General features: G+C 70.1%; 55 protein-coding genes. 32 read left to right on the forward strand and 23 right to left on the reverse strand.

Annotation, left to right across the window (positions count from 1 at the left end; genetic code table 11):
• Positions 1 to 372: L,D-transpeptidase (locus VF330_RS35425; protein WP_330856100.1), on the forward strand; the 372-nt coding region annotated here is incomplete at its 5' end.
• Positions 373 to 442: 70 nt separating this feature from the next.
• Positions 443 to 853 (forward strand): L,D-transpeptidase, encoded by a 411-nt coding sequence (locus VF330_RS35430; protein ID WP_330856101.1) that lies wholly within the window; start codon positions 443 to 445, stop codon positions 851 to 853.
• A 60-nt stretch (positions 854 to 913) separates the two neighbouring features.
• Here VF330_RS35430 and VF330_RS35435 read toward each other — a convergent pair whose 3' ends face one another.
• Complete coding sequence (locus tag VF330_RS35435; RefSeq protein ID WP_330856102.1) at positions 914 to 1,852, reverse strand: Glu/Leu/Phe/Val dehydrogenase dimerization domain-containing protein; 939 nt, start codon at positions 1,850 to 1,852, stop codon at positions 914 to 916.
• Positions 1,853 to 1,962: 110 nt separating this feature from the next.
• Here VF330_RS35435 and VF330_RS35440 point away from each other — a divergent pair, with 110 nt between their 5' ends.
• Positions 1,963 to 2,424 carry an Lrp/AsnC family transcriptional regulator gene (locus VF330_RS35440; RefSeq protein WP_330856103.1) on the forward strand — a complete coding sequence of 154 codons (462 nt, stop codon included), beginning with the start codon at positions 1,963 to 1,965 and terminating at the stop codon, positions 2,422 to 2,424.
• 9 nt (positions 2,425 to 2,433) lie between these two features.
• Here the strand turns inward: VF330_RS35440 and VF330_RS35445 are convergent, their stop codons facing one another.
• Positions 2,434 to 3,402 (reverse strand): NAD(P)/FAD-dependent oxidoreductase, encoded by a 969-nt coding sequence (locus tag VF330_RS35445; RefSeq protein ID WP_330856104.1) that lies wholly within the window; start codon positions 3,400 to 3,402, stop codon positions 2,434 to 2,436.
• Between the two features lie 61 nt (positions 3,403 to 3,463).
• Here VF330_RS35445 and VF330_RS35450 point away from each other — a divergent pair, with 61 nt between their 5' ends.
• Positions 3,464 to 4,858, forward strand: coding sequence for a class II fumarate hydratase (locus tag VF330_RS35450; RefSeq protein WP_330856105.1), 1,395 nt, complete (start codon positions 3,464 to 3,466; stop codon positions 4,856 to 4,858).
• 151 nt (positions 4,859 to 5,009) lie between these two features.
• The gene (locus VF330_RS35455; protein WP_330856106.1) at positions 5,010 to 5,237 is read left to right on the forward strand and encodes a hypothetical protein; all 228 of its coding nucleotides are present in this window, start codon (positions 5,010 to 5,012) and stop codon (positions 5,235 to 5,237) included.
• 28 nt (positions 5,238 to 5,265) lie between these two features.
• Here the strand turns inward: VF330_RS35455 and trhA are convergent, their stop codons facing one another.
• Positions 5,266 to 5,937, reverse strand: a complete 672-nt coding sequence (trhA, locus tag VF330_RS35460) for a PAQR family membrane homeostasis protein TrhA (RefSeq protein WP_330856107.1) — start codon at positions 5,935 to 5,937, stop codon at positions 5,266 to 5,268.
• Positions 5,938 to 6,014: 77 nt separating this feature from the next.
• On the opposite strand from trhA, the gene VF330_RS35465 reads away from it, so the two are divergent.
• Entirely contained in the window at positions 6,015 to 6,794 is a 780-nt protein-coding gene (locus VF330_RS35465) for an isoprenyl transferase (RefSeq protein ID WP_330856108.1), read from the forward strand.
• Between the two features lie 60 nt (positions 6,795 to 6,854).
• Here the strand turns inward: VF330_RS35465 and VF330_RS35470 are convergent, their stop codons facing one another.
• Both VF330_RS35470 and VF330_RS35475 read right to left on the reverse strand, forming a co-directional pair.
• Positions 6,855 to 7,124 (reverse strand): hypothetical protein, encoded by a 270-nt coding sequence (locus VF330_RS35470; protein ID WP_330856109.1) that lies wholly within the window; start codon positions 7,122 to 7,124, stop codon positions 6,855 to 6,857.
• 89 nt (positions 7,125 to 7,213) lie between these two features.
• Positions 7,214 to 7,486, reverse strand: a complete 273-nt coding sequence (locus tag VF330_RS35475; RefSeq protein WP_330856110.1) for a hypothetical protein — start codon at positions 7,484 to 7,486, stop codon at positions 7,214 to 7,216.
• A gap of 229 nt (positions 7,487 to 7,715) precedes the next feature.
• On the opposite strand from VF330_RS35475, the gene VF330_RS35480 reads away from it, so the two are divergent.
• Together VF330_RS35480 and VF330_RS35485 are read left to right on the forward strand one after the other, a co-directional pair.
• A complete protein-coding gene (locus tag VF330_RS35480; protein WP_330856111.1) occupies positions 7,716 to 8,966 on the forward strand; it encodes a DUF885 domain-containing protein in 1,251 nt (416 codons plus the stop codon).
• Positions 8,967 to 9,355: 389 nt separating this feature from the next.
• Positions 9,356 to 10,660 carry a PhoH family protein gene (locus VF330_RS35485; protein ID WP_414675530.1) on the forward strand — a complete coding sequence of 435 codons (1,305 nt, stop codon included), beginning with the start codon at positions 9,356 to 9,358 and terminating at the stop codon, positions 10,658 to 10,660.
• A gap of 62 nt (positions 10,661 to 10,722) precedes the next feature.
• On the opposite strand, the gene VF330_RS35490 is transcribed toward VF330_RS35485, so the two are convergent.
• The 5 genes from VF330_RS35490 to VF330_RS35510 form a co-directional block, all read right to left on the reverse strand.
• Complete coding sequence (locus tag VF330_RS35490; RefSeq protein ID WP_330856113.1) at positions 10,723 to 11,493, reverse strand: ABC transporter permease; 771 nt, start codon at positions 11,491 to 11,493, stop codon at positions 10,723 to 10,725.
• Positions 11,490 to 12,443 (reverse strand): ABC transporter ATP-binding protein, encoded by a 954-nt coding sequence (locus VF330_RS35495; RefSeq protein WP_330856114.1) that lies wholly within the window; start codon positions 12,441 to 12,443, stop codon positions 11,490 to 11,492. Before VF330_RS35495 ends, VF330_RS35490 begins: the two co-directional genes overlap by 4 nt.
• Position 12,444: 1 nt before the next feature.
• Positions 12,445 to 13,884 (reverse strand): GuaB1 family IMP dehydrogenase-related protein, encoded by a 1,440-nt coding sequence (locus VF330_RS35500; protein ID WP_330856115.1) that lies wholly within the window; start codon positions 13,882 to 13,884, stop codon positions 12,445 to 12,447.
• A 31-nt stretch (positions 13,885 to 13,915) separates the two neighbouring features.
• Entirely contained in the window at positions 13,916 to 14,698 is a 783-nt protein-coding gene (locus VF330_RS35505; protein ID WP_330856116.1) for a GNAT family N-acetyltransferase, read from the reverse strand.
• 200 nt (positions 14,699 to 14,898) lie between these two features.
• Positions 14,899 to 16,425, reverse strand: coding sequence for an ATP-dependent DNA ligase (locus VF330_RS35510; protein ID WP_330856117.1), 1,527 nt, complete (start codon positions 16,423 to 16,425; stop codon positions 14,899 to 14,901).
• Between the two features lie 90 nt (positions 16,426 to 16,515).
• Between VF330_RS35510 and VF330_RS35515 the strand changes: the two genes are divergently transcribed.
• A complete protein-coding gene (locus VF330_RS35515) occupies positions 16,516 to 16,641 on the forward strand; it encodes a hypothetical protein (RefSeq protein WP_330856118.1) in 126 nt (41 codons plus the stop codon).
• Here the strand turns inward: VF330_RS35515 and VF330_RS35520 are convergent.
• Positions 16,638 to 17,993: a PLP-dependent aminotransferase family protein gene (locus VF330_RS35520; protein ID WP_330856119.1), complete on the reverse strand. Its 1,356-nt coding sequence runs from the start codon at positions 17,991 to 17,993 to the stop codon at positions 16,638 to 16,640. The two genes, VF330_RS35515 and VF330_RS35520, sit on opposite strands and share 4 nt — an antisense overlap.
• A gap of 48 nt (positions 17,994 to 18,041) precedes the next feature.
• Between VF330_RS35520 and VF330_RS35525 the strand changes: the two genes are divergently transcribed.
• A complete protein-coding gene (locus VF330_RS35525) occupies positions 18,042 to 18,908 on the forward strand; it encodes a DMT family transporter (protein ID WP_330856120.1) in 867 nt (288 codons plus the stop codon).
• On the opposite strand, the gene VF330_RS35530 is transcribed toward VF330_RS35525, so the two are convergent.
• The gene (locus VF330_RS35530) at positions 18,901 to 19,455 is read right to left on the reverse strand and encodes a hypothetical protein (protein ID WP_330856121.1); all 555 of its coding nucleotides are present in this window, start codon (positions 19,453 to 19,455) and stop codon (positions 18,901 to 18,903) included. The genes VF330_RS35525 and VF330_RS35530 overlap by 8 nt on opposite strands.
• Positions 19,456 to 19,511: 56 nt before the next feature.
• Positions 19,512 to 21,488: a thioredoxin domain-containing protein gene (locus VF330_RS35535; protein WP_330856122.1), complete on the reverse strand. Its 1,977-nt coding sequence runs from the start codon at positions 21,486 to 21,488 to the stop codon at positions 19,512 to 19,514.
• Positions 21,489 to 21,543: 55 nt separating this feature from the next.
• Here VF330_RS35535 and VF330_RS35540 point away from each other — a divergent pair, with 55 nt between their 5' ends.
• The 3 genes from VF330_RS35540 to VF330_RS35550 are packed head-to-tail and all read left to right on the forward strand — an operon-like array spanning position 21,544 to position 25,714.
• Positions 21,544 to 22,881, forward strand: a complete 1,338-nt coding sequence (locus tag VF330_RS35540; RefSeq protein WP_330856123.1) for a 3' terminal RNA ribose 2'-O-methyltransferase Hen1 — start codon at positions 21,544 to 21,546, stop codon at positions 22,879 to 22,881.
• Positions 22,881 to 25,349: a polynucleotide kinase-phosphatase gene (locus VF330_RS35545; RefSeq protein ID WP_330856124.1), complete on the forward strand. Its 2,469-nt coding sequence runs from the start codon at positions 22,881 to 22,883 to the stop codon at positions 25,347 to 25,349. The genes VF330_RS35540 and VF330_RS35545 overlap by 1 nt, the downstream gene beginning before the upstream one ends.
• Positions 25,346 to 25,714, forward strand: coding sequence for a DNA polymerase beta superfamily protein (locus VF330_RS35550; RefSeq protein WP_330856125.1), 369 nt, complete (start codon positions 25,346 to 25,348; stop codon positions 25,712 to 25,714). Before VF330_RS35545 ends, VF330_RS35550 begins: the two co-directional genes overlap by 4 nt.
• Positions 25,715 to 25,754: 40 nt before the next feature.
• On the opposite strand, the gene VF330_RS35555 is transcribed toward VF330_RS35550, so the two are convergent.
• Positions 25,755 to 26,024, reverse strand: coding sequence for a hypothetical protein (locus tag VF330_RS35555; protein WP_414675529.1), 270 nt, complete (start codon positions 26,022 to 26,024; stop codon positions 25,755 to 25,757).
• 2 nt (positions 26,025 to 26,026) lie between these two features.
• Positions 26,027 to 26,896 carry a mycothiol conjugate amidase Mca gene (gene mca, locus VF330_RS35560; RefSeq protein ID WP_330856126.1) on the reverse strand — a complete coding sequence of 290 codons (870 nt, stop codon included), beginning with the start codon at positions 26,894 to 26,896 and terminating at the stop codon, positions 26,027 to 26,029.
• 95 nt (positions 26,897 to 26,991) lie between these two features.
• Between mca and VF330_RS35565 the strand changes: the two genes are divergently transcribed.
• Together VF330_RS35565 and greA are read left to right on the forward strand one after the other, a co-directional pair.
• Positions 26,992 to 27,414, forward strand: a complete 423-nt coding sequence (locus tag VF330_RS35565) for a DUF4307 domain-containing protein (protein ID WP_330856127.1) — start codon at positions 26,992 to 26,994, stop codon at positions 27,412 to 27,414.
• A 184-nt stretch (positions 27,415 to 27,598) separates the two neighbouring features.
• On the forward strand, positions 27,599 to 28,096 hold the full coding sequence (gene greA, locus VF330_RS35570) for a transcription elongation factor GreA (RefSeq protein ID WP_330856128.1): 498 nt from the start codon (positions 27,599 to 27,601) through the stop codon (positions 28,094 to 28,096).
• Between the two features lie 25 nt (positions 28,097 to 28,121).
• On the opposite strand, the gene VF330_RS35575 is transcribed toward greA, so the two are convergent.
• A complete protein-coding gene (locus VF330_RS35575) occupies positions 28,122 to 28,631 on the reverse strand; it encodes an Lrp/AsnC family transcriptional regulator (protein ID WP_330856129.1) in 510 nt (169 codons plus the stop codon).
• A gap of 74 nt (positions 28,632 to 28,705) precedes the next feature.
• Here VF330_RS35575 and hppD point away from each other — a divergent pair, with 74 nt between their 5' ends.
• Entirely contained in the window at positions 28,706 to 29,887 is a 1,182-nt protein-coding gene (hppD, locus tag VF330_RS35580; protein WP_330856130.1) for a 4-hydroxyphenylpyruvate dioxygenase, read from the forward strand.
• A gap of 55 nt (positions 29,888 to 29,942) precedes the next feature.
• Complete coding sequence (locus VF330_RS35585) at positions 29,943 to 30,188, forward strand: hypothetical protein (RefSeq protein ID WP_330856131.1); 246 nt, start codon at positions 29,943 to 29,945, stop codon at positions 30,186 to 30,188.
• A gap of 327 nt (positions 30,189 to 30,515) precedes the next feature.
• Here VF330_RS35585 and VF330_RS35590 read toward each other — a convergent pair whose 3' ends face one another.
• The 3 genes from VF330_RS35590 to VF330_RS35600 form a co-directional block, all read right to left on the reverse strand.
• Positions 30,516 to 31,661: a cystathionine gamma-synthase gene (locus tag VF330_RS35590; RefSeq protein WP_330856132.1), complete on the reverse strand. Its 1,146-nt coding sequence runs from the start codon at positions 31,659 to 31,661 to the stop codon at positions 30,516 to 30,518.
• A 117-nt stretch (positions 31,662 to 31,778) separates the two neighbouring features.
• Positions 31,779 to 32,876, reverse strand: a complete 1,098-nt coding sequence (locus VF330_RS35595) for an RDD family protein (protein WP_330856133.1) — start codon at positions 32,874 to 32,876, stop codon at positions 31,779 to 31,781.
• Positions 32,877 to 32,963: 87 nt separating this feature from the next.
• Positions 32,964 to 34,334, reverse strand: coding sequence for a cystathionine beta-synthase (locus VF330_RS35600; RefSeq protein WP_330856134.1), 1,371 nt, complete (start codon positions 34,332 to 34,334; stop codon positions 32,964 to 32,966).
• Positions 34,335 to 34,451: 117 nt separating this feature from the next.
• Between VF330_RS35600 and VF330_RS35605 the strand changes: the two genes are divergently transcribed.
• The 3 genes from VF330_RS35605 to VF330_RS35615 all read left to right on the forward strand — a co-directional run bounded on the left by VF330_RS35605 (position 34,452) and on the right by VF330_RS35615 (position 37,013).
• A complete protein-coding gene (locus VF330_RS35605; RefSeq protein ID WP_330856135.1) occupies positions 34,452 to 35,324 on the forward strand; it encodes an SGNH/GDSL hydrolase family protein in 873 nt (290 codons plus the stop codon).
• Between the two features lie 91 nt (positions 35,325 to 35,415).
• Positions 35,416 to 36,636, forward strand: a complete 1,221-nt coding sequence (locus VF330_RS35610; RefSeq protein ID WP_330856136.1) for an acetyl-CoA C-acetyltransferase — start codon at positions 35,416 to 35,418, stop codon at positions 36,634 to 36,636.
• Between the two features lie 167 nt (positions 36,637 to 36,803).
• Entirely contained in the window at positions 36,804 to 37,013 is a 210-nt protein-coding gene (locus VF330_RS35615) for a hypothetical protein (RefSeq protein WP_330856137.1), read from the forward strand.
• Between the two features lie 152 nt (positions 37,014 to 37,165).
• Here VF330_RS35615 and VF330_RS35620 read toward each other — a convergent pair whose 3' ends face one another.
• Entirely contained in the window at positions 37,166 to 37,972 is an 807-nt protein-coding gene (locus VF330_RS35620; RefSeq protein WP_330856138.1) for a Bax inhibitor-1/YccA family protein, read from the reverse strand.
• A 320-nt stretch (positions 37,973 to 38,292) separates the two neighbouring features.
• Between VF330_RS35620 and VF330_RS35625 the strand changes: the two genes are divergently transcribed.
• The 3 genes from VF330_RS35625 to VF330_RS35635 are packed head-to-tail and all read left to right on the forward strand — an operon-like array spanning position 38,293 to position 41,585.
• A complete protein-coding gene (locus VF330_RS35625) occupies positions 38,293 to 39,681 on the forward strand; it encodes a SpaA isopeptide-forming pilin-related protein (protein WP_330856139.1) in 1,389 nt (462 codons plus the stop codon).
• A complete protein-coding gene (locus VF330_RS35630) occupies positions 39,666 to 40,379 on the forward strand; it encodes a class F sortase (protein WP_330856140.1) in 714 nt (237 codons plus the stop codon). The genes VF330_RS35625 and VF330_RS35630 overlap by 16 nt, the downstream gene beginning before the upstream one ends.
• 39 nt (positions 40,380 to 40,418) lie before the next feature.
• Complete coding sequence (locus VF330_RS35635; protein ID WP_330856141.1) at positions 40,419 to 41,585, forward strand: polysaccharide deacetylase; 1,167 nt, start codon at positions 40,419 to 40,421, stop codon at positions 41,583 to 41,585.
• A gap of 49 nt (positions 41,586 to 41,634) precedes the next feature.
• Here VF330_RS35635 and VF330_RS35640 read toward each other — a convergent pair whose 3' ends face one another.
• Positions 41,635 to 42,669, reverse strand: a complete 1,035-nt coding sequence (locus VF330_RS35640) for a PQQ-dependent sugar dehydrogenase (protein ID WP_330856142.1) — start codon at positions 42,667 to 42,669, stop codon at positions 41,635 to 41,637.
• 302 nt (positions 42,670 to 42,971) lie between these two features.
• On the opposite strand from VF330_RS35640, the gene pqqA reads away from it, so the two are divergent.
• The 6 genes from pqqA (at position 42,972) to VF330_RS35670 (ending at position 47,228) form a co-directional block, all read left to right on the forward strand.
• Complete coding sequence (pqqA, locus tag VF330_RS35645) at positions 42,972 to 43,094, forward strand: pyrroloquinoline quinone precursor peptide PqqA (RefSeq protein WP_330856143.1); 123 nt, start codon at positions 42,972 to 42,974, stop codon at positions 43,092 to 43,094.
• Between the two features lie 76 nt (positions 43,095 to 43,170).
• A complete protein-coding gene (pqqC, locus tag VF330_RS35650) occupies positions 43,171 to 43,860 on the forward strand; it encodes a pyrroloquinoline-quinone synthase PqqC (protein ID WP_330856144.1) in 690 nt (229 codons plus the stop codon).
• Positions 43,857 to 44,123, forward strand: coding sequence for a pyrroloquinoline quinone biosynthesis peptide chaperone PqqD (pqqD, locus tag VF330_RS35655; protein WP_330856145.1), 267 nt, complete (start codon positions 43,857 to 43,859; stop codon positions 44,121 to 44,123). Before pqqC ends, pqqD begins: the two co-directional genes overlap by 4 nt.
• On the forward strand, positions 44,116 to 45,189 hold the full coding sequence (gene pqqE / locus VF330_RS35660) for a pyrroloquinoline quinone biosynthesis protein PqqE (protein WP_330856146.1): 1,074 nt from the start codon (positions 44,116 to 44,118) through the stop codon (positions 45,187 to 45,189). The genes pqqD and pqqE overlap by 8 nt, the downstream gene beginning before the upstream one ends.
• On the forward strand, positions 45,186 to 46,061 hold the full coding sequence (pqqB, locus tag VF330_RS35665) for a pyrroloquinoline quinone biosynthesis protein PqqB (RefSeq protein ID WP_330856147.1): 876 nt from the start codon (positions 45,186 to 45,188) through the stop codon (positions 46,059 to 46,061). Before pqqE ends, pqqB begins: the two co-directional genes overlap by 4 nt.
• 18 nt (positions 46,062 to 46,079) lie before the next feature.
• The gene (locus VF330_RS35670; RefSeq protein ID WP_330856148.1) at positions 46,080 to 47,228 is read left to right on the forward strand and encodes a helix-turn-helix domain-containing protein; all 1,149 of its coding nucleotides are present in this window, start codon (positions 46,080 to 46,082) and stop codon (positions 47,226 to 47,228) included.
• Here the strand turns inward: VF330_RS35670 and VF330_RS35675 are convergent.
• The gene (locus tag VF330_RS35675) at positions 47,182 to 48,030 is read right to left on the reverse strand and encodes an SGNH/GDSL hydrolase family protein (RefSeq protein WP_330856149.1); all 849 of its coding nucleotides are present in this window, start codon (positions 48,028 to 48,030) and stop codon (positions 47,182 to 47,184) included. The two genes, VF330_RS35670 and VF330_RS35675, sit on opposite strands and share 47 nt — an antisense overlap.
• A gap of 116 nt (positions 48,031 to 48,146) precedes the next feature.
• Between VF330_RS35675 and VF330_RS35680 the strand changes: the two genes are divergently transcribed.
• Both VF330_RS35680 and VF330_RS35685 read left to right on the forward strand, forming a co-directional pair.
• Positions 48,147 to 48,887, forward strand: a complete 741-nt coding sequence (locus VF330_RS35680; protein ID WP_330856150.1) for an inositol monophosphatase — start codon at positions 48,147 to 48,149, stop codon at positions 48,885 to 48,887.
• Positions 48,884 to 49,567, forward strand: coding sequence for an SDR family oxidoreductase (locus VF330_RS35685; RefSeq protein ID WP_330856151.1), 684 nt, complete (start codon positions 48,884 to 48,886; stop codon positions 49,565 to 49,567). The genes VF330_RS35680 and VF330_RS35685 overlap by 4 nt, the downstream gene beginning before the upstream one ends.
• On the opposite strand, the gene VF330_RS35690 is transcribed toward VF330_RS35685, so the two are convergent.
• On the reverse strand, positions 49,519 to 50,508 hold the full coding sequence (locus VF330_RS35690) for a GlxA family transcriptional regulator (protein WP_330856152.1): 990 nt from the start codon (positions 50,506 to 50,508) through the stop codon (positions 49,519 to 49,521). The two genes, VF330_RS35685 and VF330_RS35690, sit on opposite strands and share 49 nt — an antisense overlap.
• A gap of 99 nt (positions 50,509 to 50,607) precedes the next feature.
• On the opposite strand from VF330_RS35690, the gene VF330_RS35695 reads away from it, so the two are divergent.
• The gene (locus VF330_RS35695; protein WP_330856153.1) at positions 50,608 to 50,913 is read left to right on the forward strand and encodes an antibiotic biosynthesis monooxygenase; all 306 of its coding nucleotides are present in this window, start codon (positions 50,608 to 50,610) and stop codon (positions 50,911 to 50,913) included.
• Positions 50,914 to 51,091: the final 178 nt, after the last annotated feature.

Genomic DNA, 51,091 nt, shown 5'->3' on the forward strand with positions numbered 1-51,091 from the left:
CCGCCCCCGCCGGTCGTGAAGCCCACGCCGTGCACCATCAGCGACGGCGCGTGCATCCAGCTCTCCACGAACCAGACGTGGGTCCTGCGCGGCGACAAGATCGCCTACGGTCCGGTGCCGATCACGCACGGGCGCAGGGGCTACGAGACGCCGCTGGGCAACTTCCCGGTGCTGCGCAAGGTGAAGGACGAGTGGAGCCGGCCGTACAACGGCCCGATGCCGTGGTCGACGTACTTCACCCAGAGCGGCATCGCGTTCCACGAGGGTTCGCTGACCGAGCCGTCGCACGGCTGCATCCACCTCGACCGCGCGTCGGCGCAGTACTACTTCACGAACCTCGCGATCGGCGAGTCGGTGCAAGTGGTCGCCTGACGGCGTTTCCATAACTCTATGATTCAGATCACCCCAGAGTGGTTACTCCACTACCGAGGGGTGATGAGAGATGCGAGTTCTGATCGCGACGGTGCTCCTGATCCTCGGTTTCGCAGTTCCCGCGCAAGCGCAGGCGGGATGCACCGTCCACAACGGAGCGTGCCTCGTGAAGAGCACGAACCAGGCGTGGCTGGTCTACAACGGCAACGTGAGCTACGGGCCGGTGCCGATCAGCCACGGCAAGCCGGGGTACGAGACCCCGGTGGGCACGTTCTCGGTGCTGCGCAAGGTGAAGAACGACTGGAGTGTCCCCTACAACGGCCCGATGCCGAACGCGGTGTACTTCACCACGACCGGTATCGCGTTCCACCAGGGCGACACGGCGGTCCAGTCGCACGGCTGCATCCGGATGTCCTGGGACGCCTCGCAGGTGTTCTACGACAACCTCATGGTCGGCGAGCAGGTCCAGGTCCTTCCGTAACGGCTCCGTCCGACAGCTGCCCACCGGTGGAGGCGCCGGTGGGCAGCAGCACGTCGTCCGTCAGCGGTTCGCGAGCAGCTTCCGCACGGTGTCCTCGATGACGTCCACCCGCCGCAACGCCGTGTCGTGGTCGTCGCCGTCGTCTTCCCGTGCCAGCGTGTAGATCACGCCTCCCGCGCTGGCCACGTGGTCGGGCACCCACACGATCCCGCGCTCTGCCAACAAGTTCGCGACGCCGTCGTCGGTGAGCTGGTTGTTCGCCGGTCCCACGACCAGTCGCACGTCCAGCTCCCGCACGGTGTCCGGGCTCAGCACCCCGCCCACCGCCGCGGGCACGAGCACGTCGGCCTTGACCTTGTACGCCTCGTCCGGGTGCACCCAGCCGAACCGGTCGCTCCGCCTGCTCTCGTCCACATCGGACACTGTGATGTCGGCGCCGGGGAGTCCTTCCGCGATCAGCTCGCCGACTGACCCGAACCCGCTGATGACGACCTTCCTGCCGGTGAGGTCGGCCGTGCCGAAGGTGTGCTCCGCGGCCGCTTTGAGCGCCGCCAGGACACCTCGCGCCGTCGGTCCGCTCGACGACCCCGTGCCGCCCTGGTCCTCCGGCAGGCAGTAGGCCCACGGCGTGAGCTCCCTGAGCACCGCCATGTCGTCCGGTCCGGTGCCGACGTCCGGACCCGCCCGGTAGGCGCCGCCGAACTCGTTGACCAGGTCGGCGTGGTCGAGCAGCACGTCCCGGCGCTGCTCCGGCGTGAGCGGCCGGTCGGCGACGATCACGCTCTTGGCCCCGCCGTGCGGGATCCCCGCCGCCTCGCACTTGAGCGTCATGGCCTTCGACAACCGCAGCACGTCCGTGACGGCGTCGGTGATCTGCCCGTACGCCTTCATCCTGCACCCGCCGACCGCCGGCCCCGCCGCGGTCGAGTGGATGGCGACCATCGTGGTCACCCCCGACCGCTTCCCCGTGCGGACCACGAGACGCTCGTGTTCCCACATCTGCGTTCCTCCCGAACTTCAGTCATGCTTTGACCTCGAAGTTAGGGTGAACGCCAGTTCGGTTGACTGTTTCCCGAACTTGATTCGGCAGCGGCTTTCAGGGGTGTGCGGTGGATGAACTTGATTCGGCGATCGTGCGGGAACTGCAGCGCGATGCCCGGCAGTCGAACCGAGACATCGCTCGCAAGGTCGGCGTGGCGCCGTCGACCTGCCTGGAACGCACCCGCCTGCTGCGCGAACGCGGTGTGATCCGCGGCTACCACGCCGACATCGCCCCGTCCGCGCTGAACCGGGGTGTGCAGGCGCTGGTGTCCGTGCAGGTCCGTCCGCTGAGCCGGGCCGTCATCGACAGCTTCAAGGCGTTCGCCGCGGGACTGCCCGAGGTGCAGGCGGTGTTCGTGATGGCGGGCAGCGACGACTTCCTGATCCACGTGGGCGCCCAGGACAACGAGCACCTGCACGCGTTCCTGTTCGACAAGCTCAGCCCCCGCAAGGAGATCGTGGGCTTCCGCACGTCGATCATCTTCCAGCACCTGGCCAAGCACGACCCGGCACCGCTGCCGGGTCTGTGAGCCCCGCGCTCAGCTCGCGTCGCTCGAGTGCCCGGGGAAGAGGTGCGCCGACGGGTTGAGCAGGACCGCGATGTTGTTGACCGCGGTCGCCGCCTCGCCGAAGCCGGTGGCGATGAGCTTCACCTTGCCGGGGTACTGCGCGACGTCGCCCGCCGCGTAGATCCGGTCGATCTTGGTCTTCATCGTGGTGTCGACGACGACCGCGCGGTGGTCGAGCTCCAGCCCCCACGACTCGATCGGCCCGAGGTCGGCCGTGAACCCGAGCGCCGCCACCACGGTCTGCGCGGGCAGCGTTCTGGCGTCCTCGCCCTTGACCTTGACGTCCACTTCGGACAGCAGCTCGCCGCGCAACGCGAGCACCTCGGCGTCCGTGATGATCTCGACGCCGAGCTCGCGCACCTGCCGCACCGTGGCGGCGTGCGCGCGGAAGTTGGCCCTGCGGTGGACGATCGTGACGCTCGCGGCGATCGGGTGCAGCGCGAGCGCCCAGTCGAACGCCGAGTCGCCACCGCCGACGATCACGACGTGCTGGCCGGCGTGCTCGGCCAGCACGGGCACGAAGTGCACCATGCCGCGCCCCAGCCACCCGTTGCCCGCGGGCAGCGGACGCGGGTTGAACTCCCCCATGCCGGCCGTGATCAGCATGGCCTTGGCGTTGAGTGTCGTGCCGTCCGCGAGCCCGATCCGCAGACCGTCCTCAGTGGACTCACAGGTCCGCGCCTGCCGCCCGAGGAGGTAGTCGGGCTTGAACTGCGCCGCCTGCTCCACCAGCCCGTTGACCAGATCGCGCCCGCGGATCGCCGGGAACCCCGCGACGTCGAAAATCATCTTCTCCGGGTACATCGCCGTGACCTGCCCGCCCGGTTCCGGCAGGGCGTCGACGACCGCGACGTTCATTTCCCGGAAGCCTGCGTAGTAGGCGGCGAACAACCCCGTGGGACCAGCACCCACGATGAGGAGGTCGACGTCACGCTCCATGAGAGGGCCCTTCTGCCAGTGGTGGGTGGCAGTGCTGTGATCGACGATAGAGACTCGTGGTATGTCTGAACAGGAGTACCGCGTCGAGCACGACACGATGGGTGAGGTCCGCGTTCCGGTCGACGCATTGTGGCGCGCCCAGACCCAACGCGCGGTCGAGAACTTCCCGATTTCCGGTCGAGGCCTGGAACGAGCCCAGATCAGGGCCCTGGGCCTGCTCAAGGGCGCCGCGGCCCGCGTGAACGCCCGCCTCGGCGTGCTGCCCGACGACGTGGCCTCCGCCATCGCCACCGCGGCCGACGAGGTGGCCGCCGGTTCGTGGGACGAGCACTTCCCGGTCGACGTGTTCCAGACGGGCTCGGGCACGTCGTCGAACATGAACGCCAACGAGGTCATCGCCACCCTGGCGACGCGCGCGCTGGGCCGCGACGTGCACCCGAACGACCACGTCAACGCCTCGCAGTCGTCCAACGACACCTTCCCGACGACCCTGCGCGTCGCCACCACCGAAGCCGTGGTGACCGACGTGATCCCGGCCTTCTCCCACCTGCTGGAGGTGCTGGAGTCACGTGCGGCCGAGTGGTCGTCGCTGGTGAAGTCCGGCCGCACGCACCTGATGGACGCCGTGCCCGTGACGCTGGGCCAGGAGGTCGGCGCCTGGGCGTCCCAGGTCCGCTACTCGGTGGAACGGCTCTCTTCGTCGGTGCCGCGCCTGGCCGAGCTCCCGATCGGCGGCACGGCAGTCGGCTCGGGCCTCAACGCCCCCGCGGAGTTCGGCGCCCTGGTGGCAGCCGAACTGGCGACCGCGACGGGCCTGCCCCTGACGGAGGCCCGCGACCACTTCGAGGCCCAAGCCACCCAGGACGGCGTGGTCGAGATCTCGGGCCAGCTCCGCGCCTCCGCCGTGGCGTTGTTCAAGATCGCCAACGACCTCCGCTGGCTCGGCTCCGGCCCCCGCACGGGCCTGGGCGAACTGGCCCTGCCGGACCTCCAGCCGGGCTCGTCGATCATGCCGGGAAAGGTCAACCCGGTGATCTCGGAGGCCACGATGATGGTGGTGGCCCAGGTGATCGGCAACGACGCGACCGTCGCGTTCGCCGGCTCGCAGGGCAACTTCCAGCTGAACGTGATGCTGCCGGTCATCGCCCGCAACGTCCTGGAGTCGTCCCGCCTGCTGGCCGCCGTGGCCCGCCTGCTCGCCGACAAGGTGCTGGCCGGCACCGAACCCCAGGTGGCGCAGATGCAGGAGTACGCGGAGTCGTCGCCGTCGATCGTGACGCCGCTGAACCGCTACCTCGGCTACGAGGAGGCGGCTTCGATCGCCAAGCAGTCGCTGAAGGAGCGCAAGACCATCCGCGAGGTGGTGCTGGAGCGCGGACACGTGCCTTCGAAGCTGAGCGAGGAGCAGCTGGACGCCGCTCTGGACGTGCTGCACATGGCGCGCGGCGGTCGTTGAGGCTTTGAGGTCCGGTGCCGGGTCGCCCGGCACCGGATCGGGGTCAGGAGTACATCGCGAGCCAGAGGGTGATGTGGGCTCCACCCAAGAGCAAGAAGGAGTTCCCGCCGGTCGCCGTCACGCTGCCCTGGGAGAAGCCGGACAGGAGTACGTGCCGCAAGACGACGGGATGCACGCCCTACGGCACCTCTATGCGTCCGCTCAGCTGGAGGGCGGCGTCTCGGTCAAGGCGCTCTCAGTGAACCTCGGCCGCCACGACCCCGGCTTCACGCTGCGCGTCTACACGCACCTGATGCCGTCCAGCGGGGACAAGAGCAGGAAGGCCGCCAACGCGCTTTTCAAACCGAAGAAGCGGGCTGACGGCCTGGAGACGGCCTGACAAGATCAAGCAACAACGAAACGCCAGGTCAGGAGTACATCGCGAGCCAGATGGCGATGTAGTGGCAGATCGCCGCCACCACGGTCGCCGCGTGGAAGAACTCGTGGTACCCGAACACCTGCGGCCACGGGTTCGGCCACCGGGTCGCGTAGAACACGGCCCCCACGGTGTAGAGCGCCCCGCCGACGAGCAGCAGCACCAGGGCCGCGACGCCGGCGTGGTGCAGCAGCTCGGGTAGCACGAACACCGCTACCCAGCCGAGCGCGATGTAGATCGGCACCCCGAGCCACCTCGGCGCGTGCGGCCAGGCCAACTTCAGCGTCACGCCGAGCAGCGCGCCGATCCACACCACCCACAGCACGGTCGAGCCGGTCGAGGGGTTCATCGCCAGCAGGGCGAACGGCGTGTACGTGCCGGCGATGAACACGAAGATCATGGAGTGGTCGAGGCGTTTCATCCACGTGCGGACGCGTTCGGACGTCCACGTCACGCGGTGGTAGAGCGCCGAGACGCCGAACAGGCCCAGGACGGTCAGGCCGTAGACCGAGGTGGCCAGGGCCGCTCGTGCGGACACCGTGGACGCGGCGAGGGCGATGAGGGTCGCGCCTGTCGCCACCGAGGCTATGAACGACCAGAGGTGCAGCCACCCACGAAGGCGCGGCCGCAGTCCGGGCTGTGGAGGAATGGTCGCTGTCGTCACAGGACCTTAGGTTACGCGACCGTAGGTTTCGGGCCGCTGCCCAGTGATGAAGCCCGCACGGCGTACGCTCTTCTGGCGTGGCACTCCGGACCCGTGTGAAAGACGTCGCTATCCACCTCTACGAGTGGATCCTCCGGCGCGAGTTGAGCGGGACACAGGTTCCCCAGCACGTGGGCGTGGTCCTCGACGGCAACCGCAGGTGGGCCAAGGAGGCCGGGTTCACCGACGTCGCGGACGGGCACCGGGCCGGGGCGCGCAAGATCCTCGAGCTGCTCGAGTGGTGCGGTGACGCCAAGGTGGAGGTCGTCACGCTCTGGATGCTGAGCACCGACAACCTCAACCGCGACGCCGCGGAACTGGCTCCGCTGCTCGACATCATCGCCGACATCACCGACGAGCTGGCCGAGGACGGCAACCCGTTCCGCGTCCGCCACGTCGGCGCGATCGACATGCTGCCCGCGGAGCACGCCGAGCGGCTCACGAACGCCGCGAACAAGACCAAGAACCGCACCGGCATCCAGGTCAACGTCGCCGTCGCGTACGGCGGGCGGCAGGAGATCGCGGACGCCGTGCGGAAGCTCCTGCAGGCGCACGCCGAGCGCGGCGGCACCATCGAGGAGCTGGCCGAGGTGCTCGACGTCGACCACATCGCGGAGCACCTCTACACCTCCGGGCAGCCCGACCCCGACCTGATCATCCGCACGTCCGGTGAGCAGCGGCTCTCCGGCTTCATGCTCTGGCAGTCGGCGCACTCGGAGTTCTGGTTCTGCGAGGCCTACTGGCCCGGTTTCCGCCGCACGGACTTCCTGCGGGCGATGCGCGAGTACGCCAAGCGCCACCGCCGTTACGGCAGCTGAGACGTCGAAGGGGCGCCCACCGCGAGGTGGGCGCCCCTTCGGAGCAGTCAGCAGACGTGACTAGTCGTTCCAGCCGTACCAGTCGTCGCCGTCCTCGATGCCGCCGGCGGCGCAGGACTCGGTGATGGAGGGCGAGTTCACCGGAACAGCCGCACCCAGCACGCCGACGTTGTTGCCGCACACGCCGCCGGTCAGGTTCAGGTTGTTGGCGTTGCCGACGACCAGGAGGGGCGCGTTGTCCCAGTGGTAGCCGGGGTCGGCCATCGCGGTGGAACCGACGGCCATGAACGCCGCAGCGACGCCGAGAACGGCGGCAGCCTTCTTCAGCACGATTTTCTCCTCATGAAGGTTCAAAACGGTTTAAAACAATCCGGGAGCGCCAGAAATGGCGCCCCCGGACGCAGATCTGAAAAGCGAGGTCAGCCCTCGTCGACGACGCCGCCGGCGGCGCACGACCCGGTGAGCGACGGCGAGTTGATCGGCACAGCCGCGCCGAGGACGCCGACGTTGTTGCCGCAGGCGCCGATCGTGCCGTTGAGGTTGTTGCCGTTCAGCAGGACCAGCAGCGGGCCGTTCGACCAGTGGTAGCCCTGGCCGGGGTAGTCCTGGTGACCCTCGCCGGCCATGGCGGCCGGGGCGAACGCGAGCGACAGCGCAGCAGCGGCAGCAACCGCGGCAATGGCCTTCTTCACGTCATTCTCCTTCATGTCGGGTTATCCCCGTCATTTCCGGAGTCTTCGGGGATCTCCGGAGCGGTGGGGTCTCCGGGCAGAAACGCTATAGGCAGTGATCGCAATCGGCCGCCCGAGTGACACCATTGTGTGACGACATGATCAACAACATTCCCCGATCAGGTGGTCGTCGTTTCGGCATTCGGTCGCGCGCAAAGCGCTGTGGTAGACGCTCTACGCTCTCCGACTCATGGACGCTGACGAGCTGGTTCGCGGATATCTGGTGCTCGGGCTGCGGCTCGGGCGCCTGGTGTCCGGGTTCGTCGACTCGTTCACCGGTGACCCGGCACTGAGCCGCGCCGTCGACAACGAGCCGCGCCTGCACCCCAGGGCGTTGGGCGGCCACGCGCGGCAGCTGCGCAGGGAACTATCCGGCAGCAGCCTCAGTGAGCAGCGCAAACAGTTCCTCGACGCGCACCTGCGGGCGCTGGAGTGCACCGCGCGCAAGCTCGACGGCGAGCGCGTCTCGTTCGTCGACGAGGTCGAGCAGTACTTCCAGGTCCGCGTCCGCCCCGGCGACGAGGACGCGTACGCGCAGGCCCACCGCAGGCTCGACGCGGTCCTCGCGGGACCGGGCACGCTGGCCGACCGCCTCCAGGCCTTCCGCACGGCCGACGAGGTGCCCGCGCGACGGCTCCAGGGCGCGGTGCAGGCCGTCTCCAGCGCGTTGAGGGACCGCGTGCGGCAGAAGTACGCGCTGCCCGAGCAGGAGATCGTCGAGTACCAGGTCGTCACCAACAAGCCGTGGAGCGGCTTCAACTACTACCTCGGCGGCTACCGCAGCCGGGTCGCGGTGAACGCCGACCTGGGCCACCGCATGTCGAACCTGCCGCACCTGGTCGCGCACGAGTCGTACCCCGGCCACCACACCGAACACTGCCGCAAGGACGCCGGGCTGGTCGCCAAGCGCGGGTACGCCGAGCAGTCGATCTTCCTGATCAACACGCCGCAGTGCCTGATGGCCGAGGGCATGGCCGACCTCGGGCTGCACGCCGCCGTCGGGCCGGGCTGGGGCGTCTGGGCGGAGCAGATCTTCGGCGACCTCGGGTTGCGAATGGACGGCGAACTGTCCGAAAAGGTCGAGTCGGCGGCGGCGGGCCTGCTCACCGTCCGGCAGGACGCCGCCCTGCTGCTACACGATCGAGGTGCGGATCAGGATGACGTTGTTGCGCATCTGCGCAGGTGGCTGCTAGTGCCCGAGCGCCGGGCACGGCAGATGGTTCGTTTTCTGGCGGATCCGCTGTGGCGCGCGTACACCACGACGTACGTCGAGGGAGTCCGGCTCGTGAGGGCCTGGCTGGACGTCCGCGCGCCTGGAGAAGCGCTCGACTCCCGCTATCTGAGACTTCTCGACGAGCCCCTCGTGCCGAAATCGCTCGAGAACGAAGTCAGGGACGGTCTTTCGTGGCTCGCGCGCAACGCCCACGAAAACAGCATCTGACCAGTGCGAACACGTCTGCGGTCACGTTTCGGACAGCTTTCGGGCAGATGACGAGTTCGGATTCACCTGTGTGGCTTCGTGCCGATGGGGCACTTCCACAGGTAACTTCGAAACCGGCGGGACGCGACCACTGCGGACCGCGCAGGGAGGCTCTGATCGTGGCAGATGACGTCGCGAGGGGGCCGGCACCCGGCCCTCGTGGTCGACCTGCCTGACGCCTTCACCGGCGGATGGCGAGACGACCGATCAGGGTGGTGCCTGGCCCAGCGAGGAGCGGACGCGGGTGCCGCGTTCGTGAGGGAGTTGCCGTGAACGCACGACGTCCCGCGAGCCGTTCCTCAGGCTCATCGCGCAGTTCTTCCTCCCGGCGCAAGTCCGCCGCTCCGGCCATCACGACATATGTGCTGGACACGTCGGTACTGCTGTCCGATCCCCTCGCCCCCACCAGGTTCGCGGAGCACGAGGTCGTGCTCCCGCTCGTGGTGATCAGCGAGCTGGAGGGCAAGCGCCACCACCCCGAACTGGGCTGGTTCGCGAGGGAAGCACTGCGTCTGCTCGACGACCTGCGCTTGCGGCATGGTCGCCTCGATTCGCCGATCCCCATCGGGGATCTGGGAGGCACCTTGCACGTCGAGCTCAACCACTCCGACCAGGAGGTGTTGCCATCAGGTTTCCGAACGGACTCCAACGACGCCCGAATCCTCGCCTGCTCCCTCAACCTCGCGGCTGAGGGGCGCAACGTCACCCTGGTGACGAAGGACATGCCGCTGCGGGTCAAGGCCGGATCGGTCGGCCTGCCGGCGGAGGAGTACCGGGCGCACGACGTCACCCTGTCAGGCTGGACGGGCATGTCCGATCTGGACGTTCCCCAGTCCCTCGTGGACGGCCTGTTCAAGGAGAACGTCGTCGACCCGACCCAGTACGAGGACCTGGAGCACATCGCCGAGCTGCCCTGCCACACCGGACTGAGGTTGCTGGCGGGCACGTCGAGCGCTCTGGGCCGGGTGACCGCGGACAAGCAGATCAGGCTGGTGCGCGGAGATCGGGAGGCGTTCGGACTGCACGGGAGGTCCGCTGAGCAGCGGATCGCGCTGGACCTGCTGCTCGACGCCGATGTCGGCATCGTCTCGCTGGGCGGACGTGCGGGCACCGGCAAGTCGGCGCTGGCGCTGTGCGCCGGCCTCGAAGCGGTGATGGAACGAAGGCAGCACCGGAAGGTCGTGGTGTTCCGGCCGCTCTACGCGGTGGGAGGCCAGGAGCTCGGGTACCTGCCCGGCAGCGAGAACGAGAAGATGGGGCCGTGGGCGCAGGCGGTGTTCGACACCCTCGGCGCGCTGGTGAGCCAGGCAGTCGTGGAGGAGGTGATGGACCGCGGGATGCTCGAGGTCCTGCCCCTCACCCACATCCGCGGCCGTTCGCTGCACGACTCCTTCGTGATCGTCGACGAGGCGCAGTCGTTGGAGCGCAACGTGTTGCTGACCGTGCTGTCGCGGCTGGGCAGCAACTCGCGGGTGGTGCTGACGCACGACGTGGCGCAGCGCGACAACCTGCGGGTCGGCCGGCACGACGGCGTGGCGGCGGTGATCGAGAAGCTGAAGGGACACCCGCTCTTCGCCCACGTCACCCTGACCCGCTCGGAGCGCTCGCCGATCGCGGCCCTCGTGACGGAGATGCTGGAGGACTACGCCTCCTAGCGTCCTGAACGAGGAACGGCCCCGCGCTCGCGTTGCGCGGGGCCGTTCTCGTCGCTGTGCGGCTAGTCGAGCGCGCGCTTCATGAACCCGCGCAGGCCCAGGCCGCCGAAGCCCGCGATCGCCACGACGAGCACGAGCAGCACCACCGGCAACGGGATGTGCGGCACGCCCGGCACCAGCTCGGCGCGCATGCCCTCGCTCACGTACGTCAGCGGGTTGAGCGCGCAGATCACCTTGAACCACAGCAGGTCGTCGCTGAGCGACCGCCACGGGAACTGCGCGGAACCCGTGAAGAGCAACGGGGTCAGGATGACCGCGAACATGATGTTGACGCGCCGCGCGGGCACCGACGTGCCGATGACCATGCCGACCGAGCCGCCCGCGAGGCAGCCGAGGACGACCACCAGCAGTGCGCCGGGAAGGCCCTCCCAGGCCCAGTGCACGTCGAGCATGACGAACCCGACCGGCACCATCAGCAGTGCCGCGACGAACCCGCGGATCGCGCCGAACACGATCTTCTCCACCGCGACGAGCGGGATGGCGATCGGCGCGAGCAGCCGGTCCTCGATCTCCCGCGTCCACGAGAAGTCGAGCACCAGCGGCAGCGTCGTGTTCTGCAACGCGCCCAGGAACCCGTTCATCGCGATGATGCCGGGCAGCAGCACCTGGGCGAAGTCGCCCTGGACGTACCCGACGTCGCCGAGCACCTTCGCGAAGATGAAGAGGGTGAAGAACGGCTGGATGATCACCTGCGCGAGGAAGCTCGGCAGCTCGCGGCCCGTGACGAACACGTCGCGCCACAGGATCGCCCGGAACGTCGTCAGCTGGCTCACCGCAGCTCCCTGCCGGTCAGGTGGATGAACACGTCCTCCAGGCTGGGCTTGCCGATCGCGACGTCGCTGACGACGACGTCGAGGTCGCGCAGCACGTTCAGCACCGCGGGCAGCGTGACGGACGTGTCGGCGTCGGTGTAGACGCGGAACATGGCGCCGAGCTCCTCGACGCGCTGCACGTCGTCCACTTCGGACAGCGCCTGGACGATCTTCGCGGACTCGTGGCCGTTCGGGCTCACCGTGACGCTGACGGTGGTGCTGCCGGGCAGGTTCCTGGTCAGCTCCTCCGGCGTGTCGAGGGTGAGCAGCTTGCCGTGGTCGACGATGCCGACGCGGTCGCACAGCTTGGCGGCCTCGTCCATGTCGTGCGTGGTCAGCACGACCGTGACGCCCTCGTCGTGCAGGGCGGTGACGCGTTCGTGGACGAAGAGGCGGGCCTGCGGGTCGAGGCCGGTGCTCGGTTCGTCGAGGAACAGCACCTTCGGGCGGTGCATGAGCGCGCGGGCGATCATCAGCCGTTGCGCCTGGCCGCCGGACAACGTGTCGACGAGCGCCTTCGCGTGGTCCTTGAGGCCCATGCGTTCGAGGATGTCGTCGGCGAGCGCTTCGCGTTCCTTCGACCCGATGCCGTGGTAGGCCGCGTGGAACAGCAGGTTCTGCCGCGCGTTGAGCGAGCGGTCGAGGTTGTTGCGCTGCGGCACGACGGCGAGCAGCTGCCGGGCGCGCTGGGAGTCGGCGACCACGTCGACGCCCTCCACGAACGCCTGCCCCTCGGTGGGGCGGACGCGCGTGGTCAGCACGCCGACGGTGGTCGTCTTCCCCGCTCCGTTCGGGCCGAGCAAACCGAACACCTCACCGCGGCGGACGGTGAAGCTCAATCCGTCGACCGCCGGTTTTTGTCCGGGTTTGTAGATTTTGCGGAGATCTCTTACCTCGACCGCTTCGTCCATTTCACCATCCCCCTGGCAGGGGCCGTCCTTCCGCGAACCCAGCCGCAGACTGGATGCCGAGAACTGCCCTGGTGTGGAATTCCTCCAGCGAGGTCGCGCCGGCATACGTGCAGGCCGAGCGGACGCCGGAGGTTATCGCATCGAGCAGGTCCTCCACACTCGGGCGCACCGGGTCCAGGCGCATCTTCGACGTGGAGATGCCTTCCTCGAACAACCCCTTCTTGGCGCGGTCGAACGCGTTGTCGCTGCGCGTGCGGGCCGTCACGGCTCGTTTCGACGCCATTCCGAACGATTCTTTGTAGAGATTTCCGCGCTCGTCGCGCTGCAGGTCGCCGGGGGACTCGTAGGTGCCCGCGAACCAGCTGCCGACCATGACGCTGCTGGCACCGGCGGCCAACGCCAGCGCCACGTCGCGAGGATGCCGCACGCCGCCGTCGGCCCAGACGTGCTTGCCGAGCCTGCGCGCCTCGGCCGAGCACTCCGCGACAGCGCTGAACTGCGGCCGTCCGACGCCGGTCATCATGCGCGTGGTGCACATGGCGCCCGGCCCGACACCGACCTTGATGATGTCCGCGCCGGCCTCGACCAGGTCCCGCACGCCCTCCGCGGTGACGACGTTGCCCGCCGCGATCGGCACGTCCGGGTTCGCCTCCCGCACCGCCTTGATAGCGGTGATCATCTTCTCCTGGTGGCCGTGGGCGGTGTCCACGACGAGGACGTCCACACCGGCCTTGATCAGCGCCTCGGCCTTGGCCCGCACGTCGCCGTTGACCCCGACCGCGGCGGCGATCCGCAGCCTGCCGTCGCCGTCGGTCGCGGGCTTGTAGACCTCGGCGCGCAACGCGGTGAGCTCGGTCAGCACACCGCTGAGCCGGTCCTGCCCGTCGACGCCGAGCGCGATCTTGTGCGTGCTGTGGTGGAGCTTCTCGAAGACCTCCTGCGGCTTGGTGCCGAGGGGCAGTTTCAGCACGTCGGTGTTCATCACGTCGCCGAGACGCGCGAACCGGTCGACGCCCGTGAGCGCCGCCTCGTCGACGACCCCGAGCGGCCGGTTCCCGTCGTCCACGACCACCACCGCGCCGTGTGCCCGCTTGTGGATGAGGTTCCACGCGTCGGCCACCGCGTCGCCCGTGGTGAGCGTCAGCGGGGTGTCCCAGACCGGGTGCCGCTCCTTGACCCACGAGGTGATCTCCGCGACGGCCTCCGTCGGCACGTCCTGCGGGATGACGACGATCCCGCCGCGCCGCGCGATGGTCTCGGCCATCCGCCGCCCGGCCACGGCCGTCATGTTCGCGACGACGATCGGGATCGTGGCCCCGGTGCCGTCCGAGGTGGAGAGGTCGACGCCGAACCGGGACTCCACGGCGCTGCGGCCGGGGACGAGGAACACGTCGTCGTAGGTCAGGTCGTAAGAGGGTCGATGCCCTTCGATGAACCGCACGTGCTTCCACGCTACCCGTCTTCGCAGGTTCTCACGGTGTCCAGACGTACCCGGTGGTCGTGGTCACCGCGACGAACCCGAGCCGCTCGAGGATGGGCCGGCTGTCCTCGGTGGCGTCGACCTGGAGGTACTCGACGCCTCGCCGGAGCGCCACCTCGGCCCGGTGGGCGATGAGCGCGCGGTAGATGCCCTTGCCGCGCCACTCGGCCAGTGTGCTGCCACCCCACAGACCTGCGAACGCGGTGCCCTTCACGACCTCCAGCCGTGCCGACGACACGATCCTGTTCTGTGCTTCCGCGAGGACGATGACGGTGTCCGGGTCGTCCTTCTTCTCGACCAGGTAGTCGACGAGGTAGCTGACGTCCTTGCCGAACGCCTCGCTGGACGACGCGACGGCTTTCCGGATGTCGGCCTCGTCCCTGGTCTCGCGCAGCGTGATGCGCTCTTCGAGGCGGACGGGCGCGGCCATCTCTGCGGCCCTGCCGATGAGCACCGTCTCCCGGCCGTCCGACTCGAAGCTTGCTTGCACGAGCCGTTCGGGCAGGTCAGCCGGGCTGTCGTGACCCCAGGTCTTCCACTCGAAGTCCTGGCCGCGGGCTTGGAAGAAGTCGCGTTGGCGGGCGATGAGCTCGTCCAGGTCGCGGCCGGTGACGCCCAAATCGGGCGATCCCGCGACGAAGCCCTGCCTCTGCGGCCAGGACACCCGGTGGACCGGGCCGTCGCGGTCGACGGTGGCCTCGGGGTCGCGGGAGGTCCACTCAGCGGAGCGGGCCTGGTCGTCGAACGCGCGGAGGAGCGCGGCAGCGTCGGTCACCGGGCGGACGGTATTGGCGAGCGGGGACGGGTCGCACGCGATTTTCGCCGGTGGAGCGGGGTGGGACAGGGCGGGACAGGCAGGGTGGCGGGCGGCGCGAGGAGACGGCGAGGGCCTGCGGACGGGCTGTCCGCCGCGGCGCCGCCCCAGCTCCACCTCCGTCTGCCCAGCGCCGCCTGCCCAGCGCCGTCTGGTCACCCTCAGCCCTGCGGCGGTTGCGCGCTTGGCAGCAGGGCCCTCACCTCGTCGATCGTCGTCGCCTCCGACGGGTCCTTGTCCGGGCGGTAGCGCACCACGCGGGCGAAGCGCAGGGCCACTCCGCCGGGGTAGCGCTGCGAGACCTGGACGCCGTCCAGCTCGATCTCGATGACGAGCTCCGGGCGGACCATGACCACCCACTCGCTCTCGGAGGTGGCGATCTCCTGGAGTGCCTTGGTCTGCCACTTCAGCAGCTCGTCGGTGAGGCCCTTGAAGGTCTTGCCGACCATCACGGGCGGGCCGCCGTCCGGGTCGCGGGCGCCCAGGTGCAGGTTCGACAGCCAGCCCTGGCGGCGGCCACTGCCCCACTCCACGCCCAGCACCACCAGGTCGAGGGTGTGGACCGGCTTCACCTTCTGCCAGGCGCTGCCTCGGCGGCCGGCGGCATAGGGCGAGGTTAGGGACTTCACCATCACGCCCTCGTGGCCCGCGGCCAGGGAGGCCTTCACCACCTCGGACGCCTGTGCGGGCGACGGGTCCAGCACGCCGGGGATGACGTGGGCGCCCGCCACCTGTTGCAGCGCCGCCAGGCGTTCGCGCAGGGGTGCGTCGAGCAGGTCCTCGCCGTCGAGGTGCAGGCAGTCGAAGAAGTACGGGTGCAGGAGCAGCTCGCGTTCGTCCTGCGCGCCGAAGCGGCTCATCGTCTCCTGGAACGGGCGTGGCCTGCCCTCGTCGGTCAGGGCCAGGGTCTCGCCGTCGAGCACCACGGACGTGCACGGCAGGCCGCGGACCAGCTCGACCAGTTCGGGCACGGTCTTGGTGATCTCGCGCAACGTGCGCGTGAAGATGTGCACCTCGTCGCCCGAGCGGTGCACCTGGATGCGCGCGCCGTCGAGCTTGTGCTCCACCACGCAGCTGCCGAGCTCCTCCAGGGCCTCGTCCAGCGACTCCGCCGGCGAGGCGAGCATCGGGCGCAGCGGGCGGCCCACCTCCAGGCGGAACGCCTCCAGCGCCTCGGCACCGCCCTCCAGCGCCGTCACGGCCGTCTCCGGCAGGCGGCCGGACAGCATGAACGCGCGGCGCACGGTCTCGCCCGGCACGTCGGCCGCCGAGGCGATGGCGTCGAGCATCACGCCTTCCAGCGCGCCCTGGCGCAGCTCGCCGGTCAGCAGCCGGCGTAAGAAGTCCTGCTCCGCCTCAGTGGAACGGGCGAAGAGCGCGGTCAGCAGGTCGACCCTGCGCTGCGCGGAGCCCTTGCCGGACGTTCCCGCCACCTCGGCCAGCGCGGCGTCGACCTCGGCGACCGTGAGCCCGGCCGCGGCGGCCGGGGGCACGGCGAGGTCGACGACCGTGCGCCAGCCGGTGCCGATGCGACCTTGCCGCGGCGTGCCGATGAGGAAAGACACCACCGCGACCACGACGTCGGCGGTCGCCGAGCGCAGCAACGCCGACAGCGCCTTGACCTTGGCCAGGCGCGACCGGGTCGCCGCCACGGCGGCCGACGTGTCGACTACTTCGGAGAGGAGCACGGATCCATGGTGCACCCGAGCACTGACAATTTCTCGAGACGCGGGCTAGGCTGGCCCGACCAACGGTTCTACCTGGGGGTTTACCGAGCCATGCGCGCCTTCATCGCTGCCGTCCTCCTGTTCGCCGCCGTTCTCACCGCTCCCGGCGCCGGCGACCGCGAACACGTCCTCGGCGCCGACGCGGACCTCAGCGCCAAGCGCGAGCACATCCTCTAGACCTCCCAGGAAGTGGCCGCGATCTCCCCGACCGCCTCGCGCAGCCGGTCGGGGGACAGTGCCGCGTACCCGAGCACCAGCCCCGGCCGCATCGGCGTGCGCGTGTACTGCGCCAACGCCCACACGTTCACCCCACGCGACTCGAGCCTGCTCTTCAACGCGAGGTCGTCCGTCCCGTCCGGCATGCGCAGCACTACGTGCAACCCGGCCGCCACACCGACGGCCTGCCATCCGGGCAGATGCTCCGCCACGGCTTCCAGCAGCGCATCCCGCCGCGCCCGGTAGAGCGCGCGCGTACGGCGCAGATGCCGGTCATAGCCGCCCGTGCGCAACAGGTGCGCGAACGCGGCCTGCGGGATCGTGCCGGTGCCCATGTCGTTGTACTGCTTGCGCCGCACGATGTCCTCGCGCAGGCGTTCCGGCACCACCAGCCACCCGAGCCGCAACGCGGGCGCGAGCACCTTGCTCGTCGTCCCCTGGTACACGACGTGGTCGGGCGCGAGCGCCTGCAACGCCCCCAGCGCCGGCCGGTCGTAGCGGTGCTCGGCGTCGTAGTCGTCCTCGATGATCAACCCGTTCCGCTCGCGCGCCCACTCCACGAGCGCGCGCCGCCGTTCCGGGTGCAGCACCATGCCCAACGGGAACTGGTGCGCGGCCGTCACCAGCACGGCGCGACAGTCCGTTCGCGACAGCAGGTCGACCCGGATTCCCTTGTCATCAACAGGAATTGGCACGGTGTTCAGCCCGTGCGACCGCAGCATGTGCTCGCTGCCGAAGTGGCTGGGTTCCTCGATCGCGATGCTGCCGTCCAGAACCCGCGCGGTGAGCTGCAACCCGTCCGCGGCGCCGTTGGTGATCACCGCATCCCGTGCCACCACGGCACGAACCCGCGCCAGGTAGTCGACGATCTCCCTGCGCAGCCCCACGAACCCGGCCGGGTCCGGGTAGGCCAGGTCGTCGTCCGGCAGCTCGGCCAGCGCGGCCCGGTGCGCGGAAACCCATTCGGCACGCGGGAAGGCGCCCAGCGCGGGCAGCCCGGGCCGCAGGTTGTACCGCCACCGCCGCGGTGGTTCCGGCACGCCGCACGCGCCCGCGGGCCCGAGGCTCGCGACCGTGGTGCCCGAACCCCGGCGCGAGGTGAGGTACCCCTCGGCCACGAGCTGCGTGTACGCCGACGTCACGGTCCCGCGCGCCACCCCGAGCTGCGCAGCGAGGTCCCGGCTCGACGGCAGCCGCGTGCCCGGCACGAGCCGTCCGTCGCGGATCGCCCTGCGCAGCTCGACTTCCACGCCGCGCCGCCGCTGGTGCCCGGGCAGCAGCAGCTCGCGAAAAGTGGTCCAGTTCGTGGCCATTGAAGTGGAGCTTAAACCTGGACCAGTTCGACGCGAGGCTCTACAGCCATGAGACTCGGGGTGGCCGCGGGAGCGACAGCGGCAACGATCGTCGGAGCGTCGGTGCCGGTCACGGGGATGCTGGAGGGCTACCCGGTCCTGACCGGACAGGCCATGCGGTACGCACTGGCCGCGGCCGTGTTGCTGCTGGTCGCGCGCCGTCTGCCCATGCCGTCGTGGCGCGACATCCCGCCGTTGCTGGGCGTCGTCGTCACGGGCATGCTCGGCTTCAACGCCGTGCTCCTCGCCGCGCAGCAGTACGCGCAACCAGGCTTCGTGGCCGCCGTGATGGGCGGCTCCCCCATCGCACTCGCGCTGCTCTCGCGCCAACGCACGACGTCGGCTCTTGTCGGTGCCGCGGTGGTGGCAGCAGGCATCGTGCTGTTGTCCGGCGGCGGCTCGTGGCACGGTCCTGGCCTCGCGCTCGCGCTGCTCACGATGGCCGGCGAAGTCTGCTTCACGCTGTTCGCCGTCGGAGTCGTGCGCCGGCTCGGAGTGCTGGGCGTGGCCACTTGGACCTGCCTGCTCGCCGCGGTGATCGGCGCCGTCCTCGGCACGTTCGCCGGCGGCTGGCGGGTGCCGGACACGCGGCAGGCGTTCGCGCTGGTGCTGCTCGCGCTCCTGGTCACCGCGCTGGCGTTCGGGCTCTGGTACTTCGCCGTGAACCGGCTGGGCTCCGACCGCGCCGGCGTGCTCATCGGCCTGATGCCGGTGTCCGGCCTGGCCACGTCGGTCGTGCTGGGCGCACAGGAGCTCACGCTCGTGTCCGTCCTCGGCGTCACCACGGTCGCACTCGGGTGCGTCATCGGGCTCCGCAAAGCGCCTGAGCCGTCCGCCGACCCGGTGGTCGAACGGACGGCTCCCAGCGTCACGTGAGGTCGGGTCCCTGCGAACGCAGGTCGTCGACCTTCGACATCGCGTCCCGCAGCTCACCGAGCCACGAGTCGGCGTGCTCACCGACCAGACGCACGGCCCACGCCAGGGCATCGGCACGAGACCGGGCCACGCCCGCGGCGACCAGCGTGTCGAGCACCTGGCGTTCCGGCTGGCGCAGCCGCGTCATCACCGGGACGGCCAGGTGCGTGAACAGCTCACGCGTGCCTCCCTGGACCGCGCCCCACGCCACCTTGCGGCCGTAGCGGTGCTCGGCCTGGCGGGCGATCTCGATGCGCTCGTCCCGCGTCTCCTCGCGCCAGCGGGCGATCCGGCCCGACTCGGCCGCGGCACGCGAGGCGTCGTCGAACTCGCCCTCGAGGTCCGCCAGCGTGCCGACGACCGTGATCTCCTCGCGGTCGACGACCACCTCCGGCGCACCGGTGAACCACGCGTCGGGCAGCCTGCCCGCGAACCACGCCGCCGCGTCGTCGGCCGACGGCAGGTCAGCCTGCTGCCACCCGCCTCGTCCTCGCCATCCTCGTCCCATCGGAACCACCCCTGATTACATGATTACGTCGTTGCCGACGTTACGCCTGCAATCGCTCAGAGGGTGTTCGCCGTCAGCGAAGTGACCAGCGCATCCACCGACGCGACGGGCAGATCGCACACGTAACCGCGGCACACGTAGGCCGCAGGTGCCTCGTCGAGCAGTGGACGGTCCTCAAGCAGCGGCACGGACGACGGCTCTCCCGCCACGACGACGCCGCCTCCGGGCACATGCGCGACCGCCGCCACCCACAACGACGCACGACGCGGGTCGTCGTCGGCTCCCACGACGGCCACCTGCAACGGCCCGGCGACCAACGTCTCGGCGACCGTCAACCAGTGACCGGCGAACCGCGGCGCACGGGCGGCCAGCAGCCCGGCCCGCGTCACCGCCGCCGAAGCGGCCTCCACGTACCGCGACGACCGTTCGGCACCCACCAGCAGAGCCGCCGTCACCAGGGCCGAGGCCAGCGAGGACGCCCCGGACGGCGACGCGTTGTCGGTCGAGTCCGCGGGCCGGCGCACCAACGCCTCGGCGTCGTCGGCGGTGTCGTAGTAGGCACCCGGCGTGTCCGCGACGGCGAACCGCACGAGCGCCGTGTCCAGCAGCCCGCAGGCCAGGTCGAGCCACCGGATCGACCCCGTGACCTGGTGCAGCGCCAGCAACCCGTCGGCGACGCAGCCGTAGTCCTCCAGCACCCCGAACGACGGTCCGGCCACGCCGTCCCGCGACGTCCGCAGCAGCCGGCCCTCGACCAGGTGCACGGAGGCCAGCAGCTCCGCCGCCTCCGCGGCCGCCGCGACCCACGCCGGTTCGCCGAAGAACGCGCCCGCCTCGGCCAGTGCCGCGACCGCCATGCCGTTCCACGCCGCGACCACCTTGTCGTCCCGGCCGGGCTGCGGTCGTTCGGCACGACGGGCCAGCAGCGCGGCCCGCACGTCCTCGCCCGGTTCCGACACGAACCGCAGGGTCGACCTGCCGTCCTCGAAGTTCGGCTCCTCGGTGACCCCGAACGCCCCGGCCGCCTCCCCCAGCTCCTCGAACGACCACACGTAGGTCAGGCCCTCGACGCCGTCGGTGTCCGCGTCCAGCGAAGCCGCGAACCCGCCCTCGGCGGTCCGCAGGTCCCGCAGCAGGAACGACGCCGTGTCACGAGCGACGCGCGCATAGCGCTCCGAACCGGTGACCCTCGTCAGGTGCGTGTAGAAGCGCAGCAGCAAAGCGTTGTCGTACAACATCTTCTCGAAGTGCGGCACCACCCACGACGCGTCGACGCTGTACCGCGCGAACCCGCCGCCGAGCTGGTCGTACATGCCGCCGTTCGCCATCGCGTCGGCCGTCGCGGTCGTCATCGAGACCGCCTCGACCGACCCGGTGCGCTCGTGGTGGCGCAGCAGGAACTCCAGCACCATCGACGGCGGGAACTTCGGTGCGCCGCCGAACCCGCCGTTGCGCCGGTCGAACTCGCCCAGCAACGACACCACCGCGCCCGCCAGCGCATCGGAGTCCACAGTGGACGGCGGTAGCGGCGCGGCGTTCCTGGAGATCTCCTCCACCACGGCGGAGGCGGACTGCAGGACCTCGTCCGGGCGTGTGGCCCAGGTGGCCGCCACGGCCTCGATGAGCTGCGGGAACGACGGCATGCCCGGCCGCGGCGACGGCGGGTAGTAGGTGCCCGCGTGGAACGGGCGGGCGTCGGGCGTGAGGAACACCGTCATCGGCCACCCGCCGTGGCCGGTCATGGCCTGCGTGACCTCCATGTACACGGCGTCGACGTCGGGACGTTCCTCGCGATCCACCTTCACCGACACGAAGTGCTCGTTCAGGTACGCGGCGACGTCGGCGTCCTCGAACGACTCGTGCGCCATCACGTGGCACCAGTGGCAGGCCGCGTAGCCGATGGACAGCAGCACCGGGACGTTGCGCCGTCGTGCCTCCGCGAACGCCTCCTCGCCCCACGGATACCAGTCGACCGGGTTCCCGGCGTGCTGCAGGAGGTACGGGCTGGTCGCGTCCGCGAGTCGGTTCGCCATGCCGACCACACTAAATGGGCGGCGCGGACGGCGACTCTCGATCAGACTCGTGCGCGTGTTGCTCACCATGACCACGACCCACCAGCCGGCGACCGACCTCGGTCACCTGCTGCACAAGCACCCGGACCGGGCCCAGTCGTTCTCGACGAGCTCGGGTGTCGCGCACGTCTTCTACCCCAAGGCGACGCACGACGAATGCACGGTCGCCCTCCTGCTGGAGGTCGACCCCATCGCGCTGGTGCGAGGTCCCGGCAGCACGCTCACCCAATACGTCAACGACCGGCCGTACGCGGCGGGCTCGTTGCTCACGGTGGCGCTCGGCACCGTCTTCCGCACGGCCATGAACGGCCGCAGCGACAGCTTCCCCGAGCTCGCGAAGACGCCGATCCCGCTGGTCATCCGCGTTCCCGCGCTGCCGCACCGACTGGCGGAGCGGCTGTTCACGCCGCTCGGCTGGACCGTCGAGGCGACCGGGCACGGCGACTCGCGCTTCGGCGACGTCACGCTGACCGGGACGCTCACGGTCAGCGAGGCCCTCAAGCACCTCTACGTGCTGCTGCCCGTCCTCGACGGCGGCAAGCACTACTGGGTCGCGGCCGACGAGGTCGACAAGCTGCTCAAGGCCGGTGACGGCTGGCTGGCGGCGCACCCGGACAAGGAGCTGATCACCACCCGCTACCTCGCTCGCAAGCGCCCGTTGGTCACCTCCGCGCTGGAACGCCTCGCCGACGTCGACGAGGTCGAGCCGGAGGAGCTCGACAACGCGCTGGCCGAGCCGAAGGTCTCCCTTGCCGCACAGCGCAAGGACGCCGTGATCGCGGCGTTGAAGGAGGCACGGGCGAAGCGCGTGCTCGACCTGGGCTGTGGTGGTGGCGCGTTGCTGCGGGCGCTGATGAACGAACACGAGTTCACCGAGATCCACGGCGTCGACGTGTCTGCGAAGGCGTTGCAGGAGGCGGCCCGCAAGCTGCACCTGGACCGCATGGGCGAACGGCAGCGCGAGCGGATCACGTTGCGGCAGTCGGCTTTGACCTACGCCGACACCGCGCTCGCCGGCTACGACGCGGCGGTGCTGATGGAGGTCGTCGAACACATCGACCCATCGCGCCTGCCCGCGCTGGAGCACTCGGTGTTCGTCGTCGCCAAGCCGCGGACGGTGCTGGTGACCACGCCGAACGTCGAGTACAACCCGCTCTTCGAGACGTTGCCGGAAGGCCAGCTGCGCCATTCCGACCACCGTTTCGAGTGGACTCGGGCAGAGTTCGCGGAGTGGGCCGACGGCGTGGCCGCACGCCGTGGCTACGCAGTGCAGTACGTGCCGATCGGACCGGAGGACGCCGACCGCGGCGCCCCGACCCAGATGGCCGTGTTCAGCGTGAAGGACGTGAACTGATGGAACTGAAGATTCCGGACCTGTGTCTGGTGGTGCTGGTCGGCGCCTCCGGTTCGGGCAAGTCCACGTTCGCGCGCAGGCACTTCCTGCCCACGCAGGTGCTGTCGAGCGACTACTTCCGCGGGCTCGTGTCCGACGACGAGAACGACCAGTCGGCGTCCGCGGCGGCGTTCGAGGTGCTGCACTTCGTTGCTTCGAAGCGCTTGGAGGCGGGGCGCGTCACGGTCGTCGACGCGACCAACGTGCAGGCGCCGGACCGCGCCAAGCTGGTCGAGGTCGCGCGCCGGGCGAACGTGCTGCCGGTCACGATCGTGCTCGACACCCCGACCGAGGTGTGCCTGGCACGCAACGCGTCCCGGCCCGACCGCGACTTCGGCGCGCACGTCGTGAAGCGGCACCGGTCCGCGCTGCGGCGGTCGTTGAAGCACCTCGGCAAGGAGGGCTTCAAGCGCGTCCACGTGCTGCGCTCGGAGTCCGAAGTGGACAGCGCCACCATCGTCCACGAGCGGCTGCTCAACGACCTCCGGCACGAGACCGGCCCGTTCGACGTGATCGGCGACGTGCACGGCTGCCGCGCGGAGCTGGAGGAGCTGCTCACCGAGCTCGGCTACACCCTCGTCCGCGACGACGAGGGCCGCCCCGTCGACGCCGTGCCGCCGGACGACCGCAAGGCCGTCTTCGTCGGCGACCTCGTGGACCGCGGCCCGGACACCCCCGGCGTGCTGCGGCTCGTCATGGGCATGGTCGGCAACGGCCACGCCCTGTGCGTGCGCGGAAACCACGAGGAGAAGCTGGTCCGGGCGCTGCGCGGGCACAAGGTGACGGTCCGGCACGGGCTGGAGAAGTCGCTGGAGCAGCTGGCGCAGGAGACCGAGGAGTTCCGCCTGGCCGCCACGAAGTTCTGCGACGGCCTGGTCGCGCACTACGTCCTCGACGGCGGGAACCTCGTCGTCGCGCACGCCGGACTGCCCGAGCGCTACCACGGCCGTGCGTCGGCCAAGGTGCGCAGCTTCGCGCTGTACGGCGACACGACCGGCGAGATCGACGAGTACGGACTGCCCGTGCGCCTGCCGTGGGCCGACGACTACCGCGGCGCCGCGATGGTGCTGTACGGCCACGTCCTGGTGCCCGAGGCTGAGTGGATCAACAACACGATGTGCCTCGAAACGGGTGTGGTGTTCGGCGGGAAGCTCACGGCGTTGCGCTACCCGTCGCGCGAGATCGTGTCCGTGAAGGCGCACCAGGCCTGGTACGAGAGCACCTCGCCGTTCCCGCCCAAGTCCGTCGAACGGGCGGCGGACGTGCTGGCGCTCACCGACGTCACCGGCCTGCGCCGGATCGAGACGTCGGTGATGGGCGCCGTCACGATCCGCGCGGAGCAGTCGGCGTCCGCGCTGGAGGTCATGAGCCGGTTCGCGATCGACCCGCACGACCTGCTCTACCTGCCGCCGACGATGGCGCCGACGACGACCTCGCAGCGCGACGACGTGCTGGAGCACCCGGAGGACGCGTTCGCCGAGTACCGGTCGGCGCGCGTCTCGCAGGTGATCTGCGAGGAGAAGCACATGGGCTCGCGGGCGGTGTTGCTGGTGCGCGAGGAAGGCGGCGCGATCTACACGCGCACCGGCCGCGCGTTCTTCGACGGCGCGCTGGGCGTTGAACTGCTCGACCGCGTCCGTGCGGCTTCGCAGCCGTTGTTCGAGGAGCTCGCCACGGACTGGCTGCTCGTCGACGCCGAGCTGATGCCGTGGAACGCCAAGGCCTCCGGGCTGATCCGCGAGCAGTACGCGGCGGTGGGTGCGGCCGCCGGTGGCGCGTTGCCGGTAGCGGTCGACGTGCTGGAAGCGGCGGCCGCACGCGGTGTCGACGTCGCGGACCTGCTGGCGCGCACCGCGCAGCGCGCCTCGAACGCCCAGGCCTACAGCGCCGCCTACGAGCGGTACTGCTGGCCGACCGACGGGCTGGAGGGCGTGCGGATCGCGCCGTTCCAGCTGCTGGCGGCGGAGGGCAGGACGTTCCACGACCGCTCGCACCTGTGGCACCTGGAGACGCTGGCGAAGCTGGAGGGACCGTTGTTCCAGCGGACCCGGCACCTCGTGGTCGACGTGAACGACCCCGAGCAGGTCGCGGCCGGCGTGACGTGGTGGGAGGAGCTGACGGCGGACGGCGGCGAGGGCATGGTCGTCAAGCCGCTGGCGAACCTCGCCGGACGGGTGCAGCCGGGCGTGAAGGTCCGCGGGCGCGAGTACCTGCGGATCATCTACGGCCCGGACTACACGCAGCCGGCGAACCTCTCGCGGCTGCGCAAGCGTTCGCTCGGCCGCAAGCGCGGGCTCGCCCTGCGCGAGTACGCGCTGGGCGTCGAGGCGCTGGAACGCCTCGTGCGCGGCGAGCCGCTGTGGCGGGTGCACGAGTGCGTCTTCGGCGTGCTCGCGCTGGAGTCGGAGCCGGTGGACCCGCGGCTGTGATCCTCGAAGCGGTCGTCGGCTCGCACGCCTACGGGCTCGCGACCGCGGAGTCCGATGTGGACAGACGCGGGGTGTTCGTCGCGCCCGCGGAGGCGTTCTGGCGGCCGGAGAAGCCCCCGACCTCGGTCGAGGGCAAGCTCGGCCTGAAGTCGAACCCGACGGTGCTGGAGACGCTGGTGAGCCCGCTGGTCGAGATCACCACGCCATTGGGAGAGGAACTGCGGGACCTGCCGTGGGATGACGCTCTGGCGTGGGCGCACCGGCTGGGCGCGGAGATCGCGGCCGCGCGTGGTCCGCTGCCGGAGGAGCCGGACGTCGGCCGCGTCGAGGACTGGCTGGTTTCCGTGCGCAGGCGGTCGTTGTGAGTCACCGCACCCGAGCGCGGTGGCCGCGACCGGGCCTCGGCTACTCCGCCTTCTTCTCGGCGGCGTCGGCGGGCTTGCCGTCCGCCGACGCGGTGTCCGCCGGCTCGTCGAACGACGCCGGCAGGCCCTTGATGTGCTTGTTCATCGACTTGACGAGGAAGAACACCGCGATGAAGAACACGATCAGCAGCACGAGGCCGACCGGGGAGGACTTGCCGAAGTCCTCCCCCTGACCGCCCTTGTCGTTCTCGTTCGTGTTCGACGGCTGCTGCACAGCCACGATCGCGACGGTGTCGTACCAGGGGTTCACCCCTAGACCTTAACTCCGGCGAACAGGTCGTTCTCCGGCAGCGTCGAGTCGACCCGCGAGCGCACGAGCTCGTACTCCTCGGTCGGCCAGATCTCCCGCTGCATCTCCATCGGGATGGCGAACCAGCGGCTGGTCGGGTCGATCTGGGTGGCGTGCGCCTTCAACGCCTCGTCGCGGACGTCGAAGTAGTCCGCGCACTCGACGCGCGTGGTCACGCGGTCCATGACGTCGGGACGGTCGGTGCTCCAGTTCGCGAGCCACTCGGTGTACGGCGACTCGATGCCCCGAGCCTCCATCGCCTCGTGGAACGCGAGGATCTTCGCGCGCGAGAAGCCGTGGCCGTAGTAGACCTTCTGCGTCTCCCACGCCTCACCCAGCTCCGGCTGGTACTCCGGGTCCGCGGCGGCGTCGAGCGCGGCCATCGACACCTCGTGCGTGCGGATGTGGTCCGGGTGCGGGTACCCGCCGTTCTCGTCGTAGGTGACGACGACGTGCGGGCGGAACTCGCGGATCGCCTGCACGAGCGGCGGCACCGACTCCTCCAGCGGCACGAGGGCGAAGCAGCCCTCCGGCAGCGGCGGGAGCGGGTCGCCCTCCGGCAGGCCGGAGTCCTTGAAGTTCAGCCAGCGGTGCTGGATGCCGAGGATCTTGGCCGCGGTGGCCATCTCCTCGCGGCGGATCTCGACCATGTTCTCGAGCACGTCCGGCTTGTCCATCGCCGGGTTGAGAATGCTGCCCGCACCACCGTCGGTACAGGTCACGACCATCACGTCGTGCCCTTCCGCGATGTAGCGGGCCATCGAGGCCGCGCCCTTGCTCGACTCGTCGTCGGGATGTGCGTGCACTGCCATGAGGCGCAGCTTGTCGGCCATGACCCCCGTGGTCCTCCTGTGTCAACGGTCCTGCGACACTCAACAACTGAACGTCGGTCACCATTGTTCCCCAGAGGCTGAGGAGGCGCGGACAAGTGGCACAACGCGCGCTCCCCGCGGGGCGGTACAGCAAGCAGGGCGGCAAGTCGCGCGCCCGCTGGACCCGGTGGGTGTTACTCGCTGTAGCCGTGGCGGTGGGCGCGCTCGTCGCGTTCGTCGGTTACCGAAATCTCGGCACAAAGCCGATCGAGGCGAAGCAGACGGCGTTCACCATCCTCGGCGACGACCGCGTACAGGTCAGTTTCGAGGTTTCCCGAGATCAACCGGAGCGTGCGGCGGTCTGCATCATTCGGGCCCGGTCCAAGGACGGGGACGAAGCGGGTCGTCGAGAGGTTCTCGTTCCGCCGGGAAATTCGCTCGTCGTCGAGACAACAGTTCTCCGCAGCTCGAAGCCGCCGGTCACCGGCGAGGTGTTCGGGTGCTCCTACCAGGTTCCCCCCTACTTGTCCACGAGCTAGCGGCCAAGCGGGTGATCTGAGTTTTGAACGGCGAGATTGGGAACAAATCGCCGTCGTTGAACGTTGTCTCCGTGTTATAGTTGCAGCTCAAGCACGGCCCCGGCGCGGGCCGTGTTTTTCCGTTCCGGGCCCCCGGCTCGGGAACTATCTGGTGCACACGCGTGCACCAGAGCAAGACGAGGAGTTGGTGACCGTGAGCGACACCCAGGTGACCTGGCTGACCCAGGAGGCCTACGACCGGCTCAAGGCTGAGCTGGACGAACTCATCGCGTACCGCCCGGTCATGGCTGCCGAGATCAACGCCCGCCGCGAGGAGGGCGACCTCCGTGAGAACGGCGGCTACCACGCGGCCCGCGAGGAGCAGGGCAAGCAGGAGGCGCGGATCCGCCAGCTGCACGAGCTGCTCCAGGCCGCGAAGGTCGGCGAGGCTCCCACCACGAAGGGTGTCGCGGCACCGGGCACGGTGCTCACGATCCGTTACGAGGGTGACGACGAGACGGAGACCTTCCTGCTCGCGACCCGCGAAGAGGGCGCGCACGGCGAGATGGAGGTCTACTCCCCGCTGTCGCCGCTCGGCAAGGCGCTCAACGGCGCGAAGGACGGCGAGACGGTCTCGTACGAGCTGCCCAACGGCAAGCAGCAGAAGGTCACGCTGATCTCCGCCGTTCCCTACAGCGGGTAACACGACGACGTTGTCGAAGGGCCGGTCACTTCGGTGACCGGCCCTTCACGCGTTCCAGGAGCGGACGCACGCGCGGGGGCACCGGGGTCGACAGCGCGATCGAGGTCGAGAGCCTCCGCACGTGCGGGACGTCGACGATGTGGTCGACGACGCGCTGCAGGTCGGCGTTGGAGCGGGCGACCATTCTCACGAAGAGATCTCCCTGACCCGTCGTCGCGTGCACCTCGCACACCTCGCTGATCGCGGCCAGCCCCTCGCACACCTCGGCCCGCCGCCCCTGCGCGATCTCGACGGTCGCGAACGCCGTCAGGCCGTAGCCCATCGCGCCGAGGTCGACCGCCGGCGGGAACCCGGTGAGCACGCCCCTGTCGGTGAGCCGGTCCAGCCTGGCCTGCACCGTTCCGCGTGCGACGCCGAGCCGCCGGGAGCATTCGAGAACGCCCAGGCGGGGCTCGTCTGTCAAGAGCAGCAGCAGCTTCGCGTCGAGTTCGTCGACGGGCTGGTCAGAGTGCTCACTCTGCTGGTCGATGGGCATAGATCACTGTACAAATTGCGCAGCGAAATCGTCGACTATTGCTCACCCTGCTAGGTGGAATCATGCTGATGGGCATGACGCAGCAGCTTGACGACGTGAGCTACGACCAGCTCAGGCAGCTCGTGGGCTTGGTCGACTACGACGCGACCAAGGACCCATTCCCCGTGCGCGCCATGGACGCCGTGGTGTTCGTCGCGGGCAACGCCACGCAGACCGCGTGGCTGTACCAGGTGGCGTTCGGCATGGAGCTCGTGGCCTACGCGGGCCCCGAGACCGGCCAGCGCACCCACAAGTCGTTCGTGCTGAAGTCGGGCTCGGCCCGCTTCGTGATCCACGGCGGCGTCACCCCCGACTCCGAGCTCCTCGACCACCACCGCCGCCACGGCGACGGCGTCGTCGACCTGGCGCTGGAGGTCGGCGACGTCGACCAGTGCATCGAGCACGCGCGCAAGCAGGGCGCCACCGTGCTGGAAGAGCCGCACGACGTCACCGACGAGCACGGCACGGTCCGACTCGCGGCCATCGCGACGTACGGCGAGACCCGCCACACGCTCGTGGACCGCACTCGGTACAAGGGCCCGTACCTGCCGGGTTACGTGGCGCGTTCGTCCACGGTCAAGCGGCCGGAAGGTGCCCCGAAGCGCCTGTTCCAGGCCGTCGACCACTGCGTCGGCAACGTCGAGCTCGGCAAGATGGACTACTGGGTCGAGTGGTACAACCGCGTCATGGGCTTCGTGAACATGGCGGAGTTCATCGGCGACGACATCGCCACGGACTACTCGGCGCTGATGTCCAAGGTCGTCTCCAACGGCAACCACCGCGTCAAGTTCCCGCTGAACGAGCCGGCGATCGCGAAGAAGAAGTCGCAGATCGACGAGTACCTCGAGTTCTACGAGGGCGCCGGCGTCCAGCACATCGCGCTGGCCACCAACGACATCATCCAGACGGTCACGTCCATGCGCGACGCGGGCGTCGAGTTCCTGGAGACCCCGGACTCCTACTACGACGACCCGGAGCTGCGCGCCCGCATCGGCGAGGTCCGCGTGTCGATCGAGACGCTGAAGGAACACCGCATCCTCGTCGACCGCGACGAGGACGGCTACCTGCTGCAGATCTTCACCAAGCCCATCGGCGACCGCCCGACGGTGTTCTACGAACTGATCGAACGCCACGGCTCGCTGGGCTTCGGAAAGGGCAACTTCAAGGCCCTCTTCGAGGCGATCGAACGCGAGCAGGAGCGCCGCGGCAACCTCTGATGGCGTTCCCCCGGTAAGGTGGCTTCACGGGGGCAACACATCGTGGGGAGGTGGCATGGCACTCGCACGACGCGTGGCCGCGGTCATTCCGCTGGTCGGAGCCGTGACCACGGCTGCGGCACTGACCGGCGCGGCGTTCTTGACCGTCGCGCACGCGGGCTGCGACGAGGCCGGCCGCTTCGTCCGCACCGGTGAGTCGATCGAGTTCGTCGGCGGCTGTGTGAACGGCGCCGACCTTCCGGCGGCTCCTACGGCCGAGGCTGAGAACGTGGACCGGTTCGGCGGGTCCAAGAAGCCTTAGGGTTTTGGGTTGTGTGGAAGGCCCCTCCTGGGTTCGGGAGGGGCCTTTTGCTTGTTCGTGGGCTGTGCGGAGGGTTCCAGCGTGGTTGCGTTGGCCGTGCGCCGGTGCCTGTTCCAGCGTGGTCATGCACCCCCGGACGAAAGATCTGGGTGGCATCGCCGCTGCGCGACAATTGCGATTGGGGCCACCGGCTCCAATCGGCGTCAGGGGTGACGGCTCGCCTTCGGCTTCGCTTGGAAATGCGGGGGTCTTGTCGGCTCGCTTCGCATCGCCCTTGTTGGGGGTGCCGCGCCACGTCCGTTGTCCGGCGTGGCGCGGCAGGGCTGGTCAGCCCAGGGCTTCCAGCAGGTCCGCCACCAGGTCGTCGCCCGACTCGATGCCCACCGAGACGCGGACCAGGTCGGCCGGCACCTCCAGGAGGGAGCCGGAGGTCGAGGCGTGCGTCATCTTGCCGGGGTGCTCGATCAGCGACTCGACGCCGCCGAGGGACTCCGCCAGCGTGAAGAGCTTCGTGCGGGCGCACACCTCCAGTGCCGCCTCCTCGCCGCCTTCGACGAGGAACGACACCATGCCGCCGAAGCGGCGCATCTGCTTGGCCGCCACCGCGTGGCCGGGGTGCGACTCCAGGCCGGGGTAGATGACCTTGCGGACGCGCGGGTGGCGGAGCAGGGCTTCTGCCACCAGTTCGGCGTTGTCGGAGTGCTTCTCCATGCGCAGTTCGAGGGTCTTGATGCCGCGCAGGGTGAGGTAGGCGTCGAACGGGCCCGGGACCGCGCCCGCGCCGTTCTGCAGGAAGCCGAAGGCCGCGTCGGTTTCCTCGTCCGAGGTGATCAGGGCGCCGCCGACCACGTCGGAGTGGCCGCCGACGTACTTCGTGGTCGAGTGCAGGACCACGTCCGCGCCCAGCTCCAGCGGGGTCTGCAGGGCCGGGGAGGCGAAGGTGTTGTCGACCACCAGCTTGGCGCCGGACTCGTGGGCCACCGAGGCGATGGCCGCGATGTCGCCGATGTTCAGCAGCGGGTTGGTCGGGGTCTCGATCCAGATCAGCTTGGTCTCCGGACGGACGGCCGCGCGGATCGCGTCCACGTCGCTGACCGGGGCCGGGGAGTGGGTGACGCCCCACTGCGAGAAGACCTTGTCGATCAGGCGGAACGTGCCGCCGTAGGCGTCGTTCGGGATGACGATGTGGTCGCCGGGCTTGAGGAACGCGCGCAGGGCCGCGTCGGTCGCACCCATGCCGGAGGAGAACGCCCTGCCGTAGCGGCCGCGTTCCAGAGAGGCCAGGCAGGTCTCCAGCGCTCGGCGGGTCGGGTTGCCGGTGCGGGAGTACTCGAAGCCCTCGCGCAGACCGCCGACGCCGTCCTGGGCATAGGTGGAGGTCGCGTAGATGGGCACGTTCACCGCACCCGTGGTCGGGTCCGGGTCCTGACCGGCGTGGATCGCCCTGGTGGCGAAGCCGTATGGGGTGCTCATGTTCGAAGGGTACTCACCCATCTGGCCGTCGCCGGTGGTAGTCCAAGCAGTGAGCGGAAACGGAACGGCCCCGGTCACCGAAGTGGTGACCGGGGCCGTTCGCGACTGGCTGAGGGCTTACCAGCCCTGCTGCTGGCCGCCGCCGTAACCCTGCTGCGGGGGCTGGCCGTAGCCGCCCGGCTGCTGCTGGGGGTAGCCGCCGGTGTTCGGCTGCTGCTGGAAGCCGCCGGTGCCGGGGGTGCCGCCGTAGGGCGAGGCGGTCTCCGGGGCGTTGACCACGATCGACTTCATGATCTTGTCGGCCCAGGTCTGCTTCTTCGGCTCCCACAGCGGGGCGAAGAAGCCCGCGTAGCACGGCAGGGCGTCGACGATGTGGCACAGCTGCCGGATGAACGTCGTGCCGCCGCCGAGCGGCTGGCCGGTCTCCTCGGAGATCAGCTTGATCTTCGCGACCTTCTTGCCGATCGACTGGCCGGTCTGGCCCTGCTTGATCACCGTGTTCCAGATGATGAAGCCGAAGTTGGCCAGGTAGACCAGGGCGCCCAGGAACAGGATGCCGGGGGCGTCCGCGGACACCGCGATCGCGGCGATGATGTAGTACAGGATCACCGAGACGACGGTCGGGGCCGCGATGTCGATCAGGTAGCCGACCGCGCGCGAACCCCACTCGGCGTAGCCGGTGGGAGGCGGCGGCGCCATGGCGGGGGCGCCGTAGCCGGGCGCGCCGCCGTACCCGGGCTGGCCGTACGGCGACGCCGCGGGCTGGCCGTAGGGGTTCGACTGCGGAGCGCCGTACGGCTGCTGCTGCGGCTGCCCGTAGGGCGAGGCCGCCGGCTGGCCGTACGGGTTCGACTGCGGGGCCGCACCGTAGGGCGAGGCCGCGGGCTGGCCGTACGGGTTCGACTGCGGAGCGCCGTACTGGGGCGGCTGCTGGGCGGGGAACCCGCCGGAGCCGGGTCCCTGTGCCGGGAAGCCACCCGAGCCGGGGGCTGCCGAGGGCGGCACCTGACCGGGGCTGACGACCTGGGTGGCGTCCGCGTTCTGCTGCGGTGCGGCAGGAGCCTGACCAGGCGAGACGACCTGCGTGGCGTCCGGGTTGGGGTTGGCAGCGGAGTGCTGCCCCCCACCCGGGACGACCTGCGTGGCGTCCGCGTTGGGCTGCTCCTGGTGCGGCTGACCGCCGAACTGGTTTCCTGGCGGCTGCGGAGCGTTCATCCGGTTTCCAACCCCCTTGGCTGGGCCGTGTACGAGTAAGACTGATGATCTGGGGCGTCACGCTATCGGACGCACCCGCTTCTACGCTCAGCGACCAGCCAAGAAGCCCAAAATGTCCTGTCGGGTCACGACGCCCGCCGGCTTGCCGTCCTCCAGCACGAGGGCCGCGTCGGCGTTCGAGAGGGCGTTCATCGCGATTCCGACCGGCTCGCCGGCGCCGAGCGTGGGCAGCGGCGGGGACATGTGCTTGTCCAGGCGGTCCGAGAGCTGGGCCTTGCCGGTGAACAGGGCGTCGAGCAGGTCGCGTTCGTTGACCGCGCCCGCGACCTCGGCGGCCATGACGGGCGGCTCGGCGTTGACGACGGGCATCTGCGAGACGCCGAACTCGCGCAGGATCGCGACGGCGTCACCCACGGTCTCGTTCGGGTGAGCGTGCACCAGGTCGGGGAGCATGCCGCCCTTGCGGCGCAGCACGTCGCCGACGGTCGCGCCGGTCGAGTCGGGCGGCAGGAAGCCGTAGGACGCCATCCAGCGGTCGTTGAAGACCTTGGACAGGTAGCCGCGGCCGCCGTCGGGGAGGATCACGACCACGACGGCGTCCTCGGGCAGGTCCTTCGCGACGCGCAGCGCGGCGGCCGCGGCCATGCCGCACGAACCGCCGACGAGCAGGCCCTCCTCGCGGGCGAGGCGGCGGGTGATGTCGAACGAGTCGGCGTCGGAGACCTCGACGATCTGGTCGGCGACGGTCTTGTCGTAGGCCTCCGGCCAGAAGTCCTCGCCGACGCCCTCGACCAGGTACGGGCGGCCGGTGCCGCCGGAGTAGACCGAGCCCTCCGGGTCGGCGCCGATGACCTTGACCGCGCCGTCGGAGACGTCCTTGAGGTAGCGGCCGGTGCCGGAGATCGTGCCGCCGGTGCCGACGCCCGCGACGAAGTGCGTGATCCGGCCCTCGGTCTGGCGCCAGATCTCGGGGCCGGTCTGGTGGTAGTGGCTCGCCGGGTTCTCCGGGTTGGAGTACTGGTTCGGCTTCCAGGCGCCGGGAATCTCGCGGACGAGCCGGTCCGAGACGTTGTAGTAGGAGTCCGGGTGCTCGGGCGCGACGGCGGTCGGGCAGACCACGACCTCGGCGCCGTAGGCCTTGAGGACGTTGCGCTTGTCCTCGCTGACCTTATCGGGGCACACGAACACGCACTTGTAGCCCTTGCGCTGCGCGACCAGGGCGAGGCCGACGCCGGTGTTGCCGGACGTGGGCTCGACGATCGTGCCGCCGGGCTTCAGCTCACCGGACTTCTCGGCCGCCTCGACCATGCGCAGCGCGATGCGGTCCTTCACGCTGCCGCCGGGGTTGAGGTACTCGACCTTCGCCAGCACCGTGGCCTTGATGCCGTCGGTCAGCGAGTTGAGCTTGACCAGCGGCGTGTTGCCGACCAGATCGACGACGTGCTCGACGTACTCCACCGGTATCTACTCCCTGCTCCCACTCTCCGAGATAGCGGGACGAAGCGTAGCTCTAGTGGCTGCGGAGGTTGATTCGAACAGCGCAGCTCACGATTGGCCGCGAAGGGGGTGGAGCGCATGTCCGTGCTGAGGACGCTGCGGGCGGTGGCGATGACCGCCGCGACGCTCGGAGGCCTGTCCGGGGCGCTCGTCGGCCTGCTGAACGAGCAGGGCAGACGCGCCCGCGTGGCCATCGGCGTGCTGGAACACCTCTGGCCCGCGCCCGACGGGGTGTACTTCGACGACGGCGGCGACCCGGTGCGGCTGGCCGTGCTCGGCGACTCGATGGCGGTGGGCGTCGGTGTGACACATCCCTCGCAGATGCCGGGCGTGTTGCTGGCCCAGGCGCTGGCCGAGGAGGCGGAACGGCCGGTGCGGCTCTCGACGTACGCCGTCAGCGGCTCGACCACCCGCGACCTGGTGCCGCAGGTCGACGCGGCCGTGCGGGACGAGCCGCAGGTCGCGTTGATCATCATCGGCGCGAACGACGTGACGTCGCGGATCAGCGCCCGCGAGTCGGCCCTGCTGCTGGCCGAGCAGGTCGGCAGGCTGCGCGCGATCGGCTGCGGTGTCGTCGTCGGCACGTGCCCCGACCTGGGGATCGTCCGTCCGATCCCGCAACCGCTGCGGGCGGTCGGGCGCCGGTACAGCCTGCGGCTCGCGGCGGCGCAGACCGCGGAGGTCCGGCGCGCGGGCGGGGTGCCGGTGTCGCTCGCGAACCTGCTGGCGCCGGAGTTCCTGGCGCGGCACGTGGACATGTTCAGCTCGGACCGCTTCCACCCCAGCGCGATCGGCTACGAGGCGGCGGCAGGCGTGCTGCTGGCCCCGTTGTGCCAGGTCGCGGGTTTGTGGCCGGGGTGGGCCGCGTCGCCGCTGCCGGTCCGTTCAGCGGCGGCGCTGGCGGTCCGCCCGTCCCGCGTGCCGGTGTGGCTGCAGAAGCGGCACGCCTGAGTTCCGAAATCCTCGTCACTCGCGCTGGCCGGGGTGAGCGGCCGTTAACTAGGCTCGACGGCAACCTTGACTCTCAACGAGGAGTTTCGTGATGCCTGAGGCCGTGATCGTCTCCGCCGCCCGCTCCCCCATCGGCCGCGCGGGCAAGGGGTCCCTGAAGGACCTGCGGCCCGACGACCTCGCCGCGCGGATGGTGCGGGCGGCACTCGACAAGGTGCCCCAGCTCGACCCCGCGCAGATCGACGACCTGATGCTCGGCTGCGGCCTCCCCGGTGGCGAGCAGGGCTTCAACATGGCGCGCGTCGTCTCCGTGCTGCTCGGCCAGGACACCCTGCCGGGCACCACCGTCACGCGGTACTGCGCCTCTTCTCTGCAGACCACGCGCATGGCTCTGCACGCCATCAAGGCGGGCGAGGGCGACGTGTTCATCTCGGCGGGCGTCGAGATGGTGTCGCGGTTCGCCAAGGGCAGCTCCGACTCGTGGCCCGACACGCACAACCCGCTGTTCGGCGACGCCGAGGCGCGCACGGCCGCCACGGCCTCGTCCGGCGCCTCGGAGTGGGTCGACCCGCGCACGCTCGACGTCGTGCCGGACGTCTACATCCCGATGGGCCAGACCGCCGAGAACCTGGCACTGCTCAAGGGGGTCTCGCGCCAGGAGATGGACGAGTTCGGCGTCCGCTCGCAGAACCTCGCGGAGAAGGCCATCGCCGACGGTTTCTGGGCGCGGGAGATCACGCCCGTCGAACTGCCCGACGGCACCGTCGTCTCGTCCGACGACGGCCCGCGCGCCGGCGTGACCTACGAGGCCGTGTCACAGCTCAAGCCCGTCTTCCGCCCCGACGGCCGCGTCAACGCCGGCAACTGCTGCCCGTTGAACGACGGCGCCGCGGCCCTCGTGATCATGTCCGACACGAAGGCCCGCGAGCTCGGCATCACCCCGCTCGCCCGGATCGTCTCGACCGGCGTCTCGGGCCTGTCGCCGGAGATCATGGGCCTCGGCCCGGTGGAGGCCTCGAAGCGCGCGCTGGCGCTGGCCGGCCTGTCGGTCTCCGACATCGACCTGGTGGAGATCAACGAGGCGTTCGCCGCCCAGGTGATCCCGTCCTACCGGGACCTCGGCATCGACCTCGACCGCCTGAACGTGAACGGCGGCGCGATCGCCGTCGGCCACCCGTTCGGCATGACGGGCGCGCGCATCACGACGACCTTGATCAATTCCCTGCAGTTCCACGACAAGCAGTTCGGTCTCGAGACCATGTGCGTCGGCGGCGGTCAGGGCATGGCGATGGTCATCGAGCGCCTGAGCTGAGCTTTTCCCTTTTCAAGATCTGCAATTTGACGCTTGCAAGTAGCTCCGCTTCACCCGAACGGAGCTACTCGCAGGCCCCCTTTCTGCCGATGAGACAAAACGTCGCTCAAACGCGTCATCAGGCGAGGGGAAGTCCGTCCCTACCGATGAACAAGGAGGGTTCGGACATGCCGTACGTGTGGTGGCAAAGTGAGTACGACCTGCAGTGCCACGCTTTTCCCCGTGACCAGGCCGACGGTTCCCGCAGCTTCTACGAGGCCGCCTGCGAGCACTCGGTGCCGGACGAGCGCGTTTCCCGCTCTCAGGCAGGTGCGCTGTGCACGACCTGCCTGATCAAAGTCGGCACCGAAATGCCGGACCTCAGCTGGCGCGCCTGAATTTCACCGTCCGCCGAAATGCGCGTGATCGCACGCGCCGTTCGATCCGGCGGCTTGCTATTCCTCGTGCCGTTGAATTGCCGCGCATTCATCCCGGAAATGCGGAAGGGGCGCCCCGCCGCAGCGGAACGCCCCTCCGGGACACCCGGACGTCAGTCCGAGTTGAAGTACGACAGCAGGCGCAGGATCTCGGTGTACAGCCACACCAGGGTGACCGTGAGGCCGAACGCGATCTGCCACGCGAACTTCGCCGGCACGCCGGCGCGGATCGCCTGGTCGGCGGCGTCGAAGTCGATCAGGAAGCTGAACGCCGCGAGGCCGATGCAGACGAGGCTGAAGATGATCGCGAGCGGGCCGCCGTCGCGCAGGCCGAGGCCGCCGTCGGTGAAGAAGCTCATGATCAGGTTGAAGAGCATGAGAACGCCGACGCCGATGATCGCGCCGACGATCCACTTGGTGAACTTCGGCGTGACGCGGATCGCGCCGGTCTTGTAGACCACGAGCATGCCGGCGAAGACGCCGATCGTGCCGATGATCGCCTGACCGATGACCACGACGCCCTGGCCGGGGTTGCCCGTCCAGCGGTCGACCATCGCGCCGATGATGCCGCTGAACGCGCCGAGGAAGATGCCTTCGACGGCGGCGTAGGCGATGACCAGCGGCGGGCTCGGGTTCCGCTTGAACGAGATGATCAACCCGAGCACGAGACCGATGATCGCGGCCGGGAAGAGCAGGACCCACGCCTGCATCAGGTAGGTGACGACCGCCGTGACGGCGACCACGGCCAGCGTGATGCCGGTCTTGGTGACGACGTCGTCGATCGTCATGGGCCGCTCGCTGGTCAGCGGCGGCGGAGCCTGCTGGTAGCCGGCCTGTTCAGGCTGGCCGAAGCCTGCGTAGCCTCCGTACCCGCCGCCTGTCGGCAGGTTACGGAAAGCCGGGTTGCTGCTGGAGCGCACCTGGTCCTCCTGGGGCGTTGCTGTACGCCGTCACGGGATACAACGAGCACGCTCGGTGTCATGTTCCCCGTCGGTAAAGGCGACTTTACCCCCGACGACGATCACACGTGCGCAAACGGCGCACTGACTCCGGAGCGTTATGAGAGTGCGGCGTGTCGCCGCGAGCCGCGCCCGAATCGAGTAACGCACGTCACATCCCGTTCACGATCACACTGTCCGTAGCACCGAGACTTCCCTCTCGTGGGGGCTTGTCGCCGGTCTGGGGGACCGACAAGCTCGCACGCGGGATCAACACAGGTCAGAGGGGATCACGATTCACCATGGGCTGGAAACGTCTGGCCGCCGTGGCGATGGTTTCGGGGCTCGCGCTCCTGACCGTTCCCGCGACGGCGACAGCAGTCGGCGTCAAGGGCATCGGCCACAACGCGTCAGGGCTCCAGCCCAACGCCACACCGGGCAGCGAGTGGCACGGGTCGTACGTCTGGCAGGACAAGCAGGTGTGGTGCGTGCAGTACGCCCTGCCCGCGCCGGACAGCAACGTGGGCTACAAGGAAGGTGACGCGCTGCGGACCAAGGCGGGCAAGGACCTCGCCCCCGACATCGCGGCGAACATCTCCTACCTGCTGCTGCGCTACTCGACGACCAAGTCGCCGGACGAGGCCGCCGCGCTCGCGCACCTCCTGCACAGCTGGACGTCCGCGCCGGACGGGGCCGTGCGCCTCGACACGACCGACCCGAACTACCTCGCCTACGACGCGCCCTTCTACGCCGCGCGCCTGCCGCAGTCCGTGATGGACACCGTCGCGCGCATCAAGGCCGACGCCGAGGCCAACCGCGGCCCGTGGACGCTCACGGCCACCGCGCCGAAGGAACCGCTGGTCATCGACGCCGAGTCCACCTGGACGCTGTCGCTGGTGAAGGCCAACGACAAGGGCGTCACCAACGCCCCGATCGGCTTCACCCTCACCGACGCGAAGCTCGCCGACGGCGGCACCACCGGCACGGCCACCACGGGCGCCGAGGGCCAGCCGGCCGTCGTGAAGATCATCCCCACCGGTCCGAAGCCCACGATCGCGGCCGTCGCGGACTCCCCCGCCGACCGGCCGGTCGTGCACTTCCCGATCCAGACCGAGAACATGCAGCGCATGGTCACGACCGGCGGCGAGAAGAAGCTGGACGCGAACGCCACCGGCCAGGCCAAGACCGCGCCCGGCGCCGTGAAGATCACCAAGATCGACTCCGAGACGAAGAAGTCGATCGCGGGCGTCGCGCTGCGCGTCACGGCGAAGGACCAGACGACCGCGGCCAAGCGGCAGGACGACTCGGACCTGGTCGGCACGGACGGCAAGCCGCTCGTGCTCCAGACCGGCCCCGACGGCACGGCCGAGGTCCCGGACCTGCGCACGCCGCAGGAGATCTGCCTCGTCGAGGTAGCCGCTCCCCAGGGTTACGAGGAGTACTTCGACCCGAAGGCACCGCCGGCCGCGTGCGGCACGGTCGCCGCGGGCCAGACGCTCGCGCTGGAGCTGGTGAACAAGCCGAACAAGCCCGTGGTGCCGAGCACGATCCCCGCCGGCACCGAGGGCCAGACGCCGGTCGCGACCGCGTCGTTCGACACGCAGCTGCGTCCCGGGCTGATGCTCGGGGTGGGTGGCCTGGTGCTGCTCGGTGCCGCGCTGGCAGGCTTCCTGGTGTGGCGCAGGCAGTGATTCCCAAGGCGTTGCTGACCGGTGCGCTGGTGGCGGGGCTCTCCGTCGCCGGCGTGCTGGTCGCCACGCCCGAGACCGAGGTCGTCAGCGGCCGCGCGGTCGCCGACGAGATCCCCGTGGTCGGTCCCGGCCCGGTCGCCGACAGCCTCAGCACCGGCCGCGGCGCCGACCTCACCGGACTGGTCGGCGGGGCGAACACGAACAACGCCAAGCCGGTGGACCCGGCCGCGCCGCAGCAACAGCAGCCGGCGCCGCCCAAGGCCGGTCCGGGTTCCGTGCGGCTGCCCGCGGGCGGTTCGGCCACCTTGGTGCGCAAGGAGGTCAAGGACGGCGTCCTGCCCGTGCCGGACGGCATCGGCGAGGCGACGTGGTGGGGCACCGAGCTCTCCGGCGCCGAGGGCGCGACGGTGCTCGCCGGGCACGTCGACTGGCGGGGCGCGAAGGGCCCGTTCGCGGAGCTGTGGCAGGCGCAGAACGGCCGCGAGGTCGTGATCGCCGACAGCGCCGGCAAGGAGTTCCGGTTCCGCATCAAGCAGATCGAGACCGTGCGCAAGGAGGAGCTGCCGGCGCGCGCCGTCGAGTTCTTCGGTCCGCGCGGCCCGCACCGGCTCGTGCTCGTCACGTGCGGCGGCACGTGGGTGGGCGGTCAGCAGGGTTACGAGGCGAACCGCGTGGTCATCGCCGAACCCGTGGAGTGAGGAAGCAACCCGTTCGGGTGACAAGTCGTCTCCATAGGTGTGAAACGCTGGGGATGGCTGACCACGGGCGTGGCTTTGGCGCTGGCTCTCGTGCTGGTGATGACTCTCGGTCCGCACCAGGACCCGGAGAACCAGGCGGAGGCCGGTCCACTGCCGATGGCCCCCCGGTTGCCCACTCCCAAGGACGCCGGGCCGACGCCCACGGTGCCCGCTCCCACTCCGGAACAGCTGGCCAAGCAGCCGTGGATGCACAAGCTCGCACCGGGTGAGAAGCCTCCCCAGTTCGTGCTCTTCTCCTTCGACGGCGCGGTCTCCAAGCAGCACTGGGACAAGGTCCTGCCGATCGCCAAGGCCAAGAACGCCCACGTCACGGGCCTGCTCTCCGGCGTGTACATGCTGGCGGACCAGGACAAGCTCCAGTACCAGCCGCCCGCGGGCCTCAAGCGCGGCCTCTCCGACATCGACTTCGGAGGTTCGCGCCAGGACATCACCAACCGGATCGGCTACCTCAACCAGGTGATCGCCGACGGCCACGAGATCGGCACGCACTACAACGGCCACTTCTGCTCCGGCGGCACCCAGCCGTCGGTCGACAAGTGGGACAACAAGGCGTGGAACGACGAGCTCGACCAGTTCGGGAAGATCCTCGACGCCTCGCGCGCCGCCGGGCTGAACCTCCCGCAGGGCGCTGTCCGGGGTGGACGGACGCCGTGCCTGGAAGGCAACTGGGACCAGGCCTTCCCGGCGATGGCCGCGCACGGGCTCGTCTACGACACCAGCAAGGTCGCGCTCGGCGTGCAGTGGCCGTCCGTCCAGAACGGACTGTACGAGTTCGCGATGCCCGAGGTGAGGGTGCCGGGCCTGGGCAAGCAGGTCGTCATGATGGACTTCAACCTCTGGTACTCGCTGAACGGCGCCAAGGACCAGCCCGAGCGCGCCCCCGACTTCACGCAGATCGTCTTCGACACCTACAAGTCGGTGTACCAGGCCGCGCTGAACGGCAACCGCGCGCCGATCGTGGTCGGCAACCACTTCAACGAGTGGAACGGCAACGCGTTCTCGGCCGCGATGGAGCAGTTCCTCGAGTTCGTGTGCGACAAGCCGGAGACGGTGTGCGCCACCTACACCGAGGTGATCCAGTGGATGCAGCTGCAGGACCCGGTGGTGCTCGACCAGCTCCGCAGGATGCCCGCGGCCCGCAACTGAACGAGGTGGTCCCCGCCGCCGCACGGCAGCGGGAACCACCCGCGAGGACTCAGCCGTCGGTCGAGATGATCCGGTCGTCCGTCGAGCCGGGAGAACCGTTGTCGTCCTGGTTCGAGGTGCCGAGCCACAGCGTGCCGTCCGGTGCCGGAGCCACCGCGCGCACCCGGCCGTAGCCGGTGAACACGGCCTGCGGCGTGCCGAGCGTCGTGCCGTTCACCGGGATCTTCCAGACGCGCCGGCCGGTGACCGCGCCGACGTACAGGGCGTTCTTGTACAGGGCGACGCCGGTCGGACCGGCCTGGCTGTTGGGCCACGTGACGACCGGGTTGGTCAGGCCGGCGACGTTGCAGGTGCCCTCGCAGGTCGGCCAGCCGTAGTTCTTGCCGGCCTCGATGCGGTTGAGCTCGTCGGTCCGGTTGTTGCCGAACTCCGTGGCGTACGCGGTGTTCCCGATCCAGGTGATGCCCTGGGCGTTGCGGTGGCCGATCGAGTAGACGACGCTGCCGGCGCGCGGGTTGCCGGCCGCCGGCTGCCCGGAGGCGTCGAAGCGCAGCACCTTGCCGCCCAGCGAGCTCCAGTTCTGCGCGTTGGCGGTGTTCTGGGCGTCGCCCGTGGTCGCCCACAGGTATCCGTCCGGACCCCACTCCAGGCCGCCGCCGTTGTGGTAGCGGTTCTTGGGGATCCCGGTGACGATCGGCTGCGGGGTGCCGCCGAGCTGGAGCTTGGCGACGCGGTTGTCGCTCGCCGTCGAGTAGTAGATGAAGACGGAGTTGTCCGACGCGAACGTCTTCGATACGGCGAGCCCCAGCAGGCCTCCCTCGCCGCCGGTCGTCTGGGCCTGCTCCACGGTGTCCAGCTCGGTCACGGTCGTGCCGGTGATCTTCTTGATCTTGTGGGTGTCCCGCTCGGTGAAGATGCCGCTGCCGTCGGGCAGGAACTCGATGTCCCACGGGATGTCGAGCCTCGTGGCGAGTGTCCGCTCGGCCAGTGCCGAGGGGTCGTCCTGGGCCGACGCGGTCGGGGCGCAGAGGCCCGCGACCACGGCAGTGCAGGCTGCCACGGCTGCGATACGACGAGCACGCATGTGTGCTCTCCTTCGGTCCGCTCGTGAATGTGGGCTTCGGCGGCGGAGTTGCAGGGCGTGGTTACCCAATCACAGATCGGAGTAACCGGCAAAGGACCTCCGATGTGTTGCGTCGAACGACGATGATGAAGAGTCGATGGAGTGAACGGCCCCGGCTTCCACCCGATGACTTCCGGGAACTTCCTGTACGGTCTGGACCTCGGCTGTCCGGACGTCCTACGGTGAGGACCGCCGCCGCGCCCCAACGGAAAGCGCCCGCGACCCGCCGAGGGTCCGCGGGCAGGACACCCGAGGAGTTGCGCATGAACGCAGTCGTCCCGACCACCGAGCCGAAGCTTCCCGAGGTCAAGCGCGAGTGGGTCAAGCCCGACTTCCGCGACTTTGAGACGCCGATGGAGGTCACGGCCTACGCGGCCCGCAGCTGACGTCAGGTCCCACTCCGGGGCTCCCGCGCGGGAGCCCCGGCCCCTTCCCGGTTTTCCCGGTCGACCGAGGAGTTCCATGACCGCCGTTGCCCCCGCGAAGTTCGTCGGCGAGCTGCGCGCCCTCGCACCCCGGTACTGGGACGGCCACCCGTTCCACGAACGCATGCACGCGGGCCTGCTGGGCAAGCACGAGCTCCAGTCGTGGGCCGCGAACCGCTGGTACTACCAGCGCTGCATCGCGCAGAAGGACGCCGCGATCCTCTCCAACTGCCCGGTGCCGGACGTCCGCCGCCAGTGGCGCGAGCGGATCGTCTGGCACGACGGCACGCGACCCGGCGAGGGCGGCGCCGAGAACTGGATCCGGCTCGCCGAGGCCGTCGGCCTGACGCGGGAGGAGGTGCTGGACGAACGGCACGTGCTGCCCGGCGTCCGCTTCGCCGTGGACGCCTACGTGAACTTCGCCCGCACCCAGCCGTGGGTCGTCGGGATCGCGTCCGGCCTGACCGAGATGTTCTCGGGTGCGTTGATGCGCAAGCGGTTGGCGGCGCTGCGGGAGCAGTACCCGTGGATCGCCGAGGAGGGCTTCGCGTACTTCACCCACCGCATCCGCGCGGTGGCCGGGGAGGGACAGGCCACTTTGGACATCGTCGTCGAGCATTCGGTCACCCGCGAACAACAGCTGGCCGCCGTCGCCGCGCTGTCGTTCAAGTGCGACGTGCTGCGGGCCCTGCTGGACGCCGTCGACTACTACTCGGGCAAACCGTGAAGCTCGACGCCGTGCCGCGCGTCCGGCGTGGGGTGAAGTGCACCTACGACCAGGTCCGCGCCGCGCACGTCGTGCTGTTCCCGGAGGGTGTGCTGGTGCTGAACGAGACAGCTGCTTCCGTTGTGGCGCTGTGCGACGGGGCGAGGTCCGTCGGGGACATCGCTCTCGCCCTGGCCGACGAGTACGACGGCGTCGAGGCCTCGGACGTCGCGTCGCTGGTGGTCCGCCTGGTCGAGCGCAGGGTGGTGGACGTCGATGGCTGAGGCTCCTTTCGGCCTGCTGGCCGAGCTGACGCACCGGTGCCCGTTGCAGTGCGGCTACTGCTCGAACCCGGTCGAGCTGGTGCGCCGGGACGCCGAGCTGTCGACGGACGACTGGCTGCGCGTCTTCGACCAGGCGCGTGCGCTGGGCTGCCTGCAGATCCACCTGTCCGGCGGCGAACCGTTGCTGCGCAACGACTTGCCTTCGCTGGTCGCGCACGCCGACAGCCTGGGCTGTTACGTCAACCTGGTCACGTCCGGAGTCGGGCTCTCGCGCGACCGCCTGCACGACCTCGCTTCGCGCGGCGTCGACCACGTGCAGCTGTCGCTGCAGGACGCGACCCGTGCCGGCAACGACCGGATCGCGGGCATCAAGGCGTTCGACCGCAAGGTGGAAGCTGCGGCGTTCATCCGCGAGCTCGGGCTGCCGCTGACCGTGAACACCGTGCTGCACCGGCAGAACCTCGGCAACGTCGCCGGGATCATCGCGATGGCCGAGGAGATGGGCGCCGACCGGCTGGAGCTCGCCAACACCCAGTACTACGGCTGGGCGCTGCGCAACCGGTCCGTGCTGCTGCCGACCCGCGACCAGCTCGCCCTCGCCGGCCCGGTCGTCGCCGCGGCCCGGGAACGCCTGCGCGGGCGGATGGAGGTCGTCTACGTCATCGCCGACTACCACGAGGCGCACCCGAAGCCGTGCATGTACGGGTGGGGTGCGCGGCAGCTCACGGTCGCGCCGAACGGTGACGTCCTCCCCTGCCCCGCGGCCACGGTGATCACCTCTCTGGAGATCGAGAACGTGCGCGACTCGTCGCTGCACGACATCTGGCACTCGTCGCCGTCGTTCAACGCCTTCCGCGGGTTCGACTGGATGCAGGAGCCCTGCCGGTCCTGCCCGCGCCAGGAGGTCGACTTCGGCGGGTGCCGCTGCCAGGCGTTCCAGCTCACCGGCGACGCCGCCGCGACCGATCCCGTCTGCTCCCTGTCGCCCGCGCGGTCCACTGTGGACCTGATCCTGGAGACCGAGATGACGTCCGCTGTCCCGATGGCGATGAGGAAGATGCGGTGAAGGCGGTCCTCCTCGGCACCACGGCCGGTGGTGGCTTCCCGCAGTGGAACTGCGCGTGCTCGTTGTGCGTGCGGGCCCGTTCCGGGGAGCTGCCGGCACGGTCGCAGGACTGCCTGGCGGTCACCGGCAACGGCACCGACTGGTGGCTGGTCAACGCCTCGCCGGACCTCCGCACGCAGCTCGCCGCGTGTCCCCTGCTGGCGCCCGGCCCCGGACCGCGCGACACCCCGGTGCGCGGCGCGTTGTTCACCGACGCCGAGCTCGACCACGCACTAGGTCTGTTGACGTTGCGCGGAGGTGCGGGCCTGACGGTGCGGGCGCCCGACGCGGTGCTGCACGCGCTGCGGGACCAGTTCGACCTGCGCACCGTGATTGACGGCTATGCGCCGCTGGAGTGGCGTTCCGCGGAGTCCTCGTTCGAGGTCGCCGGCCTGCGGGTGACCGTGATCCCGGTCAGCGACAAGCGGCCGAAGTACGCCCGTTCGTCCACTGTGGATGGTCCGTGGGTGGTGGCGTACTCGTTCGAGGACCTGGCCTCCGGCGGTGTGCTGGTCTACGCGCCCTGCCTGGCGTCGTGGCCGGACGGGTTCGACGAGGTCGTGGCCGGTGCCGACTGCCTGCTTCTCGACGGCACCTTCTACGCGGGGTCGGAGATGGGGTCGGCCACCGGCAGCGCGTCCGGTCAGGCGTTCATGGGCCACCTGCCGGTCGTGGAGAGCCTGCCGCTGCTGGAGCGCTTCCCGGACGTCCGGCGCATCTACACGCATCTCAACAACACCAACCCGTTGCTCGACCCGTCGTCCCCGGAGTCGGCCTCGCTGCGCGCGGCGGGCGTCGAGGTGGTCGCCGACGGCACGGTGGTCGAGCTGTAGATCGGCCACAATCACCGGATGTCCTTCGTGATCGGTGGCCGGCCGCTCGCCACGCGGCTGGTCGCGGAGATGCCGTCGTTCGTGCGCGGGGTGATCGCGTCGCTGGTGGAACGCGTGCCCAGCTACGCCCAGCTGCCCGCGGAGGAGCTGGACGGCGACATCTACCGGGTCACCGAGCACACCCTGCGCGCGTTCGCCGCCGTGCTGGCGTCCGGTGAGCTGCCCTCGGAGGACGACCTGAGGTTCCTGCGCGAGTCGGCGGCCCGGCGGGCAGAGGAGGGCGTGCCCATCGACGTGGTGCTGACGGCGTACCACGTCGGCATCCAGGTGGTGTGGGAGGCGCTGGTGCCGGAGGCCCGGCCCGAAGAGGTGGGCGACGTGCTGGCGTTGAACGCGCTGGTCATGCGCTACCTGCAGCTCGTGACTCCGGTGGTGAGCGCGGGCTACCTGGACGAGCGGCAGGCGATGTTCGACTTCGAGCGGTCGGCGCGCGCCACGCTGCTGACCGACCTGCTCTCCGGGACCGCGGAGGCGTCCGGCCCGGTCGTGGTGCTGGCCCTGCACGTGCCGCCGCACCCCGACGAGCTGCTGACCTCCGTCGACACGTCGGTGGCGTCCCGGCGGAAGCTGCGGCGGCTGCGGGCGGAGCTGGAACGGCACAGCCGCGAACCGGTGCTGTCGTCGCTCGGTTCCGACGGCGGCCTCGCCCTGCTGCCGGGCGAGGACCTGCCGCTGGACCGGATCGTGGCGGACGTGTCGCGGGCGGCCGGCGTGCCCCTGACGGTGGCGGCGGTCGCGGCCCCTCCCTCCGGGGTCGCGGCCGCCGCCGCCCTCGCTCGCGAGGTGCTGGCCGTCGCGGTGCGGTCGGGTCCCGGCCTGTACCGGCTGGCCGACGTGCTGCTGGAGTACCAGCTGTCCCGGCCCAGCGCGGCGTTGGAGCCGCTGGCCGCGATCGTCACGCCGTTGACCGGCGAACTGGTGCAGACGCTGGAGGTCTACCTCCGCCGCGGGTCCCGGCGACCGGCCGCGACGGAGCTGCACGTGCACCCGAACACCGTGGACTACCGGCTGCGGCGGGTGGCCGAGCTGACCGGCCTGGACCCGACGCGGATCGAGCACGTCACGCTGCTGACGGCTGCCCTGGCCGCGCGGCGCGCGCGACCGTAGCGCCGAAGGCGGCCATGCCGGCGGCGTTCGGGTGCAGCGGCGCCGCGATCGTCGTCGGGACCAGCCCTTCCAGGTACCGGTCGGACGGCTTCGCGCAGGTGTCGTGGCCGACGCTGGCCGCGGCCAGGTCCACGTACGTCGCGCCGCGCTTGGCCGTCTCGGCCTTGGCGGTCGCGCTGAGCAGGTTCACCGAGCCCTGCAGGTAGTCGGCGTCGCGCGACCAGATCGGCTGGACCGGGTAGCAGCCGCCGGGCCGGATGTAGGTGCCGTAGCCGGTGACGAGGACCTTGGCCCTCGGCGCACGCCGCTTGACCTCGTCGAGCGCGGCACCGAACTCGGGCGCCCACTGGGCGATCTTCGCCGCGACCTGGTCCGTGCCGCCCGCGGTGAGCCGGTCCCTGCACGAGAGGCCGACGGGTTCCGGCAGCAGGTTGATGCAGCCCAGCGCGGTCTGCACCAGACCGACGTCGTTGCCGCCGATGGTGATCGACACGAGGTCGGTTGTGGGCTCCAGCGCGTCGTACTGCGGCTGCACGAACCCGAACTGGCGCTGCGCGAAGTCGTTCGTCGTCGCCCCGGAGCAGGTGACGTCGGTGAGCCGCGCGTTCAGGAGCTTCGCCGCGATCCGCGGGTAGTTGTTGTCGCTGCTGCGCAGGCACCACAGCGCCGGGTCCTGGCCGGGGATCAACGGCCCGGCCGCCGCCGAGTCGCCCAACGCCACGTACTCGAGCGTGTCCGCCTGCGCGGTGGTTGTTCCGGCGACCAACGTCGCCACGAGCACCAGCCCGGCCACGATTCGCATTCCGATCCTCCAACGTCGTTGTCAGGTCAGCTCATCGTGGTGGCATCCGTCACCGGCGCGGGTAGGACGTTGCCCAGAGTCATCCGGTCGTGTTTGTGACCGATCACAATGGCCCGGTGACTCCTCGGGATCTCCTGGCACTGGCGGCGAAGTCCTGCGTGGACGCCGCCGGGTTGCTGCGCTCGGCGCAGGTGGACGTCTCACCCAAGGGTGCGTTCGACCAGGTCAGCTCGGCCGACCTGGCGGTGGAGCGGTTCCTGCGCGAGGCGCTGACCACCGGCGCGCCCGGCTCGACGGTGGTCGGCGAGGAGCTGGGGGCGACCGTCGGGGGCCTCACCTGGTACGTCGACCCGATCGACGGCACCCGGAACTTCGTGCGCGGCCTCCCGCTGTCGTGCATCTCGGTCGCCGCGGCGGTGGACGGCTCCTTCGTGGCGGGCTGCGTGCTGGACCCGTTCCGCGACGAGCTCTTCACGGCGGCCGACGGCGTGCCCTTCGCGGTCCGTTCGACGGGCCTGACGATCACGCCCGGTGTCTCCCCACGCCCGTTGGTGCTGACCGACATCCCGCTGCCCGGCAGCCCGTACTCCGGCGAGATGGAGCTGCTGGGCGACTTGCTCTCGGTGGCCGACGTCCGCCGCGTCTACTCGACGGCCCTCGCGCTGGCCTGGGTCGCGGCGGGCCGCGCGGACGCGGTGGCGAACCTCGGCGTGCACCCGTGGGACGTGGCGGCGGGCGCGGTGCTCGTGCGGGCGTCGGGCGGTTCGTTCCACTCCGTCGGCTCGGACGGGTTCGTGGCCGGCCGGGGTGAGATCGTCGACTGGCTTCGTGAGCGACTGGAGGGCATCGTCTCGTGATCGATCTCAACGGCAGGGTCGTGCTGGTCACCGGCTCCGGTGGTGGCCTGGGCGCGGGCATCGCGTCCCGTTTCGAGGCCGCCGGGGCGCTGGTGGTCCGCCACCGCGGTCGCGTGGACGGCGACCTGCTTCACGAGGCTGAGCGTGTGGTCTCCGCCGCCTTCGACCAGCACGGCCGGCTGGACGCGGTGGTGAACAACGCCGGGGTGCAGCCCGTGGAACCGTTGCCCGGCATGACCGTCGAGCAGTGGAAGTCCGTTGTGGACACCAACCTCACGGCCCCGTTCGCCGTCACCCAGGCCGCCGTCGGGATGTTGCCGCCCGGCGGCTCGGTCACCCACATCGCGTCGATCGAGGGCACCTCCCCGGCCCCCGGCCACGCCCACTACGCCGCGTCGAAGGCCGCACTGATCATGCACGCCCGCGCCGCCGCCCTGGAGTACGGCCCGCGCGGCATCCGCGTGAACACCGTCTCGCCCGGCCTGATCGCACGTCCGGGCATCGAGGTGGACTGGCCCTCCGGCGTCGCGCGCTGGGAGGCTGCGGCGCCGCTGGGCCGGTTGGGGACGCCGGAGGACGTCGGTGACGCGTGCGTGTTCCTGGCTTCGGAGCTGGCGCGGTGGATCACCGGTCACGACCTCGTGGTGGACGGCGGCGTCACGGCCCGCCCGACCTGGTGACCGTGCCGCAGCGCTTCGAGGGTCGACCCGCGCCGTCGCCGGACGAGCTCGCGCAACGTGCCGACGTTGCGGTAGCCGACCCGGCCGGCGATCGACTCCGCGCTGAGCGCGGTGGTGCGCAGGAGGTGCGTGGCCTCGTCGAGGCGGATGTCCTGGACGAAGTCGAGCGGCGACTTGCCCAGAACCGCCTGGGCGGTGCGCTGGAGCGTCCGCAGGCTGACGCCCAGGGCGCGAGCGGCCTCGGCCAGTGCGGGCGGGTCGGCCAGGTGCGTCCGCGCCCACCGCTCGAACGCCGTCATGAGCGGGTCCGCCTGCGCCAACCGGGTCGGCAGCGCGAAGGCCGCCTGCGACGGCCGGTCGCCGATCAGCAGGTAGCGGGCCACCTGGTCGGCGAGGTCGAGGCTGCGCTGCTGCACGATCCACAACGCCAGGTCGATGTGCGCGAACGCGGCCCCCGCCGTGGTCACCGGGCCGTCGTTGACCAACGTCCGGGAGTCCTCCAGCGCGACGGCCGGGTACCGCTGCCGGAAAGCGGGCCCCAGCCACCAGCTCGTCGTGGCCCGCAGCCCGTCCAGCACACCCGCCTCGGCCAGGAAGAACGCGCCGCTGCACGCGGCGGCCAGCGCGGTCCCGGCCGGCGCCAGCTCCAGCACCCACCCGTTGGCGGGGTCGCGGACGGCGGCGACCACCTCGTCCGGCGCCCGGAACCCCACCGCGGGCATGACGACCAGGTCCTGCTCCGGCAGCTCCGCGTGCGGGACGGTGGTCAGCACCAGACCGTTGCCGGTGCGGACCTGCGTCCCCGCACCGACCACGGTCGGCAACACGAGCGGCGCACCGCCTTCACGCGCACTCAGCGCGTTCGCGGCACCGAACACGTCCATGATCGCCGCCAGCCCGGAGTCGAACGCGCCATCCACCGCCGCCACCGCAATGCGCATGTCGCAAACGGTACTGGAATCGTCGTTTACGCCACTCCTGGTGGACGCGGCCGGCTCCTAACTTGATCTCCAAGCACCGACCGACGAGGAGATCACGTCATGACGCTGGAACTCGGAGTACTGGCCCTGCTCACCGCGGCGGAGGGCAAGGAGGGGGAACTGGCCGACTTCCTGAAGATCGGCCGCGCCGTCGTCGAGGACGAGCCCGGCACCAGGGTCTGGTACGCGTTCCGGGTCGACGACTCGACCTTCGGCATCTTCGACGCGTTCGACGACGAGGAGTCGCGGCGGGCGCACCTCACCGGCAAGATCCCCGCGGCGCTGGCCGAGGTGGGCCCCGACCTGCTCGCGTCCGCACCGGACATCCGCGAGGTCGACGTGCTGGCGGTCAAGCACGGCGCCTGAGCCTGGGTGTCACCGCCGGTTACAAGATCACCCCCTGACCGTGTCGTGCCTGGTCAGGGGGTGAATCTATGTGGTGACGCGGAGTACCCCCGACACGGTAGGCACTAGTCCCTCCTCTACACGCACCTGCCGTGAACTGCAGATATGCATAACCGTTCCGATCACGCATCGCCAGCGA

This window comes from Lentzea sp. (assembly GCF_036380075.1).
GTDB lineage: Bacteria > Actinomycetota > Actinomycetes > Mycobacteriales > Pseudonocardiaceae > Lentzea.

Bases quoted from the DNA above. Each gene is read 5' to 3' on its own strand.
- VF330_RS35430 (WP_330856101.1), top strand. From the start codon at position 443: ATGCGAGTTCTGATCGCGACGGTGCTCCTGATCCTCGGTTTCGCAGTT.
- VF330_RS35435 (WP_330856102.1), bottom strand. From the start codon at position 1,852: ATGTGGGAACACGAGCGTCTCGTGGTCCGCACGGGGAAGCGGTCGGGG.
- VF330_RS35445 (WP_330856104.1), bottom strand. From the start codon at position 3,402: ATGGAGCGTGACGTCGACCTCCTCATCGTGGGTGCTGGTCCCACGGGG.
- VF330_RS35450 (WP_330856105.1), top strand. From the start codon at position 3,464: ATGTCTGAACAGGAGTACCGCGTCGAGCACGACACGATGGGTGAGGTC.
- VF330_RS35480 (WP_330856111.1), top strand. From the start codon at position 7,716: ATGGACGCTGACGAGCTGGTTCGCGGATATCTGGTGCTCGGGCTGCGG.
- VF330_RS35495 (WP_330856114.1), bottom strand. From the start codon at position 12,443: ATGGACGAAGCGGTCGAGGTAAGAGATCTCCGCAAAATCTACAAACCC.
- VF330_RS35515 (WP_330856118.1), top strand. From the start codon at position 16,516: ATGCGCGCCTTCATCGCTGCCGTCCTCCTGTTCGCCGCCGTTCTCACC.
- VF330_RS35520 (WP_330856119.1), bottom strand. From the start codon at position 17,993: ATGGCCACGAACTGGACCACTTTTCGCGAGCTGCTGCTGCCCGGGCAC.
- VF330_RS35525 (WP_330856120.1), top strand. From the start codon at position 18,042: ATGAGACTCGGGGTGGCCGCGGGAGCGACAGCGGCAACGATCGTCGGA.
- VF330_RS35530 (WP_330856121.1), bottom strand. From the start codon at position 19,455: ATGGGACGAGGATGGCGAGGACGAGGCGGGTGGCAGCAGGCTGACCTG.
- VF330_RS35535 (WP_330856122.1), bottom strand. From the start codon at position 21,488: ATGGCGAACCGACTCGCGGACGCGACCAGCCCGTACCTCCTGCAGCAC.
- VF330_RS35545 (WP_330856124.1), top strand. From the start codon at position 22,881: ATGGAACTGAAGATTCCGGACCTGTGTCTGGTGGTGCTGGTCGGCGCC.
- mca (WP_330856126.1), bottom strand. From the start codon at position 26,896: ATGGCCGACAAGCTGCGCCTCATGGCAGTGCACGCACATCCCGACGAC.
- VF330_RS35575 (WP_330856129.1), bottom strand. From the start codon at position 28,631: ATGCCCATCGACCAGCAGAGTGAGCACTCTGACCAGCCCGTCGACGAA.
- hppD (WP_330856130.1), top strand. From the start codon at position 28,706: ATGACGCAGCAGCTTGACGACGTGAGCTACGACCAGCTCAGGCAGCTC.
- VF330_RS35585 (WP_330856131.1), top strand. From the start codon at position 29,943: ATGGCACTCGCACGACGCGTGGCCGCGGTCATTCCGCTGGTCGGAGCC.
- VF330_RS35590 (WP_330856132.1), bottom strand. From the start codon at position 31,661: ATGAGCACCCCATACGGCTTCGCCACCAGGGCGATCCACGCCGGTCAG.
- VF330_RS35595 (WP_330856133.1), bottom strand. From the start codon at position 32,876: ATGAACGCTCCGCAGCCGCCAGGAAACCAGTTCGGCGGTCAGCCGCAC.
- VF330_RS35605 (WP_330856135.1), top strand. From the start codon at position 34,452: ATGTCCGTGCTGAGGACGCTGCGGGCGGTGGCGATGACCGCCGCGACG.
- VF330_RS35610 (WP_330856136.1), top strand. From the start codon at position 35,416: ATGCCTGAGGCCGTGATCGTCTCCGCCGCCCGCTCCCCCATCGGCCGC.
- VF330_RS35615 (WP_330856137.1), top strand. From the start codon at position 36,804: ATGCCGTACGTGTGGTGGCAAAGTGAGTACGACCTGCAGTGCCACGCT.
- VF330_RS35625 (WP_330856139.1), top strand. From the start codon at position 38,293: ATGGGCTGGAAACGTCTGGCCGCCGTGGCGATGGTTTCGGGGCTCGCG.
- VF330_RS35640 (WP_330856142.1), bottom strand. From the start codon at position 42,669: ATGCGTGCTCGTCGTATCGCAGCCGTGGCAGCCTGCACTGCCGTGGTC.
- pqqA (WP_330856143.1), top strand. From the start codon at position 42,972: ATGAACGCAGTCGTCCCGACCACCGAGCCGAAGCTTCCCGAGGTCAAG.
- pqqC (WP_330856144.1), top strand. From the start codon at position 43,171: ATGACCGCCGTTGCCCCCGCGAAGTTCGTCGGCGAGCTGCGCGCCCTC.
- pqqE (WP_330856146.1), top strand. From the start codon at position 44,116: ATGGCTGAGGCTCCTTTCGGCCTGCTGGCCGAGCTGACGCACCGGTGC.
- VF330_RS35670 (WP_330856148.1), top strand. From the start codon at position 46,080: ATGTCCTTCGTGATCGGTGGCCGGCCGCTCGCCACGCGGCTGGTCGCG.
- VF330_RS35675 (WP_330856149.1), bottom strand. From the start codon at position 48,030: ATGCGAATCGTGGCCGGGCTGGTGCTCGTGGCGACGTTGGTCGCCGGA.
- VF330_RS35690 (WP_330856152.1), bottom strand. From the start codon at position 50,508: ATGCGCATTGCGGTGGCGGCGGTGGATGGCGCGTTCGACTCCGGGCTG.
- VF330_RS35695 (WP_330856153.1), top strand. From the start codon at position 50,608: ATGACGCTGGAACTCGGAGTACTGGCCCTGCTCACCGCGGCGGAGGGC.